This is a genomic window from Thermoproteus sp. CP80 (assembly GCF_002077075.2).
Classification (GTDB): Archaea; Thermoproteota; Thermoprotei; order Thermoproteales; family Thermoproteaceae; genus Thermoproteus.
On record NZ_LCWM02000006.1, the window covers coordinates 1 to 55,423 of the forward strand.

The following is a 55,423-nucleotide window of genomic DNA, read 5'->3' on the forward strand; positions in this document are numbered from 1 at the left end:
TGTAGGCGGCTGGATCTGTAGACACCATTTCGAGGGGAGGGCCGCGACGGACGACGAGGCGGCCTTCCGTGGATATTTCGGCGAACTTGGGCTGGAGCTCGGCGAGCTCGAGGATGTGGATAGACGGCCGGACGAACCGTAGAGTCCATGGCGGGCCCGGTGGGACTCTCGGGGCCATCCCCCTTCGAACCCACGACGTCCGCCGGCGTCGCCGCCTACGGGTTAAAAGCCTCGGCGGATCTGGCCGGGTCCACCGCCGCTCTACCATGCTGAGCTACGGGCCCCTTTACGTACATCTCCCCACTTTTTAAAGCTTTCCGACGGCGCCGGGCGGCTACCAGCCGTTGGGCCACGTGGCCCTATATGCTCTTCAAGACTTCGGCGAAGAGGTACAGCAACACGGCGCCTATGAGCAGCCCGCGGCCAGTATATCTGCTCAACCTGGTAAAGTAGAGGAAAGCCCCGACCATGGCCATTATGATTGCGACGACCTCCGATATCTTAACAATATAATATTTCAATGTATATTCTAAATTTACTAAGAAATTTGTGCCTAGATTTAACCAATTATTTATTATATTATTTATATTGTCCAGAACCCCCGCGGGGGTCGTGGAGTTCGTACCGTTGACGGCCGAGGCGTAGACCCCTATGGCTACGGCCACCAGCGCTAGATACAGCTTCATGTAGCGTGTTGATGGTTAAAAACACCTACGCGATCTCGAGGTATTTCCCGCCAAGTCTCATCTTCACCTTGATCCTCCCGGCGAGCCTATGGCCTGGATGCACGCCGTGCTCTGTATATTCTATAGTTCCGTCGTCCTGCACGCGCTCCGGGGGGGCCGCCGAGAACATAGCCTCCCTGAAGATCCTTGCGCCTATCTGGTACAAATCCTTTGTCCTGCTTCTACATATATTGACGGGGACTCCCTCCAACAGCCCCATGAGCCTTTTGGCCGCCTCGACGCTGCCATATGCCGAGCCGTTGCTCACCCTATAGCCGAGGCTCCTCAGGGCCTCTATGTTGCTGTCAGATACGTCGAGCTCGTTTATGTTCACGAAGTCCACCAGCCCGCGCTCGGCCAACGCGTTTATCGCTCCGGACATACTCGCCTCGAGGCCGGGGATCGCCGGGATCTCGACGCCCACGGAGAGTCCGGCGTATTTAAGCGCGGCTATGTGGTGCAACCTCCCCGACACTTCGCCGTAGCTTAAGAAATGGAGCCTCACCTCGTCAACTCCGGAGTTTATGAGGGCGTTTGTTGTCGTGTTGTTCAGACTCGTCGGCCGGGTGTATAGATGTATGTGGAAACCCCTTCCAAACTCGCGCTTCAGCGCCGATGAGACCTCGACAACCCTTTCGGGGACCTCTAGAGGGTCTCCGCCCGTTATGGCAGCTCCGGCGGCACCCGACGCGGCGACCTCGCGAACCACATCGCCGACGGTGTCCGCCCTCACGTCGTTGACGTATATGACGTCTCTGCCGAACCTCTCCCTATCCACCGGGCAGTAGAAACAGCGATATCTACACAGACCCGTGATAAAGATAACGGCCTTGGCTCCCACTAGGCACATATCGCATCCCTTGGCCAAGGGGCCGCTATGTATGTTATAATACACCACCGCGATCCCGATTCAATATTAAAAACGTGCTCCATGTACTCCATGGGAGAGGAGGTGAGAGAGGAAGAGAGGGGGGAGGTCAGGTCTGAATTAGTCACTCGGGAAGGCAAGAAGCTTCTGCTGATCAGATGGAACACGGGAAAGACCTCGGCCGGCAGGCTCTTCGGGCGTTACGGCCCCGGCGGCCGGCCTGAGTTCTTCAAGTTGCTCTTCGGAGCCGTCGCCGGCTCGCTCAGAGAGCAGTTCGGGCCGGACGGCGAAAATATCTTCACGCGTATCAGAGACTCGGAGAAGTTCAGAGATACCTCCAGAGAGCTCTTCAACGGATTGAAGAGGTGGTTCTTCGAGGAGGCCGTGCCTAGACACAAGCTGGAGCGCGGCGATATCTTCATGATATCCACGGAGCTGCTTGTGGATCCAGACACGGGCGAGGTGATTTGGAATAAGGACAAGACGGAGCTCATATACTGGGTCAGAAGCGACAGATGCGGACAGACGGCGCCGGACTGCGAGGCCTTAAGGAGGGAGAAAGAGGAGATGTCTAGAGAGGTGGAGAGGCTCAAGGCAGAGAACGACAGATTGCGCAAAGAGCTCGAAGAGGTTAGGAACAAGCTCCAGCAGATAACAAGCCTACTAAAGTAGACGTATACATTTTTAACAATTCGTCTTTTAATATATACACCAAATCGACATATGGAGCGCGTGGTGATTTCGCTCAAGCCGTCCGAGTATAAAGCGCTCAAAGATATTTGTAAAAAATACGAACTGGACCTAGATGATTGCGTTAATTTGGCTATAGCAAATCTAATTTATATCTATAATGGATTATAGATATTCTCTATATTTTATAGATATATCTAGAAGCCTAGGCGCTATGGTCTTGACCGTCCTCAAGTACTCCCGCGTGATTTTCGCATATCTATGCGCTATTCTCAGCTTAATGGGATATCCATATCTAAAGAACGACGACACGACCTCCTGAGGTATATACTCGGGAAACTCCACATAGAAGACAGAATCTCCCTTTATATATGTAACAAGATATCTGCCGAGCTTCACGGGCCTCAGCATGGAGCCCGGCGGCTCGCCCCTAAGCAGAATCTCGGCTCCGTAGAGCTCTGAAACGTAGCCCGACATCTCCTTGAACCACTCGCCCGCGCGGCCGCCGACCCCTCTCCAGTACCTAGGGGCCACCGGATCCTTCGAGACGCCTATTACAAAACCCCTAGGTTCCCTCAAGTAGGGCGATATCGGGCCGTCGGACAGAACATATCCGCCGTATCTCTCGGCCCGCATCAACTCCTGCTTTCTAATATAATTATTCAAATCTATTTTTTCATTTCTTTTAAAACTAAATAATATTGTTTCTGTTTTTATGTATTTATCTATTATGACTACCACTATTGATGCTATATTTAGATATCTATATTGAACCACCGCATATCCGGAGTCTATCGCGGTATAGTCGGGCGTATCCATATATCGAGGCCTCACCACCAATTCCCTTTTATATTCATCTAAGTTGTTCGTTAACTCAGCTAGCTTATCTCTATATCTAGGTATCTCTATCTCGGCGAGGCGCAGTATCTCGGATACAAGCTGCTTCATCAGTATATTTCTCCGTAGAGCATCTCCAACACCTTGGCGGCGATATCCCTGGTGATGGGGCCTAGGGCGTCGGCCAGATAGCTCGGCAACGGGGCGGCGCCGTCGGCGAATTTCTGTAGCGCCAACAACGACGACGATTTTTTGTACCTCCGCCTCTCCTCCAACACGATCCTCTTCAGCTTCTCCACAAGCTTCTTTACGTCGGCTCCTTCCTCCACGAAGAGCTCGCGCTCCAGATAGCCCGCCTCTTGGTATAACGTCAGTGGAACCGCCCTTATGTACAACACGCCGTTGAGGAGGGCGGCGACCGGCCTCCCCGTGTATTTGCCCCACCCGACGGCCGCGTCCCCCCTGGCCTCGCCGACCGCCACCAAGGAGCGTAGCTCCCTTCCCTCGAGTATCACCGCGTCGTAGAAGTCGTAAGGCGGCCTGGCGTCTATCACGACCTCGCCCTCAAGCCTAAGCCCCCCGTCCCTTATGACCAATACCCTAGGAGACATACCTCCTGGCTATCAAGCCTTTTTCGGCCAGCGCCTCCAGGTATTTAGAGACGGCGTCGATCTCCATAGAGACCTCAGACGCGAGAGCTTCAGGGTCCAGATCGGCCCCTGGTCCTCGCGAGGCTATGGCGTAGAGAAGCCTATACGGCACCTGCAACTCCTCGGACTTTCTCCTCAACACCTCATCGACGCCCTCGGATATTCCCAGGCGGACCTTCGCCCACTCGGTTGCCTTTCTCCGGCGTTCTGCGTCCTTCCTATACGTCTCGTATTCCTCCCTCAGCTTGACCGAGTAGAGCCTCAACGCGGCGAGATAGTCAGCGACCCAGGGCTCCGGCAAGCTCAAGAGAAGCTCGAGATCCGTCTCTATGGATATAGCCTTGCCGAGCTCCTGCGCGAGCGGATATAGGCCCTTCCAGACCTCCGTGATTTCCTCCACCGCCTTGAGTATGGCAGATTCCCTCTCCAGAGTTTTCTCGTCTGGCGTCATGTACTTGATCCTCTGCGGCATCCTTTCGGCGAGTTTCTCCAGAGCGGCCACGAGCTCCTGCTTGGCCTTGAGCTCCCGCTCCAGCTCGCTCCTTAAGGCGGCCGCCCTCTGTTGTGCGTCGAGCAACGCCTTCTTATGGCGAATTACCAGCGCGGCATATTCCCTTGCGTCTCTGAAGTCGAGCGGGATGTTCTCCACCTCGAGCTTTCTGGAGAGCTTTATCTCGCCGAATATCTTGCTCTTGAGATGGACCGCGATCTCGGAGTAGGCGCCTAGCTCCTTCGACAAAGCCTCTAGGTATCTACGCGCGTCCTCCATGTTGAATTTCGCATAGGTCTTGTCGCCTCGGGGGATCAGATGGCCGGTATAGACCATGAGGTTTATCAAGTCGTCCTCGCGCAGATCCCGCCAGAGGCTCACCGGGAAGAGTCTGCCTATGAGCGACCTCAGCTCTTTTTCGTGCATCTCGCTGTTTAAGCCCCTGAGGAGTATATCGACAACCTTGCCGTACGCCGCCATTCCCTCGGGCGTTTCGCCCGAGACCAGTTGCTCGGCAACTCTCAATAGGGACAGCTCCTTCCTTTCCTTGACTCTCCGTAGCGCAAGGGTGTATTTAAGCACGTCATCCCGCGCCTTCTCTCTATACAGCTTTAGGTTCTCCAACATCTCTAGAGACCCGGCGCCATCGCCGACTATCTTGTTTATTTGGAACTTAACAATTTCGTCCTTCAACTTATCTAGTTTATCTGCACCATAAATGTTTAGATAAATATATTTATTAGCTGTATCTATATATAGGTTTTTCCAGCTAATTTTAAGCAGAGGAGAAATAGATGTCGCTATATCATCTGTTAGTAGTATGTTGGAAAATATATATGCTATAATATAGTCTATCCCGTATTCATCCAGCGCTCCTTCTATTATTATTTTTCTGATAAAATTCTTAATGATATTTATATCATTCTCTCTATCTAAATATATTAATAATATCAGCTCTCTAAATCCTAAGTTGTTATACCATATGGCTTTTCCACAACAAAGTTTTATATTTATTCCGTTCAAGCTAAGAATTTTTTCCACTTCATCAAGAAATTGCTGGGGATCTTGGAGCTTGCTTAATAGCTCCTTGCTTATTCTATATATATCCTCCTTACCGCCGGAGAGGGGGGCTACGTCTTCGCTCGCCACATAGGCTTCGCCTAGTAGGTACTCGCCTAGCTCCTCCGGCCTCTCGTCGTGGACGAAGTATATCACCAACTCGCCGTCCTCAATCACCGAGTAGTATAGATTCGGCTCATACGACACAGATCTCTCGTCTGCAGGCCTTATCTCCTTGCCTTTCAGCTTGAGGAATCTATTGACGACAGCCACCGCCTCCTTGTCGCTAAAAGGTATTTTATATAGATATTTCTTTTTAAAAATATCTATATATTTTTCCTCTATATTAATTAACGGTATCCCAGATAATACATACTCGGCAATCTCTTTATTCTGTATATATATTCCCTCCTCCTCGGCCAACTCGGCAAGCCCCTTCCCCTTGTTCTTCAGCTCGAACAGCTTGGCGGCTAGCTTCAACAAATACCTCGGGCTGACCTCGCCCTTCTTTAAAGCCATGTTGTACAGGGCGGCCAGTTCGCCGAGGGTGAAAGGCCAGAGCCTATTAGGCCTCTCTGCCTTGACGTACGTCTCCAGCCGAGAGGCCACCATCTCGACGAAGAGCCAGAACGGATACCGGGTGTCGAGGACTATCTCCCTGTAGACTCTGCCGGTGGTTATGTCGAAGACGTCCGGCACCACGTTCTTGAGTATAGTGTAGTAGACTTGAGGCGTCAGCGCCGCTATCACCAACACCCTGTCGTAGTTCTCGGGGTTCCCGAGCACGTGCGGGTAGTTCTTCGGCTCGAGCAACGCCCGCACTATGGATGCCAGATCTATCACCGCCTGTCTAAACTCGTCGTTTGACAGGGCGCCCAATCTATGCATGGCCGCTATCCTCGACAGCTCGTCGGCTTCGTCTATCAACACCACCAGGGGATCGCCTTGACGTTTCCCCTGTAGGCTTCTCAACACGTCCTCCTTGAGGGTATGCGACAGGGCTACGCGCACCGTCTTTAAGCCTCTCGAATCCGCCTCCCTCTGCACCTCGTCTAGGAACTCGCTTTTACCGTAGCCGTAGGGCGCCACGACCACGGCGAGGACGTTGTTACGCGTCTTGGCGATTAGCTCGAACAGATCGGCGATCTGGGCGAGCTCCTTGGTGAACCCAAGCGCACGGTGTAGCCTATGTAGATGGGTGACTCCCGACGGGCTGAAAGGCGAGTCTACGACGTTAAGCACGCTAGTCAGCCCCTAACGACAATATATCAGCTATAGACAAGAAGCGCTACGCAACGCCTATAAATGCCGTGCCCAGTGGGTTGAGGTGCCCCTGGAGCATTGCTCCCCGGAGAGGCTCGACGGGATCTACGAGGTGGAGCTCGACTCGTTTAAAAAAGAAGATATATATAGTATTGACTTACTTAAATTCCTTTGTTCATTTTGTTATGAAAATTCATATATATATATTGAAAATAATAAAGTTTTGGGATATATCATTACTTGTGTAGAGGGATCGGCGGCCCATATAATATCCATCGCGGTAAGGCAAGAGGCTAGACGTAGGGGCGTAGGTTCGGCCCTTCTCTGCACCGCGTTAAGGCTCCTGAAAAATAGAAAAGTTGAGAAAATCTATTTAGAGGTTAGGATGAGCAATAAAAATGCTATAGATCTATATAAAAAGGCTGGATTTCAAATAGTCGAGGTACTTAGGAACTATTACAGCGACGGCGAAGACGGCTATAGGATGGAATTAACTGAAAGAAAATCCTTTGATTCATTCTGTCATAGATAGTTTATCTTTCTTCTATAATATATCTTAAATGCTATTACAGTTCTTTTAAATACATTATAGCCTAGAAGGTCTATGAACTCTTTTAACGATATCTCCCCCGACGTGTAGAGATATTCAACCAGGCTGTCCACAACAGCTGGTGCCTTAAAAAGCAACGTAGCTTTTAACTACCGTATAGCTCGTGGATATCTGCGTCACGTCGGGATCTAGAGGCGGGACCGGCAAGACCACTTTCAGCATCATCATGGCCCATGTTTTAAAATATATTTATCAAAAAAATATTGTTGTTATAAATATTTCAAGGATACCATATAGAATAAAAACAGATATAGATATTAGAACAGATTTAATAGATAGACAGGGACATATAAGAGTCTACGACTTCCCAGCGTTCCAGCTGAGCGACCGAGAACTGCTTTCCCTCTATCTATCCTGTAGAAATATTGTGTTCGTAGCAGACGAGGATCCATATACGGCGGAGTCGGCTAAGGCCTTCCTGAAGCTAGCCCGAGGGAGGAAATTGGGCGTGTTGGTCAACATGGTGATCGGAATGCCCAAATTAAAATATATTATACTATATAGTAAATATAGTAAAGTTTATTCAATTCCCTTCGATGAGCAATTACGCATATATAGAGCAAGCGGCGTCGATCCCATCAAGTTGAGGAGCGCGGGAGTTGCCAAAATGGTCAAGGCGGCTGTGGATATAGCGAGAAGGTTAAATAGTTAGGACCATGAAGGGGCGTGAGGGGCGTTGTCCTCAGGGCTGACGGCGAGAACATACTGCTTGTGGCCGACACCCACGTCGGCTACGAGGCCGAGTTGAGGCTCAGAGGTATACGGGCCGTCAGCCAGACCAATAGACTTCTCGACGACTTGAGGCGGTGGGGCGAGGAGGCGGGAGCCAACACGTTGGCGATACTCGGCGACGTGAAGCACGAGCTGCCTACTCCCCGGGAGACGGCCGCTGAGGTTAGGCAGTTCCTGAAGGAGCTCGCGAGGCTGTACGAAAGGGTGATATTAATTCCGGGCAACCACGACGGTCTGCTCGACGAGATCTCGCAGGCCATAGAGGGCGTCTATCTGGCCGACGGCAGAGGGGTGCTGCTGGACGGCGTTAGAACTACCTTGTTGCTGCACGGGCACGCCAAGCCTCGTCCCGAGGACTTAGCGAGGGCCGATGTCCTGGTCATGGGGCACACGCATCCGTCCGTCTCTATTGTCGACGAGATAGGATACGTCTCCAGGGAGCACGCCATAATTAAGATAAAACAGAATAAAGGTGATCTAATAAAGAAGATGTATAATAAACCAATTGATTTAAATGAGGAAATTAGAATTATTATACTTCCTGCTTCACATCCTCTTATAACAGGCTTCAACGTAGCCAATTTGCCGCAACTAAACAACGACGATAGGACCATCTTGAGGTATGTCGACCTAAGGCCCGAGCTCGTCGAGGTCTATCTAACCGACTTCACGTTTCTCGGAACCCTAGATCTCTTCCTCAGCGGAAGAGCCGAGGAGGAGAGTCGGCTTGAGATGGTGACATCATAGATCAGGCGCTGCCCGCTCCCCTCATCGTGCCGTTCTGCGCGTACGTATATAAATCATATCTCAGGAGTTGCGCCACCCTCTCCGCCTCCTCGAAATTGTCGTTGAGCCTAACGAACCCGACGCGTAGACAGGCGGCCTTCTGCAGGGCTCTCTCGGTCCTCGAAGACATGTACACCACGGCCTTCTTCCTATCGTAGTATATCTTCTTGAGGACCCCCAACCCTATCAAGAACCCCTCGCGGTCCTCGACACCGACCAACAAGCCCCTCTCGAAGCCCTCGGGGAATCCGAAGACCTTGAACGAGTTGAGCCTCCTGACGATCCACTGGTCTGTCACCACGTATAACGTGGAGCCGAGCTGGTTGGCGTACATGACCCTCGCGTTGATCGTGCGCGACAGCATAGCCCTGAACTCGCCCTCCAGGTCGAGCCCTCGGAAGAGGCCTATATTGCATAGAGGCGTTCTGTTTAGGTCCACCGATACCTCCCTCACGGGGAATATAAACCGCGCGTAGCTCATCTCTCTGTGTATCTTTCTATCTTCCTTAGTCCTGGTTCCGACCGCAGGCGGGGGCCTTACGGATACCACGTCCGAGAAGCCCGCCAGTATGCCGTCGAGCTCGTTGCCCACCTTGATTGCTACGATGTTTTTAGGCCTTATCTTGGCCAATAAAGCCCTCTTGTACTCCTCAGCCTCCTCTCCCGATATCCAACCGTCCGTATTTATTATCACCGCGTCGGCCGACCATATCTGTTGTGCATAGAGCACCAATTTGCCTATGGCCTCTATCGCCCGGGGCCATATCCTCTCGAGGCTGGTCGACTGCATAAACACCGACCTCTCGGCTTGTATCTGCCTCAAGCTCGTGATGGGCTTGACGACTCTGCTCGCAGATATGGTGGTGGGAGGGCCTATGTCGTTCTGGCCTACGTCGGCATCTATTACGGCCACCCTAAGGCCGCGCGATAAGGCCTTGTTGGCCAACACGGCGGCCATGGTCGACTTGCCCACGTCGATGGCGCCGACAACCATGGTGATCCCGTTTAGATCCATGCCGGACGCCGCGGATTCCCATTCGTCGAGCACCTCCTCCTCGGGCCTCGCCCGCTCCAGAACGGCGTTGGGGCCCAACACCACGCTTATCTTGGCCCTATCCACCGCCTTAAACGCAAGCCTTCTGGCCCTCAACACCGTGAAGTGGCTCCCACCGGTGTAGAGCACGCCGACGGCATATACGGCGCCCTCCAGCACGTCGATCTTCGCAGGACCCTCTACCCTAAATATATCGCCTGGCTCCATGGAGTAAGTCCTCACGTAATATACGGTATGTCGTCTTTTTAGCCTTAAGGCCTATGCCCAAGGCGGACCTCAGCTTTTTATTTAATGCGGTAAACGCTTCAGTGTCTTGCCACGCAACGTCGCAGGAGCTCGCGTGTCTCTTCCCCTATCTCGACAAGTCGGGGGAATATCTGTACTCCCGCGGATTTACGCTCGAGAACGTCCTGGCTTCCGAGGCCGCGGTTGAGAGGGCAATACAAATCGTCGAGGGGTCCCTCCGCAGGGGCAAGCCGGCTCCATGCGTCTCGAGCCAAGAGCTCGAAGCCGCCGCGGCCAGGCTGGCCGTCTACATCGTCGCGGCCTCGGCGAACTCGTACGTATTGAGGAGATTTGCGGATTCCCAGAGCAAGATATTCACGTTCAGGGTCAGAAACACGCCGGGCATCCAGTCCTTTGAATGCAAGGCCGAAATAGCCGCGGATCTGGGCATAGAGACGGCCCTCACCCATGATATAATCAAGGGCTCCATCCTCGCCGTAACCCACCCTCTCGCGATTAGATGGATATATTACGTCAAATACGCGCCGCAGGATCCAGACTGGTCCATGATAAATAGGCCCGTTGTGAAGGGCTGGGTCCTTCTGCGCATAGACGACTTCGAGAGGATCATGGAGGAGGCGTACGAGGCGAGGATCCTAAGGCTCGCCTCGAGGGAGGATGTAGGATATATAGCGGGCGTCCTGGGCAAGATGGACAAGATATCAGCCCTTCTGGAGAGGTTGAGATCCTACAGGCCTATCGCCGCCAGGGCCGCACCGGCGGGCGAGACGCCGCCCTGCATGGCGTCGATCCTGGAGTCGCTGAAACGCGGCGAGAATCTCCCGCATGTGGCGCGCTTCGCCATAACCGCCTACTTGTTGAGGCAGGGATGGGACGTAGATCGGATAGTCGACCTCTTCAGATCGGCGCCTGATTTCAACGAAAGGATCACCCGTTACCAAGTGCAACATATAGCTGGACAGGCCGGCGGAAGGAAGGAGTACTCGGTACCCAGCTGCGAGACCATGAACTCCTGGGGCCTCTGCCCCACCAACTTGGGATGTGGAGTAAAGAACCCGGTGCAGTATGGCCGCAGAAGAGATAGCGCTACTGTTAAGGAGAATAGGGCTTAAGGCGATACTCGATCTGGAGCGGGAGGATCCGCAGTACAAGTCCATATGCCGCCTCTGCGGCAACAGAGCCGTGGAGGACGTGGCGCGGCTGGTCATGATGAACGCCTTGATTAGCTACAGGCTTGCGGGTAAGGGGGAGGAGCATTGGCAGTATTTCGCCGATTTCTTCTCCAGGAAGAGGAGCGACGATATCTGCGAGGAATTTGTGCAATATATACAAACAAGCCCCTATTTGGCGATAGGCAGAGGCGCCAGAATTAAGAGGATAGGGAAGATTTGCAAGTATAGGCCCGACCTGGAGAATCTCTCCAAGGTGTGGAGAGACCTCGCGAGACTTCTGGAAACAGATAGCGAGGCTAAGACCGTGGTATTCGCCGTGAAGATGTTGAACTACGTCTATATGTGCTGCGCGGGAGTTGACAGAGCCCTGCCCAGCGATATCCCCATCCCTGTTGACTACAGAGTGGCCAAGCTGACGGCATGCCTCGGCTTGATAAGAACCAGCCCGGAGGAGGCCTTGAGGAGACATAGGGAGGTCCAGAGGATTTGGAGCGAGATAGCGGAGAGAAGCGGGGTGCCGCCGCTTCATATAGATACGGTGCTCTGGCTGGCCGGGAGGGTCGTGCTCTACGGGGATAGATCCTACGCCGTCCCTGAGGAGTTCCTAAGCCTTATAAAGAGATTTTGCAATAGATAATGAGAGTTTTTCTATTTCTTTAATAGACATTTTTGTGGAAATTTCTTTTAATAGAACCAAAGTATTATTCGGCTCTAATTTTATATATCCTCCGTCGGCGAGCCTTTTAAGCACGTCGCGCGCGACGTCCTCGCCCGCCCAGAACTCCAGCGCCCTATATGAGCGCAGATACTTAGCCCTGGCCCTGCCCCCCCTCGCCGACACCTCCTCCAGTATGTAGAGCGCTATCTCCGACAACAGCTTCCGCCTATCGGCAGCGCTCATAGTCGCCCGTCGACAGATCTATTTCAATACATCCCTCGGGCAGCTCTCCCTGGAACAACGGCACTCCGGCCAGGGCCGACGCTGTGATCAACATCAAATCCACGGATCTCGCTACTATAGCTACAGGCGCGTTGCCCCGAGCTGCGGCGTGCCAGAGCACGTAGGGCCCGACCGTGGAGCCCCTCACGTAGGGCACCGCGAGGATCTTGCCGGATATCCTGACGCCGGATATCACGCCGCTCTCCGGATCCAGATCCCCAAGGAACGATATAGGGCCCAGCTTCACGACCTCCGCCCGCACAGCCCCACTGCCTCTCACTACGGGCTTAAGCGTAGGCATAGTCGATGCACTTAGTTGTCTCGCAGGGTATTGTCTTCACCCCGTGAAGTCTCGGTATGTAGTACACGGACTTCATGGAGTCGGTTGCTATGACCCTAAATCTTCTCGTGTATGGAGACACCACGAGGCACGACCCGGCGAAGACATGCACGTTGTATCCCCTCAGCCTATCCACCAGCTCTCTCAAGGCGCCGTATACCCCAGGCGATGTGGATATGTAGACAGGCCTCTTCGTCCGGCCTCTTTCGAAAATGACCTTGGATATTCTCAATAGAGTTTCTAAGTCTAAATGGGGACAGCCCAGATATATTACATCGGGATTATCTAGGTCTTTAAGATATTTTGATAAATCCTCCTCAGATATGGTTATCCTATCCCTGAAATCGGCCGCCGCCAGATAGCGCCTCCAGTTGGGCGTGACGCCCTCCAACACGGCGAAGATTATTGAGGAATACGTTGAGAGGGCCGCCGCGAATTCGCGGCGGGCCTCCTCGCCGTTTAGCGTTAGGTCCGAGATGTACGGGATGCCCGAGCCGAGAGATTCGCCGATATAGGCGCCTATCAGTCCGGCCTTGAGAGGGTCGGCCGCGATCTTGGCGTGGACCCTCGCCGTGGGCCGTCTCCCCTCGGACGTGTACATATCCGTCTTCGGCACGAAGCCCGCCACAGCAGACAGCAGGGCGAGCGGACCGGGGTTCTTGTCCGACCAGGCATCTCTAAACGTGTTGATGTAGGTTATGGCGTTGGACTCCGCCCATGCGTGCACCGTGCCCGGCTTAACTCTCAGAAGCTCGTAGGGCGCACATGTAGAGATGGGCGAAATGCCCATCTTGAGGAACGCGTCTATCACCCTCCGCTGGCCGGCCGCAAATTCCCGCGAAACCTCTAGAAACGAGGAGATATCAACCCCGGAGGGGTTCGACGTGGTGAAGACCTTTACCTTGGCCCCCGACGCCGCCAGCTCCTCTATGAACCTCACGCCGTATTCGCCCAGGGTCAGATAGGACACGCCAGACACATGCGCCGTCTCTATCTCGACTACCTCGCCCCCGGAGACGGCGTCCGCTATTCTGCGGACAGTCTCCGCCACGCCTACTACGCGGTCATACGACATCGCCAAAAATACGCTTTCAGTATATATCTTATGGCTCCGCTGCCCCTTGAGGTGGTACGCCTACCTTGCCTTCATACTAAACCACGCCAGCCTACGTTCTCCACATGGCAGCTACCGCGTTTCTGCACGCAATGCTTCATACCTAAAGACGCCGTTGTGCATCTGTGCTTGGTGCGTTTGCCGTTCCACATTAAGACTCGAACTCTAGAACACCTAGACCGCCTCAAGAAATACGCGGAACTCGCCTACGTTATAGCCTACGTTATAGATGGTTAGGAAGACGGCAGTCCGGATAGTTCCATTTTTCATGGTATCCTCGCCTTTTCAAACATGCGCGGATCTCTATCCAGAGGCCGCGTCGCGTCGACCCCCACTTTATACGTCAGGCCCTCGTCGTTTAGGGCCATCGGATCCAACGTCGAGCCGCGCGCGTAGGGTATCACGAACAGCCCCCTATCAGCCCGAAAACGCGTGGCCAGCGCCCACTCCACGTCGCGCGGGTCATCCGGATCTATGTCGTCGTCGACCACCACCACGTGCTTCAGGCTGGGATGCGCCGCGAATGCGGCTAGGGCGGCGTTCTTGGCGTCGCCCTCGACGTTCTTCCTTATGGAGATAACCGCATGCATCCAGCCGAAGCCGCCCTGAGTGAGCCTGACCTTAACCACCTTGGGGACCACCGAGGAGACGGCGCGCCATATCTTGGCCTCCCTCTCGAAGCCCATCAACAGCTGGTGCTCCAAGCCTGCCGGCAGTAGGTAGTGCACAACGGCGGAGCTCCTCAACATGTATATGCGCTCTATCTTGACCACGGGCTGTTTTCTGACTACGTCGTAGGTGCCCACCACATCGACGTAGGGCCCCTCGTCGGCCAGCTGCCCCGTTATGTAGCCCTCCATTATCACCGTCGATAGATAGGGCGCGTAGGTCCCGTTGTCCAGCTCGACGGCCTTTAGGCCTTCCAGGAGGCGGGCGGCCACGGCGAGCTCGAAGACCCCATATGGAGGCGACGAGGCCGCCGCCAGCAGGACCGCCGGATGGACCCCCCACGCCACCGCCACAGGCGTGTCCCTCCCCACATCCAGCCATCTACGGTATATAGTGTATAGGTGCCGCGGAACCAGCCTAACGACGGCCTTATCGTCGTCTATAGGGGTGAATCTATGTATAGAGGCATTGTAGGCCCCGTCCGGCGCCTTGGCCGTGATGATGGCGGAGGTGATATACGGAGCCGCCTCCTTCTCGTAGTACTTCACCAGCGGGAGCTTGCGTAGCGTGTCGACCGTCTTGTAGTCGTCGGCCCAGGCGCCCACCACGTCGAGCTTGCCCGGGGCGTCCTCGGCGGAGAGCAAGGCCCTGTACGCCTCCTCGTCGTTACGCGCGCCCAAGATCCTCAGGAGCTTAGACCTCCTGTCGATCAAATTGCCGACGCCGTCGACGCCCGGCCCCACCTCTCTGAAGTACGGCGTCGCCGAGCCCTCCGTCTCCTTAAGCGCCCGCGCTATCCGGAACCCCTCGTAGGGCGGATCGTAGACGCGGAGATCCTCCAGCTCCTCGACGTAGCGGGAAAGCGACACGTGCCCTCTTGGTCCCCTATTAAAAACCGTCGCCCGTTAATTATTTAAAAACGCGTTTGAGGGAGGGCCATGTCGGAGGGCGAGGAATGGAATTTCCCCGAGGATTGGGAATATGCCGGCGGAGTGCCTGAGCGCACCCTGAAGGTGAAGGCCAAGTGTCCCAAGTGCGGACATGTGTTCGAGGTGGAGATAGGGGAGAGCTGGTACAACATGGGCTTCAGCATAGCGTGTCCCAAATGCGGCTATCAATTCCCGATAAATATGTACGGCCAAATCGTGGGGGAGGTAAAGCCCCAGAAGCAGAAAAAGTGATACAGGAATACTTTTCAAATATCTCAATTGTTTAAAGGGTCCAATTTAGAGGACTCCCCTAAAGGCTATATGGAGCCTATAAAAAAGATAGAAGAAGGGTTGAAAGAGCTCTATACGGCCAACGTGGGCAAGATAGAGCGCGAGCCCGACGTAGACATATATGAACAAGGCGAGAACCTGCTGATCATGGTAGACCTGCCGGGCTTCAGGAAAGACTCCATAAAGGTCAAGCTCTTCGAGCACGCAGTGGAGATAACCGCGTTGCCCAACTCCGACGTGCCCGGCCGCGCCGTCATCAGGGAGAGAGCGGCCAATTTCCCCATACAGAGACGTATAGAGCTGCCGTTCAGGCTTAGGGTGGACAGCGCCAGGGCGATATACAAAGACGGCGTGCTCCAAATATCGGCGATAAAGGCAGGGGAAGTGGGCACCGCGGAGCTGAAAATCGACTAAAGCTTTGCCCACCTGAATCCTACCAGCGCGACCTCGTTGCTTGGTTTTAACACCGTGGCCAGCGTGAACGTCTTTTTGACCGAATGCGAAAGCCTGCCGCCTCTGGCTATATCGGTGGCGCTGATGCCGCGGTCGGGCTCTAGGAACACGACGACCATGGGGGCATGATCTATCCCAGGCCCCTTCTCGTAAACCGAGAACAAGGCGCCGAACTTCAGGCCTGACTTAACTATATATCCTAAATCTCTAAAATATTTATATATCAAATAGATTTCGTCAAAATTCCTTAGATTGTTCTCGCCTATTTTTCTAAGTTCATCTATATCTATCCTTCTCTCACCGTCGTAGACCTCCAACAGATCCCTCTCGGCAAGATAGAGGGCCTCGTACAGCGATAGGACAAGCGGCGATTCCATCTTGTCGACCTCCTCTAGCTTGACTTTGTCCTTCAGCAGAAACTTCCCGTAGAACCCGCTCTTGTACAGCCTCCGGGCCTCCTCGACGTCTTCGACCACGACGGCCAAACCCCTCAGGACACCCCTCATTTAATCCTCCGCACGGTGACTATGGTGCCCTCGGCTATGCCGAGCGACTTCAAGTCCTCGGGGTTGACCCAAACCTCCTGTTGGGGCACCTTCTCGTCAGCGAGCGCCTTGAAGGTCCTCCTCTTCTCGCCTCCGACTATTTCCACCTCCTCGACCGACCCGTACTCCTCAGCCACAGATTTGTTGATCTTGGCGTTGCCTCTCTCGACTTCGTCGACCGCCTTAGCTCTCAACCGCCTCTCCTCCCTGAGGGCTTTTCTCTCCTCCTTCTGGGGCTTCAGAAACGGCGGAACTAGGACCTTGCGGCCCCTCTCTATCTCGCCCATACAGTAAGAACGGCTTGGTGTTTATTTAAGCTTTGAACGGGATGCCTCCCAAGCGCTTGGACGCCTCGTCGAAAGGCACTCCCGACTTGATCTCGGCCGCGAACTCGACTACCTTGCCGATATCCAGCCTGATCTGTCTCCGCGAATCCCTATCCCTTATGGTCACCGTGTTGTCCTTCGGGGTCGTCTCGTCTATGGTCGCATCGATCGGCGTCCCTATCTCGTCGCATCTGGCATATCTGCTGCCTATGGTGCCCTCGTCGTCATAAAACGCAGTTATTCCGGCGCGCCAGAGCCTCCTCGCCAAGTCGGCGCCTATTGCGACGTAGTCGCGCCGTTTGACTATGGGCAGAACGCAGACGGTTATAGGCGCTATGTCCGAGGGAAGCCTCAGGTATTTTCTGCCGTCCTCCACCACGGCGGCGCTCTCCAGCACCACGTAGAGAATTCTGTCGAGCCCGAAGGAGGGCTCGACGACGTGGGGCACGAATTTCTCCACGTCTGTGCGCCTCACCTCGCGCCTCAGGAAGACCATATCCCGCGTTATTTCGTAGCCCTCGACCTCGACCTTCTCGGCGCCGCTGGCGAGGGACTTGGCGATCATTTGCGAGTTCTTCTGCACGGCCTTGATGACCTCCCCGATCCTATCGCCGTACTTCTCCCTCAACGCGCCTGGATTGGGGTAGACTCTGACCTCCTCTATCTCCCTGGCTTCCTTGAGCCTCCGCTCTAGGTGCATCTCGTGGCCGCTGTACTCGCCGTGTCTGGACAGGTCGTAGTCGGTCCTGTAGGCGTGGCCGGACACCTCGACCCAGCCGAACCTCTCCGTGAGAACCATCTGGTCGTAGGATTTGGCGCTGTAGTGAGCCCTCTCCTGCGGCAGTTTCCCCAGGAACTTCTGCCTCTCAAGAGGCACACCCAGCTCCTTCAGGAACTTGGCCGAAAGCGCCATGAAGAACGCCATCCACTCGTTGGCGTGGCCCCTGGCCACGATCTCCCTCGCCGTGAGGAACTGGGGTTCGGTGTTCCCTCTCGCCACCTCCTCCTCGGGGACTATGGGCACCTCCAGGCCCTCAACCTCGGCGAAATACGGGCAGCCGGGGTTCTGCGGATCGAAAAAGAGCTCTATCTCCATCTGCGAAAACTCTCTGAGCCTGATCAAGCCTTGCCTAGGCGAGATCTCGTTCCTCCCAACTCTGCCTATCTGCGCCACGCCGAAGGGCACCCTCCTGCCCATGTAGTCGGCCAGCCGAGGAAACGAAACAAACATGCCCTGCGCCGTCTCGGGCCTCAGATAGCCGTATTCGTTGGCGTACGGCCCTATGTTCGTCTTGAATAATAGGTTGAACCTCTCGGACCTGCCGAGGGGGCCTCCGCAGGCGGGGCACTTTATATCGTACCTGGCTATTATCTCGTCGAGCTGCTCCCCGGAGAGGCCCTCTAGGCTTAGCTTTATCCCCCTCTGGGAGAGCGCCTCCTCTATCAAGTGGTCCGCCCTGAACTTCCTGCCGCATTTCTGGCAGGTGACGATGTAGTCGGCGAAATGCTCTAGATGCCCTGACGCCTTGAAGACGGCCTCGGGCATTATCACAGGCGTCTCTATCTCTACCATTATGTCTTGATAGGGCAACACGAAGGTTCTACGCCACTTCTCGACGATGTGGCGGCGGGTGAGGACCCCTAGAGGGCCGTAGTCGTAGAAGCCGCCTACGCCGCCGTATATCTCGAAGGAGGGCCAGTAGAACCCCCTCCTTACGGCTATATCCGCGACGAACTCGCTCCTCTGCATAGCCCCCTAGAAGAACCCGCTAAATTAATTTAAGGCCCGATGGGCGTAGCGGCGTGATTCGGGCTTGCAGAAGCGATGAGGTCAAGATCGTCGGGGTGCCCATGGAGGACACGTTGAGCTTCAAGCCGGGCACGAGGTTTGCGCCGGCCAAGGTGAGGCAGATACTGCCTTATCTGGAGTACAACACCGTCTTCGGCAACGCGGAGAGCCCGTGCGATGCCGGCGATGCGGAGCTTCTGCGGGGGGCCCCCTCGGAGAACCTAGCCGGCGTGGAGCGCCTTCTGAAGAGCCTGGGGCCGCCTTGGATAATGATAGGCGGGGAGCACACCGCTACGCTGGCGGCCCTCAGAGCACTTAGGCCGAAGACGTACGTGCACATCGACGCCCATATGGATACGAGGGACGAGTGGCCGCCCGGCCAGAAGCTGTCCCATGCGACCTTCGCGAGGCGCGCCGCCGAGGAGCTCGATCTTTATATAATATATATAGCAGTAAGGGCGTTCGACGACGAGGAGCTGAGATACGCCAGATCCAGCGGGTTCTACGTCGTGGAGGGCAACAGGAAGATCTCTAGGAGCCAAGTCCTGGACGCCCTATCCACGTCAAGCGGGACCGTCTACGTGTCCCTGGACCTGGATGTGATGGATCCAGCGGAGTTCCCCGCCGTAGGGACCCCGGAGGCCGGCGGGCTTACCTTCAGAGAGTTGGAAGGCATCTACGTGGACGTGCTACTGGCCACGAGGCCGCCAGCCGTCGACATAATGGAGTATTCGCCTATCAACGACCACGCCGATATAGGCGGCGCCAAGGTGGTCAGGCTGATGTTGACAGCGGCGAGGATACTCAGCGCCGTTACACCGCGGAGATCCGTTTAACCATGGGGGACCTTACCTTAAGTATGATCTTGTAGTTGCAGTAGGGACAGCGTATGCCCGGCAGTATCTCCATCTCGCTTCTGGAGAAGGTACGGCCGCACCTCATGCACATATAGATCTTCCGCTCGCCGGAGCCGCCGGCGGCTTCGCCAAGGCCTACCTCCTCGGCGCCCTCCTCGCCCATGCCGACCGGGGCGGCCGGCTATATAAACCTAACCCTCCTCGTAGAGGGTTCGTATTCTCCTGACGCCGTCGACCTCCTCTATGAGGTCCGACACGGTCTGTGGAACCAATCCGCGCCACCTCTGATCCCCCGTTGCTATCAGTTCTCTTATGCGCCTGCCCGAGAGGGCCTCTCTGTCGAAGAGCGGATGCTCCCGCACGTCTATCCCGGCGTAACGTAGCGCAGCCCTCACATGGCCGTTGTTGGAGAAGGCTATCTCGAAGCGAGGACACCAATGCCTCAAGTAGGCCCCCCATAGGCTGGAGCCGCCGTCGGTGTCGGGCACTGGACATAGGATTAGGCGTCTGTCGAAAGTCCGCAGAAACATCTCCATCCTCTCGCCAACCGTGAAGGGATTATCCCTGGTGACGCCCTTATCGGCGGAGCCTATGACCACGAGCACCTCGTCGTACCGTTCCAAGAGCCAGTCCAGCACCTTGACGTGGCCTAGATGAAGCGGCTGGAACCGCCCTATGAACGCCACCCTCACAAGGCAGCACAGCCACGTGTTTTTAAGGAGTCAGGCAGTATGCCTCTTCGTCATCCTAGGCCGCGAGCTACCTCATCATCGAGGGCTATATCGTTCAATATTTAAAGGCGAGGCGTTGCGCATCGCCGGGGGCGCCGAGCCGGCCCTACGGTTGCTCCCATTGCGGATAGGCCGATGTAGCCTGTCCCATCTTGCGGGCGTGGAAAAAGGCCGCCGAGCTGGCCGAGGAGGCTTGATGCCGAAACTAAGATGTGCGAATCCGTCGAGAGGCGGCTGACTACTGGCTATAATCCGGGACAACTATTTGCGAATATTTTTAGGCATTATATAATCCTTGGGCGCTATCGCGATAGGCTCTAGGTACTTTCTTAAAATCTTCGGTATCTCTACGGCGCCGTCTTCCCTCTGGTAGTTCTCCAGAATCGCCGTGATGGTTCTCGTCGTCGCCAGACCTGTGCAGTTGAGCGTATGGACATATTCGCGCCTCATGCCCTTCCTCGTGACCCTAATGCCTAGACGGTAGGACTGCCAATCGGTGACGTTGGAGCAGCTGGCGAGCTCCCTATAGGTTCCCTGCGCCGGGTACCATATCTCTATGTCGTATTTCTTAGCCGCCGGGGAGCCGAGGTCGTGGGCACATATATTGACCACCCTATAAGGCAGGCCAAGCCCCTGCATCAACTCCTCCGTGTTCTTCGTTATCTCCTCATGCCACCTCCACGACTCCTCGGCCAGCGAGAAGACGAACTGCTCGACCTTGTGGAATATATGGACCCTGAATATCCCCTTTATGTCCCTGTTGCCGGCCCCGGCCTCCCTCCTGAAGCAAGGCGACCACCCCACATAGAGCTGGGGTAGCTCCTCCTCGAGCAGATCGCGCCCGTAGAGATATGCGGCTATGCCGTGCTCCGCGGTAGCTATCAAATATAGATCCTCATTATCTAATTTATATATAGCATCTTTAAATGTATCCAGGTCTATTATACGTCTAATTACATCATATTTCAACATATAAGGAGGCACTATAGGCCTAAAGCCCTTTGAGGCCAGATGCTCCATGGCGTAGAGAGACAGCGCGAAGTCCAGCCAGACCAGGTCGTCCAGGAGATAGTAGAACCTGCTGCCCGCCACCTCGCCTGCCTTCAATGTGTCTACCATCCCGAGCACGTTCTCCGCCTCGTCCGCATGTCCCACGGGAGCTCTATCCACGACTACATATTCGGGGCGGGGATCCATGCCCGCCAGCCTCTCCAGATCCCTCCGGGCGACCTTTATCGTGCCCCAGTACCTCACCGGGATCGAGTCGACGCCCTCAGGACATACGGGGACCGATTCGTGGATTAGGTTTGGGAAAGAGTAAAGGAGCCTCTCCCGCTCCGCCTCCACGGCTTTCAGTTGTTCCTCCAGATCCTTCAGCCTCTCGATAAGCTCCTTCGCCTTTTCGGCTATCGCCTTCCTGTCCTGCGGCGGGGCCCGCGAGGCCTCTCTCGACAGCACGTTGTGTTGATGCCTCAGCTCGTCTATCTCCCTCTTCAGCTCCCTCCATCTGCTGTCCATCTCGAGAAATCTGTCCACCAGCGAGACGTCCATACGTCTGGCGACTAACGTCTTCCTGACGATATCGGGACTGTTTCGCAGCGCCTCCAGCACGCTCCAAGACATGTAGGGCGGTTGGGCCCTCCTTATATTCTAATATGCCTTATGTCCTCCTGAGTATATTGACTATAGCCAGCGGCATGGATAGCGACTGCTTGCCGAGGTCGTAGGTGGCCATGGGTATGGCGAAGCTCTGGGGCCACAGCTCTAGGTACGCCCTATCCTTATAGAAAACTAGGTGTATATACACCTCGCCGTCCCTTATCGAGGTCTTGAATATATAACGCCGGCCGCCTCTGTACTTCACCACGTCGACTAGGCGATAGAGCGCTTGGGACTCCAGATACCTCACAAGCTCCATGTAGTCATCCACCTTGTGGAGTATCGCCGCAGAATAAAAACTAAACTACCTCCACCTCGTACTCCTCCTCGCGTCCCTCCCTCAGCGCTAGGATAAATCTGTCGGCTATCCTCCTCGCGTCGGGGGCCACGGAGCCTAGGTAGAGCAGAGAGGCTAGCCCCAACAGAGCGAGGGACAGCGCCAAGGTGCCGTCGTAGCGGAGCTGAGGGACCGATATGGGCTGCATATAGCTACCCAGCGATAACAACCTGGCGTATGCGACCGACACGGAAAACAGCAACGATATGGACAGCGCGATGTAGATTATCCAACGCCCATCATATCTATTCTTAACGTTATGAATTATATTTATAAATATATATGGAATTATCGATATTAACGTAGTAGTATACACCCCAATTAATATTATTCTAACATCGAAAAGCCCATAGAGCCATAGGTAAAATACGGAATATATGACGGAGCCTAGAAGCGCCAGCAGGCCTATCCTCACCGCCTTAATTATGAGATCAAACATGTATGCGCCGGACGCCCAATTTTTGATGCCTACGGTTAGCTACACTCCCCCGTCTTACAATACGGATCCTTCCCCTCGTCCAGAGCTTTCAGCTTCGCCTCGGCGGCCGCCTCATCTATGGAGGTATCTAGCGATATGGGCTTCACCGCGATCTTGGTCTCCGCGAGCCTCTTCTTTATCTCCTGCTTCAAGCCGGTGTATATCACCTGCACCGACTTGGACTTATCCCTATATACGGTTATGCCCTTGACCCCCATCGCCCACGCGAACGCGAATGCCCAATACACATCGCCGCTGGGCGCATTGGCGGGCATGTTTATCGTCTTGGATATGCCTTGATCTACCCACTGCTGGGCGCTCGCCTGCATGAGGACGTGCCAGAGCCAGCCTATCTCCATGGCTGTCGCCAGCAGATGCTTGACGTCCTCGGGCACGGGGGCGTCCCTCAACATCCCCGTCTCCTCGACGGCCCTCCTCACCTCAGGAATCCAAAGGCCCTTCGCCCTGAGGTACTCTATCCCCGGCTCGTAGTACTCCACGAGGGTGCCCACAGTGACGTTGCGGAGAAACGCCAGCGCGAACACAGGCTCTATCCCGCTGGTGGTGCCGGCCAGTATGCTGGTCCTGCCGGTTGGCGCTATTGAGAGCACCACGGAGTTCCTCACGCCGCCCCTCACCTTCTCCCGCAGCCGCTCAAGGTGAGGCCCCAGCCACTCCCTAGTCCTCACGGTAATCTCCCTCAGCTTGTCGCCGGCCTCCTGAAGCTCCCTGGGGTAGACGTATTTCACCTTCTCCCACCTGCCCCAGACGAAGTCTTGGTACTTGAGGACGGGCAGCTCGCCTCTTGCATATATCGACTTCTCGAAGAACTTGAAGGGCCCCCTCTCCCGCGCCAGGTTGGCGGATTCGTCCAGGGCGTGGACGTATATCCAGCCCATGATGCGGTTGACGAGCTCCACGGCCTCCCAAGAGGCGTAGGGGATCTCCAGCCTTATTAGAAGCTCGGCGAAGCCCATTATCCCAAGCCCGTTTTTCCTCGTGGCGGAGTTCATCTCGTCTATCACCTTAATGCCCGTGCGGCTCCTCTCGATAGCGTCATCTAGGAAGCGGGTGCCCACCCGCGCCGCCTGCGCCAGCCCCTCCCAGTCGATGCACCCCAGCTTCTCCTCAAACGTCCTGCCCGTGCAGTTCGGCCTCACGAACTTCACTAAGTTTATATGGGTGAGGTTACAGACTTCGAATGGATTCTGAACCGTCTCGGCGCAATTGTGGCTTACAATTCCCTCGGCGATATAGCGGTGGTACTCAGGCACGCCGAAGTCGTACACCACCTCCCTACCCAGGTACTCCACCTTCTCCACAGTGGCGAAGGGCTTCTCCCTCTTGCACTTTTTGAGGCTGACTCTAGCCGCCTTCCTCGGCGCAAGCCCTATCTTCTCCATGAACCTGCACCTAGACTCGTTCTTAATTACGAGCTCGTAGTAGGCCTCCCCACTTGTGTAGGTCTTCTCAACGCCGTCTTTCGTCACGTACCTAAACGCCGTTGCCTTCCTCCTGCGTTCATATATCACGGAGTATATGCCGAAGAGCAACAGTAGCTGTTGTACGTCGCGCAACAGCTCTCTGGAGCTTGAGGTAAGACGGATGGCGCCGTCTGCGTCGATTGTGCCGTCTGCGTCGAAGAGACCCCTGAGGAACGCCGCTATGATCCCGGGCCTGCTTCTGAACACGGCCTCGGGCGCTCTGCGCGTCTTGCTGTCGGTGTGTATCAACTCGGGCACCATGGAGACAACCGCTCTGGCGAAGGTGCCCAGGAGCTCCAGCTTGATCTCCGTCTTGGTCTCGCTTAGCGAGTAGCTGACGTCGGAACCGAACTCCATCTTCAGCATATCCACCAGGGCCACTGCCTCGTCGAGCTCGTCCTTAGCGAAGTAGACAAAGATGTGGGGTCTGTTGTGTTTGTCCACAGTTATGGAGCCGTCGCCGACTGTTCTGCCCAGCAAGTAGGCTACGCTAAGCGGCATGGCGTCCTCGCCCACGTCCTCGGGGGCCTCCACCGGCGCGATGACCAGGAGGTCGCCGGGCTTCAGCTCGTCCACGCGCTTCCACTCATAGCCAGCGGGTCTACCCCTTTCGCCTTTAAGCACTAACAACCTGTGGTCTGGCGTAGCCTTTATCTCGAAGCCTTCCTTGGTCACAACCCTATACACGTCCTTAGTCCCCACCCTTATGACGCCTGACTTCACTACGCTGTACTCCACTTTTGTCTTCCCACCTACTGTTAACGCCACATGGGGCACTAAGACCTCCACGGCGAAACCTCTGGTGTCGCCGTCTTTCTCCACGCCTTCGGTCAGCAGAACCACCTCGCCCTGCTCTTTGGCCCTTCTGTATACCTCGGCTATGGGCACGTAGCCGTGTCTAGTGAGCACTCTCGTGTCGCCAGTAACGCACGGATTAACAGCCCGCCAAATATATCTGAACCCGTAGCCCGCGACCTCCATCTCCGCCCCCATGAGCGGGTTCGAGGCGTTTAGGTTAGCCTTGAATATGAGGCCAGGGTCGCCGGAGTCCCAAGCGCCTTCGGCTATCTCGCGGAAGAGGCCGCGGGCGTCCACCTCGCCCCAGACGGCCTCCTTGGGCGCCTCCACCTCCTTCGAGATGTCGGCGTATTCCACCGGCTTTTTGCCGGTTCTATCGTAGAAGGCGCGCGGGTTGATCAGGGGATATCTCGGGCTCTGGTCTACGCCAAGCGCCTTCTCCATGAACGTGTCGTCCACGAAGACGGATATGTTGAAGTTCTGCAGATGCGCGTCCTTCAGCTCGCCGGTCTTCGCCTTGATGAACCTACGTATGTCGGGATGCCAGACGTGCAGCGTCCCCATCTGGGCCCCGCGACGCTTGCCGCCCTGCTTTATGACGTCCACGTTTGCGTCGAAGAGCTTCATGAAGCTGATGGGGCCCGATGCGACTCCCACGCTCCCCCTCACCACGTCGCCCTCGGGGCGGAGGAGCGAGAAGTCGTAGCCGACGCCGCCGCCCAGCTGTTGTATAATGCCCGAATAGGCCAGCGCGTCGTATATGCAGTATCTGCCCGGATGGGTCAGCGAGGAGAGGCAGTCCTCGACCTCCAGGGTGAAGCAGGAGGCGAACATCTCCTTCTTGGTCCAGGCGTTGAACCAGAAGGGCGACGCGGGGACTATCCTCAACGAAGTTATGGCGTCGTAATAAAGCCTGGCGGTCTCGGGGTCGCCTGCCACAGCCGTAGCTACCCTCGCCGCCGCGGCGGCCGGCGTCTCCGCGATCTTGAAGTCGGGCCCGCGCAGGGCGTAGTTGCCGTTTGTGAACAGCCTCAAGGCGTTGTAGCTCAGCGAGCGGTCGAACTCCGGCTTGAGCTCTACCCAACGCAGAGCCGATGTCGCCTCCTGCCTGAGGAGGCCGGCGGCCGCCAGCCTCTCCACCGCAACGAGGGCCCTCTCGCCGTACTTGGATTTATCCTTCAGGAAGTCCCTGCCCAGAACCTCCTTGTATATCTTGCCCAGCAGATGCGACTTAGCGGCCTCGGCCAGCTCCGGCTTGTCTATGGCCTTACGTAGGAGCTCTAGCTCCACTAGGTCTGAAAGCTCGGCGCTGGTTATGTCCGAGCTAGGCCTTATCTTCACCTCGCCGTCCACGCTCACCCCGACGTCGGCGGCCGCCTTGAGGAGCGATGCGCGCAGCTTCTCCTCCGAGAAGTCCTCCCTAGCGCCAGACGCCTTGATGACCTTAACGGCCATATCATCCCCCAATTTCCATATATAGTCTCTTATATTTAAGATAGATGCAGTAGAGTTGAATGGAACTTTTTATCCGCCTATATTTCAGGAATCAGTATTCGTTCCCCTCCTCATCCATCGGCAAAGACCATCCTCATCACATCTAAATAAAGCCCCCGTTATTTACGCGGACATGGACTACGGGCTGTTGGCCATAACCATAAGGAACGGGCCTAGGCGCGTGTCGATAATCCCGCCGCCCCCCAGCGAGGCCGAGCGGTGGGTGGGCCTGGGCTTGGCAATAGCCAGATGGGGGTATACCGTCCGGATACTGAATCTCCCCACCTGCAGGGAGTCCACCTTGGAGAAGGCCCTGGCGGGCGTCGAGGGCGTGCCGATCTATCTCAGATATTCCCACGCCTTGGCCTACGTGGGCAGAGGGGCTCTGCTGGAGCCCGAGGAGCTGACGCTTGATGGGTTCAGACGGGAGGCGGAGGCCAACTCGAGATATCTCCTGGACTGGAGGCGCTGTCTGGAGCTCAGGCGGAGGACGGGCGACGTGGACGTCCTGGGCGCGCTGCCGGACGCCCTAGAGGGGCTTAGGATCTGGCTCGCAGAGAGGCTTGGCTGAGGGCATTTCGTACACGGCGCCTCTAGCCCTCCTGATTCCGTAGACCTTCCACGAGCCCGGGTTCAATATGCGTTCGTCGATGTTTAGATAGGGCACGTGGCTGTGGCCGTAGATAAGCCAGACGTCTCTGGGGAGGCCCAGCTTCTTCTTGGCCAATCTGCCGACGGTCCCAGGCCTTATGCGGTCTATCACGTAGGCGAGGAAGCCGTCGCCGATCGCCATATCGCCGTGCGCTATGACCATGCGCTCGCCTCTGTAGGTAAGACTTATGGGGCAGTTGCAGGCCAGCACCTCTACCCCGTCTAGGGTATCGACGTAGTGGCCGACGAGGGGGTCGTGGGACGACGAGCTCAGAGACGCCAGCAACATCTTGGGCCTAACCGGTAGGACCGCCAACAGGCGTCTGAACAGCTGGGCGGCTTCCTTCCTCTCCACGCGGCGGTGTTCATCCTCGAAGAGATCCCCCGCTATGGCCAATACGTCAGTCTGGGCGCCGGAGAGACATCTCCTGAGCTCTCCTATCAAGGAGCTCCGCGAGCCTATATGTATATCCGACAACACCAGCATGGCGCCGCCTCTCTCGCCTATTTTTAATACTACAATCTATATAAACTCTTGATATATATATACTATGCGAAGGGTCGCGATAGTGGGGGCCGCCGGGAGGGACTTCCACGTGTTCAACACGTTCTTTAGGAACAACGGCGAGTACGAGGTCGTGGCGTTCTTAATGACCCAGATACCTATACCGGGCCGACGATATCCGGGCGAGCTCGCCGGCGATCTCTATCCCAACGGAATCCCCATATACACGTGGAGCGACTACAACAGCCTCTCCGAGCTGGTGCGGAGCCTCCGCGTGGACGAGGTGGTGCTGGCTTACAGCGATCTGCTGTACGACGATGTGGGCCACATAATGTCGTCGGTCCTAGGCGCCGGCGCGTCGTTCAGGATATTGGGGCCCAACGATACGTACCTCAACTCGATCAAGCCTGTTTTGGCAGTTCTGGCGACTAGAACCGGCGCAGGTAAATCCACGGTCAGCCGGGCTCTGGCCGGAGAGATAGCCGCCAGAGGGATTAAGGTGGTCGCTGTGAGGCACCCCATGCCCTACAGAGACCTCGTAGCCAGCGCGGTCGAGCTGTACAGAACTCGGGAGGACCTGGCCAAGATAACCTTCGAGGAGCGGGAGGAGTACGAGCAGTATGTGGATATGGGCATCCCCGTGCTCGCCGGCGTGGACTACGGAAGGGTCTTGAACAGGGCGGAGGAGCTAGGCGACGTCATCCTATGGGACGGGGGAAACAACGACTTCCCGTTCTTCAGGCCTAACTTCGCGGTGGTGGTCGCCGACGCCAGGAGGCCGGGCCACGAGGTGGGGTCGTTCCCCGGCGAGGTCAATCTACGCATTGCCGACATCGTCATAATCACCAAGGTGAGCGACGCCGGGCCGGATAGGGTCAAGGCCGTGGAGGACAACGTAAGGCGCAACAACCGAAGAGCCGCCATCGCAAAGGCCGACCTAGAGGTCTCAATAGAGAGGCCAGATGCGGTCAACGGCAGGCGCGCCCTAGTCGTCGAGGACGCGCCTACCGTCACCCACGGAGGTCTGCCCTACGGAGCCGGATACATAGCCGCGCAGAAATACGGAGCTCGGATAGTCGATCCCAGGCCCTTCGCCGTGGGCTCCATAAGGGAGCTCTACGCCAAGTACGGCCATATGGGTCCTGTGCTGCCCAGCCTGGGATATACCGACAGGCAGAAGAGGGACCTCGAGGAGACCATCGCCAGAGCCGATGTCGACGTAGTTATTATCGGGACGCCGGCGAGAATAGAAGAAGTTATAAAAATAACGAAACCTGTCGTAAGAGTTAAATGGGATTTAAAAATACTTGATGGGCCTTCTATAAAAGAAATTGTAGATATGTTTCTTGAGAAAATTAACCAATTTTAATATCGCCTGCCTTTCCTCCTAATAATTTTTCATAGGATTCTGAAATAAATCTGCTGCATTCTATAAGCATGTCATCATATATTTCTTTTAATCCAGCAACTATTATTAATATATTTTTTGTATTTTCATCGACCTTAGTGAGCTCGCTGTCCCTATAGGGGTAGACGTGCAAGACCGTATCGCCGGCGGCGAGTATTATCTGTCCGCTTACCTGGACCGGCTTGCCTCCTATCGGCCTAAAGAGCTCGCCCCTAGACCATCTGAGCTCCAGCGAGTTGCTACCTATTTTGTCTATGTCGTAAAGCCCCACCGGGAGAAGCCACTTTATCGATGCTATGTTCCCTATATCTACCGCCGGGTTTATCCTCGGCAGAGGCTCTCCGCGGAGCACTCTGCGCAATAACGCCTCCTGCGCCGGGCGCTGTTTGGTTGGATCTATTCCTATAATCTTCCAATAGAAATCTCTATATATTCTTATAATTTTATTATCTTTTAATTCATCAATTTTATATTTATTTCTAACTTCATTCTCGACGGACTTTATAAGATCGTCCAGTTCCCTAGGCCTTATCGCGTTGTCTATCCCCCATACGGTTTGATACGCTATCTTGACGCCAGCGTCAGATACCAGGTTTTTGATGTCCATAGGGGGATCGGCGATGGGGTTTATTTTCAGTGCGGCGATAGACGGCCATCGAAGGCCCCAGAAGTTTCTCATCACTTTCAAGGACGTCCGCCGAATGTTCCTTAATTATTTCGCTTATATTTTCGAGGCCCTTGCCTCCTGTGGAGGCTAGAGCGCGGCTCTTCACGCAACTTCACAAACTCGCCGGTTTGTCGCCGGCTGAGCGGTTGAGGATAATTGCCTTGATATATCTAGAGTCGGGGGTGGATGCGGCGAGGGAGGCCGCGCGGCTTGCCAACATACCAGCGACATCGGTGGACCGTAAAGGCCGATGGACCCTAGTAGAAGGTGCAGAGCTGGTGGAGGAGTTGGAAGAAGGTGTGGAGGAGCGCGTAGAGCCGCTGGAGGAACCTACGGAGATAATAGAGGAGGAGTACGTAGGTAAGGCGGCCCTCAGAAGGATGGCGCCATGGAGCTGGAGCTCATAGCGTATAAATACGGTAAATATCTAGGCGGAATATATATAGATAGAGTTATCGATGCGCTACATAGAGATAGCGCCCACGAGGCCGTCAAGAGAATTCTGGGGATAGACCAAGTTGACGCTGGAGACGACCGGTCAGCCGAATGTCTCAGGGCCAGGGCGTTTCTCGAATACTACAGGTCCGAGCTGGCGAGGTTGAGGGGCCTCTACGGGGAGCTACGCTCAGGCGGCGTATCGCCCTCGGACCTAGCCGCGCTCGCTAGGAGAATCCGCGAGGCGAGGCATCTCGCGAAGTTCTACAGGGATCTCTCGAGGGAGTGTTCGCCGCAGGTCAGTGACATCAACGGTCAGCGGTAGAATCCGCTCATCAAGTGCCCAGCTCCCAGCTGGATATATACTTTCTCTGTTCCTCCGTCAACTTATCTATCTCGACGCCCATGGCCTCGAGCTTGAGCCGCGCCACCTCTACGTCCAGCTCGTCGGGTAGCTTATATACGCCTATCTCCAATCTGTTTTTAGCCAGATACTCGACGGCGAGCGCTTGATTGGCAAACGACATGTCCATTACCTCGCTGGGGTGGCCCTCCGCCGCCACCAAGTTGGCGAGCCTCCCCTCGCCTACTAGGTACACCTTCCTGCCTGTAGGCAGCTCGTACTCGTCGAGATAAGGCCTTATGGTCCTCTTGGATCTGGCGATCCTCTCAAGGCCCTCCACGTCCACCTCCACGTTGAAATGGCCGGCGTTGGCCAGAATCGCGCCGTCCTTCATCTTCAAGATGTCGTCCAGATCTATCACGCGTATATCGCCGGTCGCCGTTATGAACACATCGCCGATCTCGGCAGCCTGCGACATGGGCATGACCTCAAAGCCGTCGAACAAGGCCTCGAGAGCCCTTATGGGGCTGATCTCCGTGACTATGACCCTCCGGGCCCCCAGCCCCTTGGCCCTCGCGGCTATCCCCCTCCCGACCCAGCCGTAGCCCGCCACGACGACGACCTTCCCCGCTATCAGCGCATTGGTAGCCCTCATTATGCCGTCCCAGGTCGACTGGCCCGTGCCGTACCGGTTGTCGAATAGATATTTGGTGTACGATTCGTTGACGGCTATTATCGGGTACAACAATTTCCCCTCCCTATGTAGAGCCCTCAGCCTAATCACCCCCGTTGTGGTCTCCTCCGTGCCTCCCCTTATCCTCCCCGCGATCTTGGCGAGATCGGCCCCCTCAGCCGTCTCGGCCACATAGTCGAGAGTCCTATCGGCCAGCCCATGGGCCAGCTTGTGCAGAGACGTCGTTAGGTCGGCTCCATCGTCCATGGTCAAATCGGGGCTGTGGGATATGGCGAAACCTATCGCGTTGTAGTACTCGCGCTCGTTCATGCCCCTCCAGGCGTAGACGCCTATCCCCTCCTCGGCGAGGGCGGCCGCCACCTCGTCTTGAGTCGAGAGGGGGTTCGAGGGTATCAAGACCACCTTGGCGCCTCCGGCCGCCAGAGTTCTCGCCAACACCGCCGTCTCCTTGGTCACGTGGAGAGATGCGGCTATGGTCAATCCAGCCAGCGGCTTCTCGCGCTCGAATCTGGAGCGTATTTTCATCAAAACGGGCATGTTCCGCTCGGCCCAGTAGATCTGGTGCCTACCTCTAGGCGCCAGAGCTAAGTCCCTGACTTTATGCTCCATCGCCGGGCTAGACGACTATGCTGGCGAGATTGGCTATGCTGGGCCACCGAAGCGTCGCCTCCATCGCCACAGGTCCCCTTATCTCTGTACCCTTTGGATCGCCTTCAGGCGTTATCAGAACTACCGCGTTGTCCTCAAAGGCCACCCAGGTCCCGTCGGGCCTTCTGAAGGGCCTCCTCTGCCTCACGACTATCGCCCTGAAGACCTGCCTTCTCAGCTCCGGCTTGCCCTCCTTAACTACGACGACGACCATATCACCGACGCCCGCCCCCTTGACCCTTCTGTGGGTGCCCTTGGCTATATGGCCCACCAAGCCTATGACCTTAACCAGCTTGGCGCCGGAATTATCGGCGACGGGGACCTCGCTGTTGAGAAAGAGGCCCGGCGTGACGTGGAATCGATAACCGGCGCCTACCTGTCTCTTTCCGCCCCTCTTGGCCATGGGAGGGCCGATCCGAGAGTTTTTAATTTATTTCAGTGAGACGTGCGGTGATGCGACGCGTTGGTGTCTGAACGGTGATATACGACGGACGGGCTGACTAGAGCTGGCGCTTCCAGCTGAGCTGAATACCCACGTTAGAGGACAGCTTTATCTTGGTCTTATTGCCTACCAACATGCTCGGCATATCCACCGCGGGCTCCCTCCCGCCGAAGTAGAAATATAGATAGCCCAGATCGAGGGGCTGTACGCCTAGGCTCCACGACGTGGCGTAGTCGACCTCGCCGCAGTTGTCGCCATATATCGTCAAGCCCCAATACCTCTGAAACCCCTTGACGGGCCCGTCTCCCTCCACCACGAACTTGCCATCTATCACGCAGACGAAGTTCCTCTCCAACCTGTAGATATCAGCTATATACTTATAGAGAGGCCTAAAGCCCTCGTAGAGGTTCTGCGAGTCCTTGGGATCTATCGCGTTGAGCGCCGCGGTGGGCATGCTGAGGTAAAGAATCACTTGGGAGTGGCTGACGGGCATCGCCAACGCTATCTTCATCAAGGACTCGTCGAAGACTTGAGGCAGCGCCTTGACTTGCACCTTGCGCCCAGTCGGCGAGGCGAGCTCCACCTTCTCCTTGGCATTTCCCTGAACTTGTATTATTTTTGCCTTGTATTTACTTGCAAGCTTTTCTAGTCCTAATATCTTTACTGCTTTCTCAAAATAGCTTTTAGACATGGAGAAAGTTATAGATACGTCGCGCCCCTGCAACCTCTCCAGAATCGCCTCTATCATCTCCGGGCGGGGGTTGGAGGGGGCCGGGATATAGCTGTGGACCGCCAGCAATATCAACGCGTCTTTCCTCTCTATCTCGGGAGACGCGTCTGGCCCCAGGGCAGCTATCACGAGAAACCCAGAATCCCCACTAATATATTTTCAAAAGCCGTGGCGGTATGGAAGCTCCGGCTTGACGATCTCCCTCAGCACCGCCGTGGCGTAGCTCCCCCTAGGCATGTCGAAGGAGAGCTTGGCCGCGCCGCCCGAGAGATCCACGAGGATCCAGGCCGGAGACGCGAAGGCGCGTCTGTACGAGCCGACGGCCCCCACCCTGGCCAGCGCGAAGTCCCTCAGCTCGAGGCCCTCCTCGCCCAATATCCTCCTCAGGTAGTCCCTCGCCCTGCTCTCGGGCACTACAAGCCCCAGGCCCGGCACCGGCAGAACCGGCTGACCGCCGCCGACTCTCGACGCGGGGACTGGATAGCCCGCCTCGAGGACCAGGTCGTCCTCAGCGACTCCCAGAGGGCCGTCGGCGAGCCTGAGGCTCAATATTCTGTTGAAGAGATACGCTTGGTACGCCTCAACGAATATCTTGAGAATATTATAGGGCACAGCCATTACGGCGTTCCACAGGTTCTCGCCTGAGGCAAGCGCCTTGAGCAGGCGTCTCTCCTCCAACAGAGATTTGGGCATCCTGGACAGCGCAGCCGAGTAGTCGCCTCTACACGCCAGCTCGCGCGCCTCTCTGGCGGCGGGCGACTCCGCCTCGAAGGTTCTACAGAACATGACGCGGAGGAACTCGTCGGGATCCCTACGCACCAAGGCCCTCCCCAGCAGATGCGAGACGGGCCTAACCGTGCCGAACCTCTGATAGACGTAGTAGTTGGGCAGAGGGACCGCCTTCAAGGCCTCCAGGGCCTCCGCGGCGCATTCGATATCTACGTCGCGTATGACCAAGGTGAATCTGTTGCCGACTATTCTCGACGGCGATATGGGGGAATCGGCGTACCACGCGGCTCTGTACTCTACGCCGGGAATTTTCGGCAGATCCTCCGGCCTTACCCCAAAGAGGGATATTATCTGGGACGCCACAGCCCTCGCGTCCTTGATTCCGCCTATGCCTATGTCGCCTCTCCTCAGCCCTAGGGATCTCCTCAAGGTCTCCACGAGCTTTAAGGTATCGACGCCGCGTTTGACCACATGCACCCACAGCCAGGGCCCCGGCCTCTCCTCAATCCCGCCGAAGCCCGACACGGAGACCACCAGGCCCCCCTCCAGGACCTCTTCAACTATGAAGTCCTCCGGCGTCCTCTTTATAGCGCCGCCGCAGGGACGCGTGTCCGTGACGTACCACTCCAAGCCCAGAGATTCGTCGAACTGCGGCGCCTTTTTCATCGGTCTCGATACGGCAGTATTTAAAATGGAGATGTAGAAGCTCCAGTGGCCAGAGTCTGGCTGGGGCCCGCCGGCATTCCGAAATACGTGAGGAAGGCTAGGGACACCGTCGAGGGCATTAGAGCCGTCAAGGAGCTGGGCCTCAACGCCATGGAGGTCGAGTTCGTCCAAGGCGTCAGGATGAGCGCCGAGGCCGCCAGCAGGGCCGGCGAGGCCGCGAGGGAGCTTGGCGTGAAGCTCTCGGTGCACGCCCCCTACTTCATAAACCTATGTTCCGAAGAGGCCGAGAAGGCCGAGGCCTCCATGAAGCGGCTGTGGGACTCGATCGACAGAGCGCACAGGATGGGCGCTTGGATAGTCGTGGTCCACGCCGCCTATTACGGCGGGCTGGGGCCCGACAGGTGCTACGAAGCCGTCAAGGAGCGGCTGGGGGGGCTTGCCGACAGGATGTCTGAAGAGGGCATAGACGACGTGGTCATAGGCGTCGAGATAACTGCGAGGAATAACCAGTTCGGCAACGTCGAGGAGGCCTTCGGGCTCGCCAAGGAGCTCAAGAGGGTTAAGCCGGTGGTGGACTGGGGCCATCTCTTCGCCAGAAACGGCGGAGCCGTGGACTACGGAGGCGTGTTGGACCTCTGGCGCACGACCTTCGGGGATGAGCACATGCATACCCACTTCACCTCAGTCAAGTACAGAAACGGCAGATATGTCGACGAGCACGAGCCGATATCCGCCAACATGCCCCCGTTCGAGCCGCTCGCCGAGGAGCTCGGCAAGAGGGATATGGCGATAACGCTGATATGCGAGTCGCCGTTGTTGGACCAAGACGCCGTCTTGATGAAGGAAATCCTTGAAAAACACGGCGTAGAGCTCGCCCGGTGAAGACCTCGCTGACGGTCATAGATCTATACGCGTCGGCGAGGGAGATCGCGGGCTTGGTGGGGAGGCGCGTAGAGAATATATATACAGTATCCTCTGGATATCTATTTAAGTTCTCCGGGGGCGTGTATTTAATAATTAACGAGGCGCGGGCCTCGCTCACTGGGATGATCGGCGAGCGCGACTCCAGAGGGGCCGAGACCTTGAGGGGGCTCATACGCGACGAGAAGCTCACCGACGTCCACCTGCCGAGGTTCGACAAGGTGCTCGTCCTCAGATTCGGCGGCGTTGAGCTGATAGCGGAGCTCCTGAAGCCCTTCAACTTGATAGCCGTGAGGGACGGGAGGGTGGTCTGGCTGTACCGCCGCTATAGGGGCAAGGACCGCGAGGTCAAGGCCGGCGCGCCCTACACGCCTCCGCCGATGCCCTACGTAGATCCTCTGGCTAAAGCCGAGGAGGCCGTGGAGGTCTTGAGGAGGGCGCACGACGTCAAGAGGGCGCTGTCGAGGGAGCTCGGCCTAGGCCCCGAGGTCGCTGAGGAGGTCTACGCCAGATCTTCAGGCGATGCCGAGAACGCCTTGAGGGCGCTTCGGGATCTCGTCGAGGAGGTCTCGAGAGGTCAGCTGAGGCCCACGGTATACATAGCCGGCGGCGTCCCCGTCACCGCGGCGCCTGTTAAGTATATCTCGATCAAGGCGGACCTTGAGGAGGAATACGACGCGTTCTGGAAAGCCTTAGATAGATATTTCGCCGATGTCGAGCTCAGGAAGGCCGTGGAGCTCAAGACGGCGGGGCTCAGGGCCAAGAGGGCCAAGCTGGAGCAATCCATAGCCAAGCTGAGGAGCGAGATGCAGGAGTACAGGAGAAGAAGCGAGGAGCTCTATTCGCTGGCCAAGACGTTGCTCTCGCTTAAGTACGAGCTGGAGGAGGCGGTTCAAATGGTGCTCCGCAACGAGGCAAGGGAGCCAAGTATACGTATATTAGACGTAAACAGGGCCAACAGAGAAATAACCGCGGAGTATTCAGGCCAGCGCTTCAAGCTGAGGCTCGATAGGCCGGTGGGCAGACAGATAGAGGACATGTTCGAGGAGGCTAAGGACTACGCTAGGAGGGCCGCCAAGGCCGAGGAGGTCCTCAAGAGGCTGGAGGAGGAGCTGGCACAAGTCGAGGGGGAACACGCCGAGGCCGAGAGGGAGGTGATGGAGCGCATGAGGAGGGCGGCCGAGCGGGCGTGGTTCGAGAAGTTCAGGTGGTTCCTGGCCCTCGGCCGGGTGCCCGCCATAGGGGGGAGAGACGCCTCGCAGAACGAGGCGGCTGTTCGCCGATACCTGAAGGAGGACTATCTGTTTTTCCACGCAGACGTGCCGGGGGCCTCGGCCGTAGTGGCCAAGCCGACTCAAGACGAGGCGGCCCTTCTCGAGCTGGCCCAGTTCGCGGCCTCCTACAGCAGGGCCTGGAGGGCGGGGATCCACGCCGTTGATGTGTTCTACGTATCTGGGAGACAGGTCAGCAAGCAACCGCCGTCGGGGGAATATCTGGCGAGAGGTAGCTTCATGATATACGGCTCCAAGAACTACATACGGCACGTGAGGCTGGAGCTGGCGGTGGGGGTTAGGGACGACGGAGGCGTGAGGCGCGTGGTCGCGGCGCCGCCTAAGTCGATAGCGGCTCTGGCGGAGAGGTACGTGGTGATCACGCCGGGCTCCGGCGAGAAGAGCAGAGTCGCCAAGGAGATCGCGAGGAGATGGAAGGCGGAGCAGCTGGTCGACGATCTAATTGCGGCGTTGCCCGGGCCGTCGGCCATCGGCGAATGGGGCTCGGGCCAGCCCATCGGCTGGGACGAGATAAAGGCCGCGTTCTCCACGTGGTGACCTGTCTCCGCAAAGGCGGGGCAGCTCCCAGTTGCGTCGCCGTAGATGCCATGCTCGGCTGGCTCGCCAGATGGTTGAGGATAATCGGCGTCGACGCCAGGTACGGGGATCGGCCCGACGACGAGCTCGCCGAGACCCCCTGCCTTTTGGTCACCAGAGATAGGGAGCTCTTCAGAAGGCGCAGAGGACCCGCCGTGTTGCTGCTCACGGAAGACCACGTCGCCTGGATATCTGCGTTGATACGCGCGCTAGGCGTAGAGCCGTTCAGGAGGACCCGATGCCCCAAGTGCAACGCCGAGCTCGTAGAGATCCCCTGCGCCGAGGCCGAGAGGAGAGTCGGCCATCCCGTGCGCTCCCCGAGATGTTGGGCCTGCCCCAACTGCGGCTCTATATACTGGGAAGGCTCGCACTGGCGCGGCATCAAGAAAGTGGTCGACGAGGCGCTCAGGAAGCCCGTGGACTGCCCGGAGACCTACTAGCGACGGATATGCCCGAAGAGGCCCAGCCGCCGACAACGCCCTCGGCTGGGGACCCCCGCGGGAAGATTGGACGGACGACGACTATAGAGCCCATGGCGCCGGGGGTGGGATTTCTGGGCGGCTCGGCCTGAACCCACGCCCCCTTGCGGGGACGGACTCTCTGGCCTACTCCAGGCCCGCGCCTTGGGCCGCTCGGCCACCCCGGCTGTTACCTCCAGCCCAGCGGTATTTAATTTTTGCCCCGGCGGGAAAAACTTTTATGCGCATGCGGTATGGACTATCGGCGGGGGTGCCCGAGCCAGGTCAAAGGGGCAGGATGGGGGCAGAAAGCCCCCAGGCCAGGCTCAAGACCCTGTGGCGTAGGCCTACGTGGGTTCAGGCGACGCCGCCTCCGAATCCCACCCCCCGCATCCACCGGCTCTTTCCGGTTTCTGTCTAGTCCAACCGGATGTAGCCAATTCCGTATGTCGGCTGTGCGGCGTGTCGGCTCCATAGCCGGCTAAGTTCGGCGCGCTCGATCCGATATCGGCTTGGCCGTCTCCGTTCGCGCCTCTGTTTCCCGGCCGTTGGCCGAAGGCGCCGACCTCCAGCGGCTTTCTGCACGGAATCGTCGATTTCACGCGGCGCGAGACGCTCTGTGCTAACGACATCGGCTTCGAGGAAACGGCAAGGCGAGCCCACAAGCCGGGAGAATGCCGAGACTTTGTTATTATTAAGCTTGTCTAGTCTTCCGTGATAGCTGTCGTCTACCGCGGCGATTTGGCCGACATAGCTAAAAGGCTGAGGTCGTTGCTGGGCGCCTTGGAGCTGGACTGTTCGGCGGATCGGCCCGACTTGACTGTAGTCGTGGGGGGCGACGGCACGCTCCTGGAGGCCATCCACAAGCATCCCTGCGTGCTGGACTCCCTGGTCGTCCACATAGGGGGTGGGCGTATAAACTTCTATAGAACTACGCGGATCGGCGAGATGGCCCTCGAGGAGATCGCGAGGAGGGTCCTCGCGAGGGATATGAACGTGGTGGAGTTGCCGACGATAGACGCAGGCGGTTGCACCGCTGTTAACGAGGTGGTGATCCGCAACGTCGACTATAGGAAGCTGTTGTCCTTCAGGATCACGGGCGCCGCGCCGATAATAAGCGGCCGCGCCGACGGCGTCATAGTCTCCACGCCCCAAGGGTCGCCCGGCTACGCCGTGTCGGCATGGGGCCCCGTGGTGGACTACAGGCTGGAGGCCTTCGTCATATCCTTCATAGTTCCCTACACCCTCTACCTAAGGCCGCTGGTGGTGCCGCAGGAACCCCTCGAGATATCGACGGCCCAGGAGGCCGAGCTGACCTGCGACGGCTACGGCGGGCTTCGCGGCAGATCGTTCTCTATACGTAGAGGCGCGAGGCGGCTGAGGCTGGCCGTCTTCGGCGAGTACGACTACTACGACAGAGTGCTTTCCAGGCTCTTGTCGCCATGAGCTGTTACGTCCTGGACGCCAGCGCTTTTTTCCACGGGCGGGATATGAGGGCCTTTCAAGGCCGTCTCCTGACGACCAGGCAGATCCTCGAGGAGCTTAGGGACCCCCGGGCGCAAGTCGCGCTGGAGATCCTCGGCGTGGAGATCGTCGACGTCGACGAGAGGAGGATAGAGGAGCTGGCCAAGAAGGCGTCCGGCCTCAGCGGGGCCGACCTCTCGGCATTGGCGCTTGCCCTCGAGACGGGCTGCGTCCTTCTGACCGACGACGCGGCGTTGGCCAAGGCGGCTAGGAGATTCGGCGTCAAGGCCAAGGGCTTCTATTTCGTCAGATAGGCGTCCGCCATACGTGCAACATCATGTAGGCCGCGGCGGCCGCCGCCAGAGGTATGGCCAGATTGTCCTCTACGCCGTAGGCCTCGGCCACAGCCACAAATGCGGTTATCACCAGCGAGGTCAGAGGCCCGTAGCCCGCCGCGATGAATACGGCCAGGGTGGGCACGGCGCCGCCGAGCATCCCCTCAACCGTGGCGTCGACGGCCGGCAGCCTATGTCTGCCTAGAGCGGATCCGACCAGCGCCGAGAAGCTGTCGTAGACTGCGAGGCCCACCACGGCCGGCAGAAGCCCCACCGGGCCGAAGATGTCGTAGGATATGAGGACGCCCACAGCCCCCATCAAGAGGCCCAGATAGCCGCCGCGTTTCTCGTAGTCCCTCTCGGCGGCCTCTATGGCCCTCTCTATGGAGCCCAACAAGGCGTCGTACTGCACCTTCAGATCCGCCCGCCCCACGGGCACCAATTTATCCAAGCTCGCGAAGACGTCCTCCAGGCTCTTGAAGACGTCCCGCCTTAGGTCGAGGAGTATCTGCGGCCGTTTGACCTGTATAGAGTATAGAAAGCCGGCGGCTAGGGCCAGGGCGGCGTAGTACACCGCCGGCTCGATCCTGGCGAAGAGGGGGACGGCCAAGAGGACGGCGCCAGCTACATGGAACGACTTCCTCACCAAAAGCCCCCTGATGTCCATACTGCTGGACTATCCGGCGGCTTTTAAATCGTATTACGTCGGGCCGTCGGGCCTCACCTCGACCTCGACCCTGACCACCACCCCGTCCCTCAGCCTCGACACGAGACCTCTGGGCAGATCGGCCGCCGCCCCGTCCGCCCCCACCGCCAGAGTTGAGTCGTCCACGTGGCCGCTCCTCCTGACGACAAGCCTGTAGGGGCTTGTGGGCACGGCCAGCGGAGTCCTCCCCGTGATTGCGTACCCCATCCCTCCGGCCTCCACGACGATTCTTACGGTCCCCGGTCTCATCAAGGCCTCCAGCAGATCTCCGGCCAGCTCGGGCCCCGCCTTGTCGGCGCAGCAGGCGATTATACAGTCGCCTCTCCGCGTGACGTAGGGGTCTTTAGTTATTTCGAGCGTCCGCCGATTGCTGGCAGAGATATTGGGATGGCCTCTCGCTATTATGACGTCCTTGACGGGGCGCCGCTGCGCCATCGCGTCTGCGAACAAATACAAAAATATGGCTTCCTACCACGGCCATGGACGTAGAGGAGAGGCTGAGGCTGATAACCAGATACCCAGCCGAGGAGGTGCTCACCTTGGACGAGCTCAGAGGCCTCCTGGAGTCGGGGTACAGGCTTAACCACTATATAGGCTTCGAGATATCGGGCTATATCCATATAGGCACGGGCCTCGTCAGCATGGCCAAGGTGGCGGATCTGCAGAGGGCCGGCGTGAGGCCCACCATATTCCTGGCGGATATCCATTCCTGGCTCAACAACAAGCTTGGGGGCGATTTGGATCTGATCAGACGCGTGGCCGCATCTTACTACACGGCGGCCTTCAGGAAGATAATCGAGGCCATGGGGGGAGATCCCGACGGGGTTAGGTTCGTCCTCGGCTCGGAGCTCTACCACAATAACGACGAGTATTGGTTTCTCCTCATGGATATAGTGAGGAATCTGACCCTCTCCGATGTGCGCCACAGCTTGACCATACTGGGCAGGAAGATGGGCGAATCCATACCGCTCGCCTACTTGGTATATCCGCCGTTGCAAGTAGCCGACGTCTTCGCGCTGGGCGCCCATATACCGCACGGCGGCATCGACCAGAGGAGGGCGCACATCCTCGCCAGGGAGGTCGCGCTTAAGGTGAAGTTCTACCCTCTGACGGTGGACGGCAGGAGGATAAAGCCGGTGGCCCTCCACCACAAGCTCCTGCCCGCCCTCAACATATCCGAGAGGCCTAAGAGCAGGGAGGAGCTCAGCGAGATGAAGATGTCGAAGAGCATCCCGCAGAGCGCCATATTCGTCCACGACGGCCCCGACGAGATACGGCAGAAGATCTCCAAGGCCTACTGCCCGCCCAGAGATACCGAGTACAACCCCGTCCTGGAGATACTTAGGATCTCGGCGTTTAGGGAGGAGAGGAAGGAGCCCTTCGTGCTGGAGAGGCCGGCTAAATACGGCGGGCCTCTGGAGTTCCTCAGCTACGAGGAGCTGGAGAGGGCCTACGCGGCCGGCCAAATACACCCCGCCGACCTGAAGAACGCGGCGGCGGAGGCCTTAATAAGGGCCCTGGAGCCGGTGCGCGCCTTCTTCCAGGGACCTGGGGCAAAGACGCTGCAGGAGATGAAGGACCTAGTAATCACAAGGTGACTGCGGCCGCCCGGCTCGCCGCCACAAAAACTTCAAAACCCCCGATATTACGTGGAGCGCCTAGCGGAATATTACGACAAGCTGGCCGACGTATACGACGAGCTCTACGGGCAGGAGCAGACGGTAAAGTACCTAAAGGCGCTGGCCTACGTGAGCGGGTCTAGGATCGTCGACGTGGGCTGCGGCACCGGTATAGGAGTAGGGCTTCTGTCGCCTCGATACGTCCTGTGCGTGGACATATCGCTGGGCATGTTGAGGAAGGCGGCGGCCAGAGGTCTCGACGTAGATCTTCTGGCGGCTGACGCCTATCTGTTGCCCCTCAGGCGGAGGAGCTTCGACACGGCCCTCGCGATAACGGTGTTCGAGCGGCTGGAGGACTCGCGGGTTCTGGCCGACTTCGCCGAGGTGGTCGTGGCCGAGACGCTCGGCCGTTGGCTGGTGTCGAGGGGCTAGAGCTTGACGAAGATCCAGTCGCCGTCCTCAGGCACCACGGCGTATCTATACGCCGCTGCGAGGGCCCTATGGCGTCCCAGGTCGTCGTATCTGGCGCTTATGTGCGTCAACACCAGCAGCCGCGCCCCCAGGGCTTTCGCGGCCTCCACCGCGTCGAGGACGGTCGAGTGGCCCTCCTCGTGGGCCTTGGCGGGATCCACGTCATCGGCGAACGTGGCCTCGTGTATCAACACGTCGGTCCAGCCCACCGCCGCCAGGGCCTTGGGGCAGGGCCCCGTGTCGCCTGTGTAGAAAAGCCTCCTCCACCTGTTGTGGCCGGGCTCCGCCACGTCCTCCGGCCTCACGAGCCTTCCCCCTATCTCCACTGGCTCGCCCTTGATGAGCTTGGTCAGAGCTTGTCTGGGGAACCCCGCGACCTTGGAAAGATCCAGCTTGAACCCGACGTCCCACTCGAAGAGCCAGCCGCAGGTCTCGACGGTGTGGCAGACCTCCACGCACCTAACGCTCATGTGTCTGTCCGAGATCGACGTCGAGCTGTCGACGCCGCCCTTGGCCAACGCAGCCGCCAGCCTCGGCGGAGCCAAAACCCTCAGAGCCTTCCCGGCCATCTTGGCGGTGCTCAACAGGCCCGGCAGCCCCAGGACGTGGTCCTCATGTCCATGGGTAATGGCCACGTAGTTCAGCGACGCCGGCGAGATGCCGTTGGCCATCAACGCGTACTGCACGCCCTCGCCTGCGTCGAGAAGCACGCGATGCCCCTCCCAATCCTCTAGATATATCCCCGGCATCCTCCTATCGGACCTGGGGACGGCCCCTCCCGTGCCGAGGAAAACCAGCTTGAGAAGAGGCACGGCACCGCGGCGCGGGAAATTAAAAAGCCTTCCTCGAGCTGTAGAGTTGCGCTATCTCCTCCGGGGATAGCTGATAGACTCGCCTCTCGGAATCCGCCAGCTTCAGCCGCCGCAACGTCTTCCGCCGGGCGGAGAAGAGCCATGCCGTAAACCGCTGGAAGCCCTCGAAGTCGTCCACACAGGGGCTCCTGGGCGTGAGGCGGACCACCGCCGAGTATACCCTCGGCGGCGGCTCGAAGGCCCGGGGCGGCACGACCCGGAGCACCTCCACCTGGTAGCGGCATTGGATCGCCACGGTGAGGCGGCCGTAGTTCTCGTCGCCGGGCCTCGCGGCTAGGCGCTCGGCGACTTCCCTCTGCACGGTCACAACCGCCGGTAGCTCGCTCTCGGCGAGCCTCAAGAGGAGGGGGGAGGTGATGGAGTAGGGGACGTTGGAGACGAAGAAGTCCGCCTTGGGCCATTCCAGCTCCAGCGCGTCGCCCTCGATGACCACCACGTTGGGCGGAGCCGTCCGCCTCAGCGCATCTGCGAGGGCCGGATCCACCTCTATGGCGTACACCACTCTAGACTTCTGGGCGAGGGGGATGGTGAGGATCCCCCTGCCGGGCCCTACCTCGATCACGTCCAGGCCGCCGGGCACGAGGCCCGCTATGTATTCCGCGATCGACACGTCCCTCAGAAAGTGCTGGCCGAGCCTCTTCCTCCTGCTGCGCACACACGTCGATCTATGGAGCTATTTTAGCTCTGTCCTATTCCGGAGACCGCCGGCCTTGGATATATTTCGTAAAGCGGCTCAACGGCCTCCGCGGACGCGGCTCGGCATCGGCGTTTTTATATATAGTCTTTGCAGGGGACTGTGGACTACAGAGCGTTGGGCCTCAAGACTGGCTTGGAGATTCACATACAGCTAAACACCAGCAGGAAGCTCTTCTGCGGATGCCCGCCGGTTCTGCGCGACGACGAGCCGCACTTCAGAGTGTCCAGAAGGCTCTACGTAGCCCTCAGCGAGCTTGGGTCCGTGGATCCGGCGGCCGTCTGGGAGGTTAGGAAGAGGCGCGTCTTCGTCTACGAGGGGTACCGCGACACGACGTGCCTGGTCGAGCTGGACGAAGAACCGCCGCATCTGCCAGACGAGGAGGCCCTCGCGGCCGCCGTGGCGGTGGCCAAGATGTTCAACGCCAAGCTCTACGACGAGATCTACGTGATGAGGAAGACGGTGGTCGACGGCTCCAACACCTCGGGCTTCCAGCGCACCATGCTGGTGGCGCACGACGGCCGGACGAAGGTGTTGGGATACGAAATCGCCGTGGATACGATAGCCCTGGAGGAGGACGCGGCGAGGAAGATGAAGGAGGAGGGCAAGTACGTCTACTACAGGCTGGACAGGCTGGGCATACCGCTCGTGGAGATATCGACATCGCCCATGGAGTACGAGCCGCAGCAGATCGAGGAGGTGGCGTGGATAATAGGGTACAGCGTCAAGGTGACGGGCAGGGCGAAGAGGGGCCTCGGGACCGTGAGGCAAGACGTCAACGTCTCCATAGCGGGAGGCGCCAAGACCGAGATCAAGGGCGTACCCAAGCTGGAGCTGATACCCAAGGTCGTGGAGTACGAGGTATTGAGGCAGCTGAACCTCCTCAGGATAAGGGATGAACTAAGAAACAGAGGCGCGCAGCCGCCCGAGGGCGGCCACCTAGACGTCACGGACGTCTTTAGAGACACCAAGTCCAAGGTCTTGAGGAGGGTCCTCGACGCGGGGGGAGTCGTCTACGCGGTGAAGGCGCCCGGCTTCCAGAAGCTGCTCGGCTTCGAGGTCCAGCCCGGCCGCCGCCTCGGGACGGAGCTGGCCGACTACGTGAGGGCTTGGACCGAGCTGGGCGGCTTGATGCATTCGGACGAGCTTCCGGGCTACGGGATAACCTCCGACGAGGTTAGGGCCGTGGAGCAGAGGCTGGGGACAAACTCCTTTATACTCCTCTCGGGGTTGGACCCCAGGGAGGTGGCCGAGGCCGTGGACGTGGTGGCGCAGAGGCTGAGGCAGGCCTTCGAGGGGGTCCCCGAGGAGACCAGAGCGGCGAATCCCGACGGCACGACGAGGTTCATGAGGCCGAGGCCCGGCGCGGCGAGGATGTACCCCGAGACGGACCTCCCGCCCGTCAGAATAACCATAGAGATAGAGAAGAAAGCCGAGGAGATAGCGTCGCGGAGCCTGGAGGCCGAGATCGAGAAGATCGCGTCGCTCGGCGTGAACAAGGACATGGCCCTGAGGCTCGTCAAATCGCCGTGGCTTGACTACTTCGACGACTTCGTACATAAATACAAGCGCGTGCCGCCGACCCAGATAGCCAGCCTCTTGCTGAATACGGCCAGGGCCCTGGCCAGGGAGGGCGTCGACGTCACGCCCGAGAAGATAGAGTCCGTGCTCGCCGAGCTGGACAGAGGGACCATAACCAAGGAGGCCGTGGAGGAAATCCTGAGGTCGTTGAAGGAGGGCGAGAGCGCCCTGGACGCGGCGAAGCGCCTAGGCCTCGTGAAGATGCCGTACGAGGAGGTCAAGAGGGTGGTAGAGGGGTTGGTCAAGGAGGTCGGCCCGGACAAGGCGTTGAGGGAGGCCATGAGGAGGTACAGAGGGAGGATAGATTCGGGGGACGTCGCGAGGGCGCTGAAGGAGATAGCAGGTGGAAACTGACGCCCCTCCCGCCTCGGAGGCGGCTCCCGCCCCAGCGTAGCTGGAAGTAGCACCTGCGGCCCTCCGGCGCAATATTAATTAAGGCCTCTGCTAGTTGTCTCCGATGACGATACACATAGCGGCGGATATTCTGGGCTTGATAGCCCTGGACGATCGAGGGGACGTCGTAGATAAAATCCTCTTCGAGAGGAAGGCCGAGGTGATAGCCGACAGGCTGGCCGAGTTGGAGAAGTCGTCGCCGGTGCCTGAGCTCCTCGAGCTTGCTAACAGGCTTAGGGGTAGGGGGGACAAGATAGCCCTTGAGGATCCCGAGCTGGCCAGGAGACTTTCGGCGGTTCTGCAGGGCATCGAGGTGGTGAGCGAATCGCCTGACCAAGTGGTGTCTGAGTTTAGGCGTAGGTTCTGGGACGTCTATCTGCCCGGTCTGGGCGTCGGCAGGGAGGAATACAGCTCGTTGCTACTAGAGGTCTCCGACTTGATCACCAGGAGGAAGCTAAGGCAGGCTGTCGAGAAGCGCGATCTCTTCATAGCGCAGTCCATAAGCACCGTCGACGATATAGACAAGACGTTGAACCTAATAGCGTCGCGCATCAGGGAGTGGTACGGCATTCACTTCCCAGAGCTCGAGGAGCTGGTTAGGGACAACAGGGAGTACGTTCTGTTGGTCAAGAACATAGGCCATAGGTCCCGTTACTCGCTCGACGCAGTTAGGGACGTCCTGAAGGGAGCGCCCGAGGATAGGGCGAAGAGGATAGCCGAAGCCGCTAAGAAGAGCATAGGCGCCGATATGTCCGAGTGGGATCTCGACCAGATAAGGACCTACGCAGATATATATTTAAGGCTTGACGACTATAGAAATAAATTGTCAGAATATATAGATGAAGCCATGAAAGATGTGGCGCCAAACATAAGGGAGCTCGTCGGCTCGCTCCTCGGCGCAAGGCTCATAAAGCTGGCCGGCGGCCTCTCCCGCCTCGCCATGTTGCCCGCATCCACTGTGCAGGTGCTAGGCGCAGAGAAGGCTCTATTCAGAGCCCTCCGCACCGGCGGCAGGCCGCCGAAACACGGCGTGATATTCCAATACCCAGAGATATTCCGCGCGCCCAGATGGCAACGCGGCAAGATAGCGAGGGCCCTCGCCGCCAAGCTGGCCATAGCCGCCAAGGCGGACGCCTTCACGGGCAATTTCATCGCTGTTAAGTTAAAAGAGGATCTACTTGCCCGCATCCAGGAGATAAAGACCCTCTACGCCAAGCCGCCGCCCAGAGCGCCGGCCGTCAAGCCAGCCAGAGCTCCCGAGAGGAGGCCGGGGCCTCCGCCTAGGAAGCCCTCGGCGAAAAAGCCATCGAGGAAAGAATAAAAGCATGGGGGAGGTGTAGGGCATGTCCATTGAAGTTGTCGACGTGAGGCCTCACGAGAGGTTCGCAGGTGTCTACGTGGCCAAGTTCGAGGACGGCTCCGAGAGGCTGGCGACGAGGAACTTGACGCCTGGCAGGAGGGTGTACGGCGAGAGGCTCATCAAGTGGGGGGACGTGGAGTATAGAGAGTGGAACCCCTATAGGTCCAAGCTGGCCGCTGCGATACTCAACGGGCTTAAGTACGTCCCGATACAGGAGGGCACGCATATGCTCTACCTAGGCGCCGCCTCGGGGACGACGCCGAGCCATGTGAGCGATATAGTGGGCGAGAGGGGGCTCATCTACTCGGTTGAGTTCTCGCCGAGGGTTTTCAGGGAGTTTATGGAGAAGCTTGTCGACCAGGGTAGGAGGAACGTGGTCCCTATACTCGGCGACGCCAGGTTTCCGTTTCAATACGCCCATTACATCAAGGGCGTCGACGTGGTGTATATAGATATAGCGCAGCCGGTGCAGGCGAAGATATTGGCCGACAACGCAGACTATTTCCTGAAGAAGGGCGGCCACGTGATGCTGGTCATCAAGGCCATGAGCATCGACGTGACGAAGGAGCCGTCGGAGACGTTCAAGCAGGAGATAAACGCGCTGAAGGAGCGGGGATATGAAGTCCTCGATACGGTGCATCTGGAGCCTTACGACGTGGCGCACGCGATGGTTATAGCGAGGCGCGTCTAGCCCCGGCGGGCCGCAATAAATATATTGTTAACCGGGCTCTAGGTATATGCGCTATTTGGAGAGGCCGTCGCCTCTATCCAAAATACCGGAGTTCTTGTCGCAGATAAAGCCCATCGAGGAGGCCTTGTCGATCCCGACGTGGGACGCCGCCGGCTTCGTTGCGGCGAGGGACGTGGTTATGCCGCACGACTATCCGCCCAGGCCTAGGGCGGCCTACGACGGATATGCCGTGAACTCGGCGGAGACTCCGGGCGAGTTCACGGTGGTAGGCTCCATATTGGTGGGCCAGTACAGAGAGGCGAGCGTGGGGCGCGGCGAGGCCTACTACGTGACGGTCGGCGCCTTCCTCCCCGAGGGGGCCGACGCGGTGGTGCCGGAGGAGGCGGTGCAGAGGAGGGGCGACAAGATCTCGGTGGCGCGCAGGTACAACGCCTACGATAACGTCGACCCTCCGGGCGCATATGCTCCCAAGGGCGCTGTCCTCGTCAGGAGGGGGCAGGTGCTCACCGTGTTCGACGTGGTGGCCCTCCTAGACGTCGGCATCACCAAGGTCAAGGTCTACAGAAGGCCCAAGGTAGCGATTTTCTCCACGGGGGACGAGCTGATAAAACCGCCCATAGATCCCGACGAGGCCGCGGAGCTTGTGCTGAGGGGCAAAGTCGTCGAGTCGACTGGATCCCTGGTTGAGTGGTATATCCGCAACTACATGCCGTATGTGGAGCTGGCCGATAGGAGGGTCATGGGAGACGACAACGAGGCGCTCAGAAAGGCCGTCAAGGAGGCGCTACAGCGGGTGGACGCGGTCATCATAACGGGAGGGGCGGGCCCCAGCGAGATCGACCATTTCTACAAGCTGGGCTTCGCCGGCATTAGAGGCTTTAGGATGAAGCCGGGCCGCCCCACCTCGGTGGCGTTCGTGAACGGCAAGGTCGTCTTCGGCCTCTCGGGATATCCGATCAGCGCGTTGCACGGCGCCATACGTATAGTCGAGCCGGTGATGAGGCGGATGGCCAACGTGACCGCGGGGCCCGGCAGCGGCTGGGTCTACGCGACGCTGGCGGCGGACGTAGCCGGCGAGCTGGCCCAGTTCGTGAGGGCCAAGGCCGAGTATAGAGACGGCGAGATCGTGGCGACGCCGCTGAGGACGAGGCACCACTCGTTCACGGATCCCGACGCGTCGGGGATTCTGGTCATACCGCCGGGAGGCGCCAAGAGGGGCGATAAGGTCCTGATGTTGCTCTACAGAGATCCCAGAGACTTGGGGAGGTGGTTTGCGTAGTACAGATAACTGGCAATAAGGACGTGGGCAAGACGGCGCTGGCCGAGAGGATCATATCCCTCGCTAGGTCCCTGGGATATAGGGTGGTCGCCGTCAAGCAGAGCCACCACGTCCCCGACGTGCCGGACAAGGACAGCTACAGGATGAGGGCCGCCGGGGCCGACGTGGTCGCTCTGAGGGGCGGCGGCGTGTGGGCAGTGTATTCCGACAGATTGCCGCTCAGCCGCATAGACGCAGACCTGGTGGTGATAGAAGGCTTTAGAGATGCCAAGCTTGGTTTCAAAATACATATAGGGCCCAATCCGCCGGCCGACGCCGACGTGGTCGCATCGCTTGAAGACGCGTTGAGGGATCCGGAGGAGTTCTTGAGGCGGGCCAAGTGCGGAGTGGACGCGGGCGAGCTGCTGGCGTTTCTAGCCGCGCGCTAGCTTGGACTCGGCCTGGCCCAGAAGTATCTTGAACAGAGCCACGGCAACGGCGTAGAGCCCTGCCGTTATGAACAACGGTGCGTCGACCATGCCCGAGCCCATGAGGTAGCCCCCTACGGCGGGCCCCAAGGCTCTGGGCACGCTGCTGAGCGTGTTCCACAGGCCGAAGACTCTGCCGCGCTCCTCCTGGGGGACCAGGTCGTTTATTAGGGCCGATAATAGGGGATTCGCCATGTTCATTAAGGCCGTTCTGGCTACGAAGAGGGTAAGGGCCATCTCGGCCGAGCCGACGAACGGCATCGATGCCAGCAATGCAGTAGCCAGAGACTGCAACGCCACTATGGCGTTGATCCTGCTCCTCAACGCCCTGGCTATCAAGGGCGCCGACGCCGCCCCTAGGGCGAGCGTCAGGTCCGACGCCGCGTAGAACGCCGCGAGGCTTCCCATGGAGACGTGGAACTTGATATAAAACCATAGAGAGAATAGAGGTATTATGACTCCGGCCCCGAGCCCTATCAAGGACTCCGGGATGAGCCGTTTTAGCAACCAGTAGGATTTCAAAGCCCTCAGATCGAGCAAAAGCCTGCCTCGCTCCATAGCCGCGGCGGGCTCCGATAGGGATATCAAAGCCGCAGACGCCGCTATCACCAGGCCCTCCAACAAGAAGAGAGCCTGGAAGCCGGGTATGCCCGCGGACGTTATGGAAGTCGAGAGAGATCCCAGTGCGGCGAAGAACGAGGAGAGAGATGAGGAGAGCGAAAAGGCCTCGTTAGAGAGTCCTCTAGCCTTGGCGTGGTCGCCGAGAATCGCGCTGTATACAGTTCCTCTGTTCAACAAACTTGCAGATATGTAGGACGCGACGACAACGAGGGGCTTGGCCGCCGCCATGGAGGCCGTGAGGGCGGCCGATGCGATCGATAGCGCGTAATAGAGGCGCCTTCTATCGTATATATCGGCCAGATAGCCCCACAGCAGAGATCCCGCCGTCATCGCCGCGGTGGATATGCCGTAGACGATCCCTATCTGCGCGGCATCCAGCCCTATCTTGACTAAATATATCGAGAGAGCCACTTGGTTCGCGCCCCATATGAAGCCCGCCAGGGACCCCGCCAGTATTAAGCTCCAATAGCCCGCTCCGCGCACTTGCCTTAAGAAAGCCTATCGGTTAAATTTATTCCGTACGGATACTGCGAGCTCTACGTCGTCGCTGGCTATTCCGTCGACCCCCCGAGACCAGAGCCCCTCCATGGTCCGACCATCGTTGACGGTCCAGGCCACGACCTTAAGGCCCATCCTGTGGGCGAAGTCCACAGCTCTGGCGGTGGCGAGCCTATGATGGGGTAGCACCAAGTCGAGGCCCAGCCTCCTCGCGTCGGCTATTCTGCCCGGCGGCTTGGCGTAGATCAAGCCGAGGGGGACGAGGCCCTTAAGCGGGACCAGAGCCTCCTCATGGAAGCTGATCACGGCCGTCCACGACGCGGCGCCGACGCGCCTCAACACGTCGCCGACCAGCCCCGCCGCCTCTGGGTCCTTGACCTCAACGAACACTCCGGCTCTCCCCGCCACGGCCTGTAGCGCGCCCTCCAGGGTGGGAATAGGCTCCCCGTCCACCCTGTAGCCGGACAGCTCGCGCCACCGCGCTTCCTTTACCTTCAAGACGCCGTCCGGCGCCGTCACCGCGCCGTCGTGGATGACCACCACCACGTCGTCGGCGGTCTTCCACACGTCCATCTCGATAATATCCGCGCCCGCCTCCACGGCCGCGACGAACGAGGCGATCGTGTTCTCGGGCCTCCTACGGGGAAAGCCCCTGTGGCCGACCACAGCCTTCCTCGAAAGCGCCTCGAGGACTCTATGCATAAAATAAATTGGCCCCATATTTAAAACGTGGCCGAGGTCCTCCTGTTTACGGAGGTGGACATAAGCCGCCGCGTGGTCGAGACCGTCGAGTCGTCCTTCAGAGGCCTGTTGAGGCTGGCCGTCACGAGGGCCGATTTAGGCGAGGCCAAGGCGAAGGCCTACGACAAGGACAGGGGGCAGATTAGGGCGGATCTGCTGCTGGACCTATTAAAGCCGGCGGAGAGGAGATGGCGGAGGTACGTATACGTGGTTGAGGGCGACGGCTACGCGCCCGGCCTCAACTTCGTCTTCGGCGTGGCCTACGGCGACAAGGCCGTCGTGTTCACCGAGAGGCTGAGGTCCGCCGCCGAGCTCTTCGAGCTGAGGCTGGCCAAGGAGATCACTCACGAGCTGGGCCACACCTTCGGGCTGGGCCACTGCGGCGACCCTAGGTGCGTCATGTACTTCAGCAACACGATAGGGGACACAGACCTCAAGGGGCCCGGCTTCTGCCCCCGATGCTTCGCGAAGCTCGAGAGGGCGCTTTCGGGAAGATAGACGAGCACACGGTCCTGCCCGATTTAAGCTCGTCGATCAGGCGCCTGTAGGAATCGTACACGTCGAATATCCAAGTGTTGACGCCCTTGATGGGCACGGGCTCCGTGTTGAAGACCTCCTCGAGCTCCTCACCGCTGAACCGCCTCAAGTAGTGGCAAGGCTCCTTGAGGAGCAGAATCCTTCGATACTCCACCTCGTGGACGTGCGTTATCGGCGTGCCGGCGGCCCCCCTTACGGATCTGATCAACGGCCCCACGTCGGCCAGCGAGATGTTGTTGGCGAACCCTCTGGACCTCCACTCGGCGACGGTCGCGTTGAAATAGCCCACCAAGTCGTCGAGGTAGGGACGTCCGTCGTTGTAGTACATTAACACTATGGGGTGGTTTAGCCAGCCCCTCCTGCCGTCGTTCAGAACGCCCATACGCCTCAAGATGGCGAGAATAACCTGTTTGGCCTCCACCCTCTGTTTGCCCAGCCGCCTGTCGTCCAGAGCCCACGCCGATTTATGCCAGTCCACGTAGGGCCTGAATATCTGCATGGCCTACAGAGGCCGCCTCGTGCCCGTCTGCGCGCCCTCGGCCCGAGCCCCCTGGGACTGACGCGGCCTGCGCATCAGCCCGCGGCGGAAGGCTGGGCAGGTGCGCGGATGGCGCCCCATCCTCCGCGGCCCACCGCGATGAAGCCAGCCCCGGGCTCCGGGCAGCAGACCCCACGGGATGGAGACCAACTGACGATGGAAGGCTACTGCTGTTGGGCCTGCCCCTTATCCTGTTCCTGCATCTGCCTCTCGATCTCCTTTAGCGCCTGCTCCACCTCCTTTTCGATCTCCTCGATGGGCTTCGGGGGCGGGGTGGTCGCCAGGGCGTAGCCCACCCAGCCCAGTATGCCGAATACGGCCGCCACGGCGAGGAACGCAGTGGCCTCCAAGACCACGATGGAGTATTCAGTCAAAAAGACCAGCCAGGCATAGGCGACTATCACGAGCACCGATAGGACGAGCAGAGCTATGCCGACAGCCTTATCCCTATACATAAGCCTCAAGTGTAGGTCCGTTTTTAAAGATTCACGGAATCGGCTAAAATAGGATAGATCGAGTTTTCCGTGAAGATCGACACGGGCAGGCTGCTCGCCATCGCGTCGTTGGCGTTGGTCCCGTCCGGCCTGGCCCTCCTATATCTCCAGATGTCGTTAGCCCATTTCCTGTCGCCCCTGCTGGAGAAGATCGCCGTGGGGCCATACGATGGCCTAGTGCCGTACCTAGCGCTGGTCTTCACGGGCTCCGGCGCGTTTTTGGCCTTGATCCTCTCCCTAGAGGTGGTCGCCGGGAAGCTGTTCGGCGTAGGGAGGGGGGTCTATTTGATAAAGGTCAAGTCACACGGCGCGAGGCCCTACGGCATCACCACCGGCGGGCTGACGCGGTGGATCTCCCTAGTCGTGCTGGGCGGCGGGGAGGATCCCGACCTCGAGAGGTTCGTCGAACTGCACGAGGAGGCCCACGCGAGGCTCAAGCACCCGGCCAAGGTATGGACGGTGGGCGCCATCCTCTACGGAGAGGTGGCGGCTCTGCCTGCGACGTACGCCTCTCTGGGCCCGCCGCCGGCCTACGTCTACGCGTTCTCGGTCGCCTTAGCCATCTCGACGGTCTATGGGCTCTTCGTCTTGGTGAGGGCTCTAGAGGTCGAGGCAGACGTCTACGTCTTCAAGAACATGGGGCTGAGATCGCACGACCTATTCGTAAAGCTCATGAAGATGCGCTACGGCAACTGGCGCCAGCCGTTACGCTCAAGGCTAACCCATACGCAGGGGGAGTTCGTTCTGCTCTTGGGCGACCCCATAGCGGCGCACGCGCCCTGGGAGCACCTAGTCCTGTTCTCGCTCCTGTCGTCGACAGCGCTTCTGCCCAAGATAGCGGCGAACTTCGCCCCGGCCTATCAAGACCCCGGCGCCTACTACGTGTTGACGTTCCTAGCGATTCTGGTTCTGAGCTATTTTCTCTCCATGGCGGGCGAGGCCGTGCTCAGAAAGATCGTGAGGATCAAGCTGACGGACAGAGGCTACACCAATCTGGCGCGGTTCGCCACAGGCCTCTCGTTGACTATGGCGACCGTATCGACCTTGACGCCTCCCGTAGCCTCGGCGATATTGTTAGCGCTAGGGAGTTTTATATATTATAAAATTATTAAGAGATATATTAATAATATATATTTATTACTAATATATCTTATTATCATAATTATAATAATACCATTATTTATCTACATATAATAGGTCATATATCCGGGCGGCGCCTCGGTACGCGGCCCCCTGATCGTAGAGCGTCTTAGCTTATATTTGGGCCTTAATGACTTGACGTGGCTAGAAAGGCGCTGGTGTTGGACAGCGGCGACGATTTGACGAAGCTCGTCGTGGAGGTGCTGGCGGACAATGGATATATTATTCATCTAATTTCCAATGAATATAGAGGTAAAGAATTTATTAAATATCCAGTATATATACATACAATAAAATCGGAGTCCTATGAGAAACTAATAGAGGGGATATGCCTTGAGGACGTCGAGACGGCCCTGTTCATCTCGCCGAACGACTCGCTCAACGTATCTCTGGCAAAGCTGTGCAGATCCAGGGGGGTGCCGCGCGTGATCGTCACGTTGAGGAACCAGGCGGCAGAGGAGGAGGCTACGGAGTACGGCATCACGGCCGTGAGCACGTCGCGGTGCGTCCTCGGCAGGCTTTACAGAGTGCTCAACTTGAAGTACACCAAAATAACTCCCCTTAGGGGCGACTTCGGGCTTCTGGAGATGTTCGTGACCGCGGACTCCAAGCCGCTCGGCCGCGGCCTGGCGGAGATAGAGGAGTCGTATGGCGTGAAGGTCGCCTTGATGAGAGACGACGAGATCATCACGTCGCCCGACGCCGTGGCGCAGGAGGGCGACTACCTGATCGCCATGGGGGCTATCGGGGCGCTGAGAGATCTCTCCTCATGAGCAGAGACTGGCTGAGGCGCAGGCTCAACGTCTTCGATATATACTCGCTGGTGCACGCCGACAGCCAGTCGACTTTCTACTTCATTCTGGGAGTTGTAGCGGCCGAGGCGGGGAGGTACACATTCCTGGTCGTCCTCTACGGCACGGCCTTGATGGTAGCAATAGCGCTGGCCTATGGCGAGATGGGGTCCCGGTTTCCCGAGACCGGCGGGTCCTACCTCTACGTCAAGACCGCCTTGGGCAGAACTTTCGGCTTCTTCTCCGCGTGGCTCCTAGCCCTAGACCAGGCTATAATGGTGGCCTACGGGTCGCTGGACGGCGTCCTCTATCTGGCCAACATGCTGTCCTATTACGGGGTCGACGTGCCGTACCTGGTGGCCAGAGCGCTGTCGTTCCTCGTGGCGCTCGGCCTCTTCGCCATCACGTTAGTAGGCATAAAGGAATCCGCCAGAGCCGCAACAGCCATCGCCTTGCTGGACATAGCCGTGGTCGGCGTGCTGACGGTGTTGCTGGGCCTCGCCGCGAGCCTGAGGACACCCCCTCCCTACTTCTCCTGGGGCAACGTGCC

62 protein-coding genes and 3 tRNA genes (1 of these 65 cut by a window edge) are annotated in these 55,423 nt (G+C 58.1%); 30 read left to right on the forward strand and 35 right to left on the reverse strand.

The features are described 5' to 3' along the window. Positions 1–148: 148 nt before the first annotated feature. From B7L68_RS08590 to B7L68_RS01920, 3 genes are all read right to left on the reverse strand, one after another. Positions 149–284: transfer RNA gene (locus B7L68_RS08590), tRNA-Lys, on the reverse strand. 75 nt (positions 285–359) lie between these two features. Beyond that, positions 360–686: a hypothetical protein gene (locus tag B7L68_RS01915; RefSeq protein ID WP_081246005.1), complete on the reverse strand. Its 327-nt coding sequence runs from the start codon at positions 684–686 to the stop codon at positions 360–362. A 25-nt stretch (positions 687–711) separates the two neighbouring features. Beyond that, a complete protein-coding gene (locus tag B7L68_RS01920; RefSeq protein WP_081246063.1) occupies positions 712–1,620 on the reverse strand; it encodes a radical SAM protein in 909 nt (302 codons plus the stop codon). A 45-nt stretch (positions 1,621–1,665) separates the two neighbouring features. Here B7L68_RS01920 and B7L68_RS01925 point away from each other — a divergent pair, with 45 nt between their 5' ends. Further along, a complete protein-coding gene (locus tag B7L68_RS01925; protein WP_101957998.1) occupies positions 1,666–2,265 on the forward strand; it encodes a transcription factor in 600 nt (199 codons plus the stop codon). Between the two features lie 183 nt (positions 2,266–2,448). On the opposite strand, the gene B7L68_RS01930 is transcribed toward B7L68_RS01925, so the two are convergent. Genes B7L68_RS01930 through B7L68_RS01940 form a run of 3 tightly spaced genes read right to left on the reverse strand, consistent with a single transcriptional unit; the run spans position 2,449 to position 6,561 of the window. Then, positions 2,449–3,231 carry a nuclease NurA gene (locus B7L68_RS01930; protein WP_081246006.1) on the reverse strand — a complete coding sequence of 261 codons (783 nt, stop codon included), beginning with the start codon at positions 3,229–3,231 and terminating at the stop codon, positions 2,449–2,451. Further along, complete coding sequence (locus B7L68_RS01935) at positions 3,231–3,731, reverse strand: hypothetical protein (protein WP_081246007.1); 501 nt, start codon at positions 3,729–3,731, stop codon at positions 3,231–3,233. Before B7L68_RS01935 ends, B7L68_RS01930 begins: the two co-directional genes overlap by 1 nt. After that, entirely contained in the window at positions 3,721–6,561 is a 2,841-nt protein-coding gene (locus tag B7L68_RS01940; RefSeq protein ID WP_081246008.1) for an ATPase, read from the reverse strand. Before B7L68_RS01940 ends, B7L68_RS01935 begins: the two co-directional genes overlap by 11 nt. 85 nt (positions 6,562–6,646) lie before the next feature. Between B7L68_RS01940 and rimI the strand changes: the two genes are divergently transcribed. The 3 genes from rimI (at position 6,647) to B7L68_RS01955 (ending at position 8,671) form a co-directional block, all read left to right on the forward strand. Then, entirely contained in the window at positions 6,647–7,114 is a 468-nt protein-coding gene (gene rimI / locus B7L68_RS01945; RefSeq protein WP_081246009.1) for a ribosomal protein S18-alanine N-acetyltransferase, read from the forward strand. A 181-nt stretch (positions 7,115–7,295) separates the two neighbouring features. Next, positions 7,296–7,844: an ATPase gene (locus B7L68_RS01950; protein WP_238136277.1), complete on the forward strand. Its 549-nt coding sequence runs from the start codon at positions 7,296–7,298 to the stop codon at positions 7,842–7,844. 14 nt (positions 7,845–7,858) lie between these two features. Further along, positions 7,859–8,671, forward strand: a complete 813-nt coding sequence (locus B7L68_RS01955) for a metallophosphoesterase (protein WP_081246010.1) — start codon at positions 7,859–7,861, stop codon at positions 8,669–8,671. 1 nt (position 8,672) lies between these two features. Here B7L68_RS01955 and B7L68_RS01960 read toward each other — a convergent pair whose 3' ends face one another. After that, positions 8,673–9,986 (reverse strand): Clp1/GlmU family protein, encoded by a 1,314-nt coding sequence (locus B7L68_RS01960; RefSeq protein ID WP_193432454.1) that lies wholly within the window; start codon positions 9,984–9,986, stop codon positions 8,673–8,675. An 86-nt stretch (positions 9,987–10,072) separates the two neighbouring features. On the opposite strand from B7L68_RS01960, the gene B7L68_RS01965 reads away from it, so the two are divergent. Next, positions 10,073–11,122, forward strand: coding sequence for a DNA primase large subunit PriL (locus B7L68_RS01965; RefSeq protein WP_081246011.1), 1,050 nt, complete (start codon positions 10,073–10,075; stop codon positions 11,120–11,122). Beyond that, positions 11,076–11,819 carry an N-glycosylase/DNA lyase gene (locus tag B7L68_RS01970; RefSeq protein WP_081246012.1) on the forward strand — a complete coding sequence of 248 codons (744 nt, stop codon included), beginning with the start codon at positions 11,076–11,078 and terminating at the stop codon, positions 11,817–11,819. Before B7L68_RS01965 ends, B7L68_RS01970 begins: the two co-directional genes overlap by 47 nt. On the opposite strand, the gene B7L68_RS01975 is transcribed toward B7L68_RS01970, so the two are convergent. The 4 genes from B7L68_RS01975 to B7L68_RS01990 all read right to left on the reverse strand — a co-directional run bounded on the left by B7L68_RS01975 (position 11,787) and on the right by B7L68_RS01990 (position 15,114). Then, a complete protein-coding gene (locus B7L68_RS01975) occupies positions 11,787–12,083 on the reverse strand; it encodes a hypothetical protein (RefSeq protein WP_081246013.1) in 297 nt (98 codons plus the stop codon). The two genes, B7L68_RS01970 and B7L68_RS01975, sit on opposite strands and share 33 nt — an antisense overlap. Next, positions 12,067–12,423 carry an aconitase X swivel domain-containing protein gene (locus tag B7L68_RS01980; RefSeq protein WP_081246014.1) on the reverse strand — a complete coding sequence of 119 codons (357 nt, stop codon included), beginning with the start codon at positions 12,421–12,423 and terminating at the stop codon, positions 12,067–12,069. Before B7L68_RS01980 ends, B7L68_RS01975 begins: the two co-directional genes overlap by 17 nt. Further along, positions 12,410–13,537, reverse strand: a complete 1,128-nt coding sequence (locus tag B7L68_RS01985) for an aconitase X (protein ID WP_081246015.1) — start codon at positions 13,535–13,537, stop codon at positions 12,410–12,412. The genes B7L68_RS01980 and B7L68_RS01985 overlap by 14 nt, the downstream gene beginning before the upstream one ends. Positions 13,538–13,842: 305 nt before the next feature. After that, the gene (locus tag B7L68_RS01990; protein WP_081246016.1) at positions 13,843–15,114 is read right to left on the reverse strand and encodes a UbiD family decarboxylase; all 1,272 of its coding nucleotides are present in this window, start codon (positions 15,112–15,114) and stop codon (positions 13,843–13,845) included. Between the two features lie 69 nt (positions 15,115–15,183). Here B7L68_RS01990 and B7L68_RS01995 point away from each other — a divergent pair, with 69 nt between their 5' ends. Together B7L68_RS01995 and B7L68_RS02000 are read left to right on the forward strand one after the other, a co-directional pair. Beyond that, positions 15,184–15,426, forward strand: a complete 243-nt coding sequence (locus B7L68_RS01995; RefSeq protein ID WP_052886228.1) for a hypothetical protein — start codon at positions 15,184–15,186, stop codon at positions 15,424–15,426. Between the two features lie 69 nt (positions 15,427–15,495). Beyond that, complete coding sequence (locus tag B7L68_RS02000) at positions 15,496–15,879, forward strand: Hsp20/alpha crystallin family protein (RefSeq protein ID WP_081246017.1); 384 nt, start codon at positions 15,496–15,498, stop codon at positions 15,877–15,879. Here the strand turns inward: B7L68_RS02000 and endA are convergent. Genes endA through glyS form a run of 3 tightly spaced genes read right to left on the reverse strand, consistent with a single transcriptional unit; the run spans position 15,876 to position 18,539 of the window. Then, on the reverse strand, positions 15,876–16,424 hold the full coding sequence (gene endA, locus B7L68_RS02005) for a tRNA-intron lyase (RefSeq protein ID WP_081246018.1): 549 nt from the start codon (positions 16,422–16,424) through the stop codon (positions 15,876–15,878). The genes B7L68_RS02000 and endA overlap by 4 nt on opposite strands. Next, entirely contained in the window at positions 16,421–16,750 is a 330-nt protein-coding gene (locus B7L68_RS02010) for a hypothetical protein (RefSeq protein WP_081246019.1), read from the reverse strand. The genes endA and B7L68_RS02010 overlap by 4 nt, the downstream gene beginning before the upstream one ends. A 25-nt stretch (positions 16,751–16,775) precedes the next feature. Next, entirely contained in the window at positions 16,776–18,539 is a 1,764-nt protein-coding gene (gene glyS, locus B7L68_RS02015; protein ID WP_081246020.1) for a glycine--tRNA ligase, read from the reverse strand. Positions 18,540–18,592: 53 nt separating this feature from the next. On the opposite strand from glyS, the gene B7L68_RS02020 reads away from it, so the two are divergent. Further along, positions 18,593–19,414 carry an arginase family protein gene (locus tag B7L68_RS02020; RefSeq protein WP_081246021.1) on the forward strand — a complete coding sequence of 274 codons (822 nt, stop codon included), beginning with the start codon at positions 18,593–18,595 and terminating at the stop codon, positions 19,412–19,414. On the opposite strand, the gene B7L68_RS02025 is transcribed toward B7L68_RS02020, so the two are convergent. From B7L68_RS02025 to B7L68_RS02050, 6 genes are all read right to left on the reverse strand, one after another. Continuing rightward, positions 19,392–19,526, reverse strand: a complete 135-nt coding sequence (locus tag B7L68_RS02025) for a DNA-directed RNA polymerase subunit P (RefSeq protein ID WP_238136280.1) — start codon at positions 19,524–19,526, stop codon at positions 19,392–19,394. The genes B7L68_RS02020 and B7L68_RS02025 overlap by 23 nt on opposite strands. 100 nt (positions 19,527–19,626) lie before the next feature. Continuing rightward, positions 19,627–20,127: a nicotinamide-nucleotide adenylyltransferase gene (locus tag B7L68_RS02030; RefSeq protein ID WP_081246023.1), complete on the reverse strand. Its 501-nt coding sequence runs from the start codon at positions 20,125–20,127 to the stop codon at positions 19,627–19,629. Positions 20,128–20,427: 300 nt separating this feature from the next. Then, on the reverse strand, positions 20,428–21,789 hold the full coding sequence (gene serS, locus B7L68_RS02035) for a serine--tRNA ligase (RefSeq protein WP_081246024.1): 1,362 nt from the start codon (positions 21,787–21,789) through the stop codon (positions 20,428–20,430). Between the two features lie 37 nt (positions 21,790–21,826). Next, positions 21,827–22,096 (reverse strand): hypothetical protein, encoded by a 270-nt coding sequence (locus B7L68_RS02040; RefSeq protein ID WP_081246025.1) that lies wholly within the window; start codon positions 22,094–22,096, stop codon positions 21,827–21,829. Positions 22,097–22,124: 28 nt separating this feature from the next. Continuing rightward, a complete protein-coding gene (locus B7L68_RS02045) occupies positions 22,125–22,601 on the reverse strand; it encodes a hypothetical protein (RefSeq protein ID WP_081246026.1) in 477 nt (158 codons plus the stop codon). Between the two features lie 35 nt (positions 22,602–22,636). Next, positions 22,637–26,377 (reverse strand): LAGLIDADG family homing endonuclease, encoded by a 3,741-nt coding sequence (locus tag B7L68_RS02050; protein WP_081246027.1) that lies wholly within the window; start codon positions 26,375–26,377, stop codon positions 22,637–22,639. Between the two features lie 172 nt (positions 26,378–26,549). Between B7L68_RS02050 and B7L68_RS02055 the strand changes: the two genes are divergently transcribed. Further along, positions 26,550–26,987, forward strand: a complete 438-nt coding sequence (locus B7L68_RS02055; RefSeq protein WP_081246028.1) for a hypothetical protein — start codon at positions 26,550–26,552, stop codon at positions 26,985–26,987. Here B7L68_RS02055 and B7L68_RS02060 read toward each other — a convergent pair. Further along, positions 26,946–27,554 carry a metallophosphoesterase family protein gene (locus B7L68_RS02060; protein WP_081246029.1) on the reverse strand — a complete coding sequence of 203 codons (609 nt, stop codon included), beginning with the start codon at positions 27,552–27,554 and terminating at the stop codon, positions 26,946–26,948. The genes B7L68_RS02055 and B7L68_RS02060 overlap by 42 nt on opposite strands. Positions 27,555–27,618: 64 nt before the next feature. On the opposite strand from B7L68_RS02060, the gene B7L68_RS02065 reads away from it, so the two are divergent. Continuing rightward, positions 27,619–28,941 carry a cyclic 2,3-diphosphoglycerate synthase gene (locus B7L68_RS02065; protein ID WP_081246030.1) on the forward strand — a complete coding sequence of 441 codons (1,323 nt, stop codon included), beginning with the start codon at positions 27,619–27,621 and terminating at the stop codon, positions 28,939–28,941. Here the strand turns inward: B7L68_RS02065 and B7L68_RS02070 are convergent. Beyond that, positions 28,928–29,587, reverse strand: coding sequence for a B3/4 domain-containing protein (locus B7L68_RS02070; RefSeq protein ID WP_193432456.1), 660 nt, complete (start codon positions 29,585–29,587; stop codon positions 28,928–28,930). The two genes, B7L68_RS02065 and B7L68_RS02070, sit on opposite strands and share 14 nt — an antisense overlap. 140 nt (positions 29,588–29,727) lie before the next feature. Between B7L68_RS02070 and B7L68_RS02075 the strand changes: the two genes are divergently transcribed. Together B7L68_RS02075 and B7L68_RS02080 are read left to right on the forward strand one after the other, a co-directional pair. Continuing rightward, on the forward strand, positions 29,728–30,054 hold the full coding sequence (locus B7L68_RS02075) for a hypothetical protein (protein WP_081246031.1): 327 nt from the start codon (positions 29,728–29,730) through the stop codon (positions 30,052–30,054). After that, complete coding sequence (locus B7L68_RS02080) at positions 30,036–30,407, forward strand: hypothetical protein (protein WP_081246032.1); 372 nt, start codon at positions 30,036–30,038, stop codon at positions 30,405–30,407. Before B7L68_RS02075 ends, B7L68_RS02080 begins: the two co-directional genes overlap by 19 nt. 10 nt (positions 30,408–30,417) lie before the next feature. Here B7L68_RS02080 and ahcY read toward each other — a convergent pair whose 3' ends face one another. From ahcY to truD, 4 genes are all read right to left on the reverse strand, one after another. Continuing rightward, a complete protein-coding gene (gene ahcY, locus B7L68_RS02085; RefSeq protein WP_081246033.1) occupies positions 30,418–31,728 on the reverse strand; it encodes an adenosylhomocysteinase in 1,311 nt (436 codons plus the stop codon). A 7-nt stretch (positions 31,729–31,735) separates the two neighbouring features. Next, positions 31,736–32,170: a 50S ribosomal protein L14 gene (locus B7L68_RS02090; RefSeq protein ID WP_081246034.1), complete on the reverse strand. Its 435-nt coding sequence runs from the start codon at positions 32,168–32,170 to the stop codon at positions 31,736–31,738. Positions 32,171–32,267: 97 nt separating this feature from the next. Further along, positions 32,268–33,068: a DUF362 domain-containing protein gene (locus B7L68_RS02095; protein WP_081246035.1), complete on the reverse strand. Its 801-nt coding sequence runs from the start codon at positions 33,066–33,068 to the stop codon at positions 32,268–32,270. Between the two features lie 30 nt (positions 33,069–33,098). Beyond that, positions 33,099–34,334 (reverse strand): tRNA pseudouridine(13) synthase TruD, encoded by a 1,236-nt coding sequence (gene truD, locus B7L68_RS02100; RefSeq protein WP_081246036.1) that lies wholly within the window; start codon positions 34,332–34,334, stop codon positions 33,099–33,101. A 45-nt stretch (positions 34,335–34,379) separates the two neighbouring features. Here truD and B7L68_RS02105 point away from each other — a divergent pair, with 45 nt between their 5' ends. The 3 genes from B7L68_RS02105 to B7L68_RS02115 are packed head-to-tail and all read left to right on the forward strand — an operon-like array spanning position 34,380 to position 37,563. Continuing rightward, positions 34,380–35,216 (forward strand): TIM barrel protein, encoded by an 837-nt coding sequence (locus B7L68_RS02105; protein ID WP_081246037.1) that lies wholly within the window; start codon positions 34,380–34,382, stop codon positions 35,214–35,216. Continuing rightward, complete coding sequence (gene rqcH, locus B7L68_RS02110; RefSeq protein ID WP_081246038.1) at positions 35,213–37,084, forward strand: ribosome rescue protein RqcH; 1,872 nt, start codon at positions 35,213–35,215, stop codon at positions 37,082–37,084. Before B7L68_RS02105 ends, rqcH begins: the two co-directional genes overlap by 4 nt. Positions 37,085–37,134: 50 nt before the next feature. Next, complete coding sequence (locus B7L68_RS02115; RefSeq protein WP_238136278.1) at positions 37,135–37,563, forward strand: Mut7-C RNAse domain-containing protein; 429 nt, start codon at positions 37,135–37,137, stop codon at positions 37,561–37,563. A 93-nt stretch (positions 37,564–37,656) separates the two neighbouring features. Here B7L68_RS02115 and B7L68_RS02120 read toward each other — a convergent pair. Next, positions 37,657–37,769, reverse strand: a tRNA-Ser gene (locus B7L68_RS02120). 77 nt (positions 37,770–37,846) lie between these two features. Between B7L68_RS02120 and B7L68_RS02125 the strand changes: the two genes are divergently transcribed. The 3 genes from B7L68_RS02125 (at position 37,847) to B7L68_RS02135 (ending at position 39,359) form a co-directional block, all read left to right on the forward strand. Then, positions 37,847–37,973 (forward strand) — tRNA-Leu (locus B7L68_RS02125). A 322-nt stretch (positions 37,974–38,295) separates the two neighbouring features. After that, entirely contained in the window at positions 38,296–39,027 is a 732-nt protein-coding gene (locus B7L68_RS02130; protein ID WP_081246040.1) for an NAD(+)/NADH kinase, read from the forward strand. Then, a complete protein-coding gene (locus B7L68_RS02135; RefSeq protein ID WP_081246041.1) occupies positions 39,024–39,359 on the forward strand; it encodes a PIN domain-containing protein in 336 nt (111 codons plus the stop codon). Before B7L68_RS02130 ends, B7L68_RS02135 begins: the two co-directional genes overlap by 4 nt. Here the strand turns inward: B7L68_RS02135 and B7L68_RS02140 are convergent. Both B7L68_RS02140 and B7L68_RS02145 read right to left on the reverse strand, forming a co-directional pair. Beyond that, positions 39,352–40,047, reverse strand: coding sequence for a phosphatidate cytidylyltransferase (locus B7L68_RS02140; RefSeq protein WP_081246042.1), 696 nt, complete (start codon positions 40,045–40,047; stop codon positions 39,352–39,354). The genes B7L68_RS02135 and B7L68_RS02140 overlap by 8 nt on opposite strands. Positions 40,048–40,080: 33 nt before the next feature. Continuing rightward, positions 40,081–40,521, reverse strand: a complete 441-nt coding sequence (locus tag B7L68_RS02145; RefSeq protein WP_081246043.1) for a DUF371 domain-containing protein — start codon at positions 40,519–40,521, stop codon at positions 40,081–40,083. Positions 40,522–40,565: 44 nt separating this feature from the next. Here B7L68_RS02145 and B7L68_RS02150 point away from each other — a divergent pair, with 44 nt between their 5' ends. Together B7L68_RS02150 and B7L68_RS02155 are read left to right on the forward strand one after the other, a co-directional pair. After that, positions 40,566–41,684, forward strand: a complete 1,119-nt coding sequence (locus tag B7L68_RS02150; protein ID WP_081246044.1) for a tyrosine--tRNA ligase — start codon at positions 40,566–40,568, stop codon at positions 41,682–41,684. 51 nt (positions 41,685–41,735) lie between these two features. Continuing rightward, positions 41,736–42,137, forward strand: a complete 402-nt coding sequence (locus tag B7L68_RS02155) for a class I SAM-dependent methyltransferase (protein ID WP_101957999.1) — start codon at positions 41,736–41,738, stop codon at positions 42,135–42,137. Here the strand turns inward: B7L68_RS02155 and B7L68_RS02160 are convergent. Then, on the reverse strand, positions 42,134–42,988 hold the full coding sequence (locus B7L68_RS02160; protein ID WP_081246046.1) for an MBL fold metallo-hydrolase: 855 nt from the start codon (positions 42,986–42,988) through the stop codon (positions 42,134–42,136). The genes B7L68_RS02155 and B7L68_RS02160 overlap by 4 nt on opposite strands. Positions 42,989–43,007: 19 nt before the next feature. Beyond that, entirely contained in the window at positions 43,008–43,703 is a 696-nt protein-coding gene (gene rsmA / locus B7L68_RS02165; RefSeq protein ID WP_081246047.1) for a 16S rRNA (adenine(1518)-N(6)/adenine(1519)-N(6))-dimethyltransferase RsmA, read from the reverse strand. Positions 43,704–43,844: 141 nt separating this feature from the next. Between rsmA and gatE the strand changes: the two genes are divergently transcribed. From gatE to B7L68_RS02190, 5 genes are all read left to right on the forward strand, one after another. Next, complete coding sequence (gene gatE / locus B7L68_RS02170) at positions 43,845–45,677, forward strand: Glu-tRNA(Gln) amidotransferase subunit GatE (RefSeq protein ID WP_081246048.1); 1,833 nt, start codon at positions 43,845–43,847, stop codon at positions 45,675–45,677. A gap of 103 nt (positions 45,678–45,780) precedes the next feature. Next, complete coding sequence (locus B7L68_RS02175) at positions 45,781–47,037, forward strand: C/D box methylation guide ribonucleoprotein complex aNOP56 subunit (RefSeq protein WP_081246049.1); 1,257 nt, start codon at positions 45,781–45,783, stop codon at positions 47,035–47,037. 22 nt (positions 47,038–47,059) lie between these two features. Then, entirely contained in the window at positions 47,060–47,767 is a 708-nt protein-coding gene (locus B7L68_RS02180) for a fibrillarin-like rRNA/tRNA 2'-O-methyltransferase (RefSeq protein ID WP_081246050.1), read from the forward strand. A 46-nt stretch (positions 47,768–47,813) separates the two neighbouring features. Beyond that, entirely contained in the window at positions 47,814–49,046 is a 1,233-nt protein-coding gene (locus B7L68_RS02185; protein WP_081246051.1) for a molybdopterin molybdotransferase MoeA, read from the forward strand. After that, complete coding sequence (locus B7L68_RS02190; RefSeq protein WP_081246052.1) at positions 49,034–49,474, forward strand: molybdopterin-guanine dinucleotide biosynthesis protein B; 441 nt, start codon at positions 49,034–49,036, stop codon at positions 49,472–49,474. Before B7L68_RS02185 ends, B7L68_RS02190 begins: the two co-directional genes overlap by 13 nt. Here the strand turns inward: B7L68_RS02190 and B7L68_RS02195 are convergent. After that, entirely contained in the window at positions 49,460–50,617 is a 1,158-nt protein-coding gene (locus B7L68_RS02195; protein ID WP_081246053.1) for an MFS transporter, read from the reverse strand. The two genes, B7L68_RS02190 and B7L68_RS02195, sit on opposite strands and share 15 nt — an antisense overlap. A gap of 15 nt (positions 50,618–50,632) precedes the next feature. Next, positions 50,633–51,334, reverse strand: coding sequence for a glycerophosphodiester phosphodiesterase (locus B7L68_RS02200; RefSeq protein ID WP_081246054.1), 702 nt, complete (start codon positions 51,332–51,334; stop codon positions 50,633–50,635). A gap of 27 nt (positions 51,335–51,361) precedes the next feature. On the opposite strand from B7L68_RS02200, the gene B7L68_RS02205 reads away from it, so the two are divergent. Continuing rightward, complete coding sequence (locus B7L68_RS02205) at positions 51,362–51,871, forward strand: archaemetzincin family Zn-dependent metalloprotease (protein ID WP_081246055.1); 510 nt, start codon at positions 51,362–51,364, stop codon at positions 51,869–51,871. Here the strand turns inward: B7L68_RS02205 and B7L68_RS02210 are convergent. After that, positions 51,807–52,409, reverse strand: a complete 603-nt coding sequence (locus tag B7L68_RS02210) for a pyrimidine dimer DNA glycosylase/endonuclease V (RefSeq protein ID WP_081246056.1) — start codon at positions 52,407–52,409, stop codon at positions 51,807–51,809. The two genes, B7L68_RS02205 and B7L68_RS02210, sit on opposite strands and share 65 nt — an antisense overlap. A gap of 203 nt (positions 52,410–52,612) precedes the next feature. Then, positions 52,613–52,903 carry a transcriptional regulator gene (locus B7L68_RS02215; RefSeq protein ID WP_081246057.1) on the reverse strand — a complete coding sequence of 97 codons (291 nt, stop codon included), beginning with the start codon at positions 52,901–52,903 and terminating at the stop codon, positions 52,613–52,615. A 69-nt stretch (positions 52,904–52,972) separates the two neighbouring features. On the opposite strand from B7L68_RS02215, the gene B7L68_RS02220 reads away from it, so the two are divergent. From B7L68_RS02220 to B7L68_RS02230, 3 genes are all read left to right on the forward strand, one after another. Beyond that, complete coding sequence (locus B7L68_RS02220) at positions 52,973–54,136, forward strand: hypothetical protein (RefSeq protein ID WP_081246058.1); 1,164 nt, start codon at positions 52,973–52,975, stop codon at positions 54,134–54,136. 86 nt (positions 54,137–54,222) lie between these two features. Then, positions 54,223–54,855 carry a TrkA family potassium uptake protein gene (locus B7L68_RS02225; protein WP_081246059.1) on the forward strand — a complete coding sequence of 211 codons (633 nt, stop codon included), beginning with the start codon at positions 54,223–54,225 and terminating at the stop codon, positions 54,853–54,855. Continuing rightward, positions 54,852–55,423, forward strand: the 5' portion of a protein-coding gene (locus B7L68_RS02230) for an APC family permease (protein WP_081246060.1). The gene runs 760 nt beyond the window's last position; 572 of the gene's 1,332 nt are visible here — the first part of the coding sequence; it begins with the start codon at positions 54,852–54,854; its stop codon lies beyond the right edge, outside the window. The genes B7L68_RS02225 and B7L68_RS02230 overlap by 4 nt, the downstream gene beginning before the upstream one ends.

Coding starts and splice junctions, on each gene's coding strand:
- B7L68_RS01915 (WP_081246005.1), bottom strand. CDS start 686: ATGAAGCTGTATCTAGCGCTGGTGGCCGTAGCCATAGGGGTCTACGCC.
- B7L68_RS01925 (WP_101957998.1), top strand. CDS start 1,666: ATGGGAGAGGAGGTGAGAGAGGAAGAGAGGGGGGAGGTCAGGTCTGAA.
- B7L68_RS01930 (WP_081246006.1), bottom strand. CDS start 3,231: ATGAAGCAGCTTGTATCCGAGATACTGCGCCTCGCCGAGATAGAGATA.
- B7L68_RS01935 (WP_081246007.1), bottom strand. CDS start 3,731: ATGTCTCCTAGGGTATTGGTCATAAGGGACGGGGGGCTTAGGCTTGAG.
- B7L68_RS01970 (WP_081246012.1), top strand. CDS start 11,076: ATGGCCGCAGAAGAGATAGCGCTACTGTTAAGGAGAATAGGGCTTAAG.
- B7L68_RS01975 (WP_081246013.1), bottom strand. CDS start 12,083: ATGAGCGCTGCCGATAGGCGGAAGCTGTTGTCGGAGATAGCGCTCTAC.
- B7L68_RS01980 (WP_081246014.1), bottom strand. CDS start 12,423: ATGCCTACGCTTAAGCCCGTAGTGAGAGGCAGTGGGGCTGTGCGGGCG.
- B7L68_RS01985 (WP_081246015.1), bottom strand. CDS start 13,537: ATGTCGTATGACCGCGTAGTAGGCGTGGCGGAGACTGTCCGCAGAATA.
- B7L68_RS01995 (WP_052886228.1), top strand. CDS start 15,184: ATGTCGGAGGGCGAGGAATGGAATTTCCCCGAGGATTGGGAATATGCC.
- B7L68_RS02000 (WP_081246017.1), top strand. CDS start 15,496: ATGGAGCCTATAAAAAAGATAGAAGAAGGGTTGAAAGAGCTCTATACG.
- endA (WP_081246018.1), bottom strand. CDS start 16,424: ATGAGGGGTGTCCTGAGGGGTTTGGCCGTCGTGGTCGAAGACGTCGAG.
- B7L68_RS02010 (WP_081246019.1), bottom strand. CDS start 16,750: ATGGGCGAGATAGAGAGGGGCCGCAAGGTCCTAGTTCCGCCGTTTCTG.
- glyS (WP_081246020.1), bottom strand. CDS start 18,539: ATGCAGAGGAGCGAGTTCGTCGCGGATATAGCCGTAAGGAGGGGGTTC.
- B7L68_RS02025 (WP_238136280.1), bottom strand. CDS start 19,526: ATGTGCATGAGGTGCGGCCGTACCTTCTCCAGAAGCGAGATGGAGATA.
- serS (WP_081246024.1), bottom strand. CDS start 21,789: ATGTCTTGGAGCGTGCTGGAGGCGCTGCGAAACAGTCCCGATATCGTC.
- B7L68_RS02045 (WP_081246026.1), bottom strand. CDS start 22,601: ATGTTTGATCTCATAATTAAGGCGGTGAGGATAGGCCTGCTGGCGCTT.
- B7L68_RS02050 (WP_081246027.1), bottom strand. CDS start 26,377: ATGGCCGTTAAGGTCATCAAGGCGTCTGGCGCTAGGGAGGACTTCTCG.
- B7L68_RS02055 (WP_081246028.1), top strand. CDS start 26,550: ATGGACTACGGGCTGTTGGCCATAACCATAAGGAACGGGCCTAGGCGC.
- B7L68_RS02060 (WP_081246029.1), bottom strand. CDS start 27,554: ATGCTGGTGTTGTCGGATATACATATAGGCTCGCGGAGCTCCTTGATA.
- B7L68_RS02065 (WP_081246030.1), top strand. CDS start 27,619: ATGCGAAGGGTCGCGATAGTGGGGGCCGCCGGGAGGGACTTCCACGTG.
- B7L68_RS02070 (WP_193432456.1), bottom strand. CDS start 29,587: ATGGACATCAAAAACCTGGTATCTGACGCTGGCGTCAAGATAGCGTAT.
- B7L68_RS02080 (WP_081246032.1), top strand. CDS start 30,036: ATGGAGCTGGAGCTCATAGCGTATAAATACGGTAAATATCTAGGCGGA.
- ahcY (WP_081246033.1), bottom strand. CDS start 31,728: ATGGAGCATAAAGTCAGGGACTTAGCTCTGGCGCCTAGAGGTAGGCAC.
- B7L68_RS02090 (WP_081246034.1), bottom strand. CDS start 32,170: ATGGCCAAGAGGGGCGGAAAGAGACAGGTAGGCGCCGGTTATCGATTC.
- truD (WP_081246036.1), bottom strand. CDS start 34,334: ATGAAAAAGGCGCCGCAGTTCGACGAATCTCTGGGCTTGGAGTGGTAC.
- B7L68_RS02115 (WP_238136278.1), top strand. CDS start 37,135: ATGCTCGGCTGGCTCGCCAGATGGTTGAGGATAATCGGCGTCGACGCC.
- B7L68_RS02135 (WP_081246041.1), top strand. CDS start 39,024: ATGAGCTGTTACGTCCTGGACGCCAGCGCTTTTTTCCACGGGCGGGAT.
- B7L68_RS02140 (WP_081246042.1), bottom strand. CDS start 40,047: ATGGACATCAGGGGGCTTTTGGTGAGGAAGTCGTTCCATGTAGCTGGC.
- B7L68_RS02145 (WP_081246043.1), bottom strand. CDS start 40,521: ATGGCGCAGCGGCGCCCCGTCAAGGACGTCATAATAGCGAGAGGCCAT.
- B7L68_RS02150 (WP_081246044.1), top strand. CDS start 40,566: ATGGACGTAGAGGAGAGGCTGAGGCTGATAACCAGATACCCAGCCGAG.
- B7L68_RS02175 (WP_081246049.1), top strand. CDS start 45,781: ATGACGATACACATAGCGGCGGATATTCTGGGCTTGATAGCCCTGGAC.
- B7L68_RS02180 (WP_081246050.1), top strand. CDS start 47,060: ATGTCCATTGAAGTTGTCGACGTGAGGCCTCACGAGAGGTTCGCAGGT.
- B7L68_RS02185 (WP_081246051.1), top strand. CDS start 47,814: ATGCGCTATTTGGAGAGGCCGTCGCCTCTATCCAAAATACCGGAGTTC.
- B7L68_RS02200 (WP_081246054.1), bottom strand. CDS start 51,334: ATGCATAGAGTCCTCGAGGCGCTTTCGAGGAAGGCTGTGGTCGGCCAC.
- B7L68_RS02210 (WP_081246056.1), bottom strand. CDS start 52,409: ATGCAGATATTCAGGCCCTACGTGGACTGGCATAAATCGGCGTGGGCT.
- B7L68_RS02215 (WP_081246057.1), bottom strand. CDS start 52,903: ATGTATAGGGATAAGGCTGTCGGCATAGCTCTGCTCGTCCTATCGGTG.